Source organism: Polaromonas sp. CT11-55 (assembly GCF_047303325.1).
Taxonomy (GTDB): domain Bacteria; phylum Pseudomonadota; class Gammaproteobacteria; order Burkholderiales; family Burkholderiaceae_C; genus Polaromonas.
Genome location: NZ_JBKBEX010000006.1, coordinates 54,750 through 111,413 on the forward strand (window position 1 = coordinate 54,750; position 56,664 = coordinate 111,413).

The 56,664-nt window shown below is 65.6% G+C and carries 49 protein-coding genes (1 of these 49 cut by a window edge); 37 read left to right on the forward strand and 12 right to left on the reverse strand.

Annotated elements, in window-relative coordinates:
• Positions 1-1,066, forward strand: partial view of an ABC transporter substrate-binding protein gene (locus ACEN8I_RS08250; protein ID WP_413327853.1) — the 3' portion only. It extends 566 nt beyond the left edge of the window; the window shows 1,066 of its 1,632 coding nt (coding positions 567-1,632); its start codon lies off the left edge, out of view; it ends in the stop codon at positions 1,064-1,066.
• Between the two features lie 46 nt (positions 1,067-1,112).
• Positions 1,113-2,288: an MFS transporter gene (locus ACEN8I_RS08255; protein WP_413327854.1), complete on the forward strand. Its 1,176-nt coding sequence runs from the start codon at positions 1,113-1,115 to the stop codon at positions 2,286-2,288.
• An 11-nt stretch (positions 2,289-2,299) separates the two neighbouring features.
• Here the strand turns inward: ACEN8I_RS08255 and ACEN8I_RS08260 are convergent, their stop codons facing one another.
• From ACEN8I_RS08260 to ACEN8I_RS08280, 5 genes are all read right to left on the reverse strand, one after another.
• Positions 2,300-2,800, reverse strand: a complete 501-nt coding sequence (locus tag ACEN8I_RS08260; protein WP_413327855.1) for an Lrp/AsnC family transcriptional regulator — start codon at positions 2,798-2,800, stop codon at positions 2,300-2,302.
• 32 nt (positions 2,801-2,832) lie between these two features.
• Entirely contained in the window at positions 2,833-4,176 is a 1,344-nt protein-coding gene (locus ACEN8I_RS08265; protein WP_413327975.1) for an aspartate aminotransferase family protein, read from the reverse strand.
• A 5-nt stretch (positions 4,177-4,181) separates the two neighbouring features.
• Positions 4,182-5,228 (reverse strand): phosphotransferase, encoded by a 1,047-nt coding sequence (locus ACEN8I_RS08270; protein ID WP_413327858.1) that lies wholly within the window; start codon positions 5,226-5,228, stop codon positions 4,182-4,184.
• Positions 5,225-5,890 carry a haloacid dehalogenase type II gene (locus ACEN8I_RS08275; RefSeq protein ID WP_413327859.1) on the reverse strand — a complete coding sequence of 222 codons (666 nt, stop codon included), beginning with the start codon at positions 5,888-5,890 and terminating at the stop codon, positions 5,225-5,227. Before ACEN8I_RS08275 ends, ACEN8I_RS08270 begins: the two co-directional genes overlap by 4 nt.
• Before the next feature lie 92 nt (positions 5,891-5,982).
• The gene (locus tag ACEN8I_RS08280) at positions 5,983-6,930 is read right to left on the reverse strand and encodes a LysR substrate-binding domain-containing protein (RefSeq protein ID WP_413327860.1); all 948 of its coding nucleotides are present in this window, start codon (positions 6,928-6,930) and stop codon (positions 5,983-5,985) included.
• A gap of 75 nt (positions 6,931-7,005) precedes the next feature.
• Between ACEN8I_RS08280 and ACEN8I_RS08285 the strand changes: the two genes are divergently transcribed.
• From ACEN8I_RS08285 to ACEN8I_RS08300, 4 genes are all read left to right on the forward strand, one after another.
• Entirely contained in the window at positions 7,006-8,067 is a 1,062-nt protein-coding gene (locus ACEN8I_RS08285; protein ID WP_413327861.1) for a four-carbon acid sugar kinase family protein, read from the forward strand.
• The gene (gene pdxA / locus ACEN8I_RS08290) at positions 8,064-9,074 is read left to right on the forward strand and encodes a 4-hydroxythreonine-4-phosphate dehydrogenase PdxA (protein WP_413327862.1); all 1,011 of its coding nucleotides are present in this window, start codon (positions 8,064-8,066) and stop codon (positions 9,072-9,074) included. The genes ACEN8I_RS08285 and pdxA overlap by 4 nt, the downstream gene beginning before the upstream one ends.
• A 49-nt stretch (positions 9,075-9,123) precedes the next feature.
• The gene (locus ACEN8I_RS08295) at positions 9,124-10,104 is read left to right on the forward strand and encodes a cupin domain-containing protein (protein WP_413327863.1); all 981 of its coding nucleotides are present in this window, start codon (positions 9,124-9,126) and stop codon (positions 10,102-10,104) included.
• Between the two features lie 115 nt (positions 10,105-10,219).
• A complete protein-coding gene (locus tag ACEN8I_RS08300) occupies positions 10,220-11,143 on the forward strand; it encodes a LysR substrate-binding domain-containing protein (RefSeq protein WP_413327864.1) in 924 nt (307 codons plus the stop codon).
• Here ACEN8I_RS08300 and ACEN8I_RS08305 read toward each other — a convergent pair.
• Positions 11,124-12,014, reverse strand: a complete 891-nt coding sequence (locus tag ACEN8I_RS08305; protein WP_413327865.1) for a GNAT family N-acetyltransferase — start codon at positions 12,012-12,014, stop codon at positions 11,124-11,126. The genes ACEN8I_RS08300 and ACEN8I_RS08305 overlap by 20 nt on opposite strands.
• Positions 12,015-12,269: 255 nt before the next feature.
• On the opposite strand from ACEN8I_RS08305, the gene ACEN8I_RS08310 reads away from it, so the two are divergent.
• The 18 genes from ACEN8I_RS08310 to ACEN8I_RS08395 all read left to right on the forward strand — a co-directional run bounded on the left by ACEN8I_RS08310 (position 12,270) and on the right by ACEN8I_RS08395 (position 32,802).
• Positions 12,270-13,820: an aldehyde dehydrogenase family protein gene (locus ACEN8I_RS08310; protein WP_413327867.1), complete on the forward strand. Its 1,551-nt coding sequence runs from the start codon at positions 12,270-12,272 to the stop codon at positions 13,818-13,820.
• Entirely contained in the window at positions 13,817-14,536 is a 720-nt protein-coding gene (locus ACEN8I_RS08315) for a cupin domain-containing protein (protein WP_413327868.1), read from the forward strand. Before ACEN8I_RS08310 ends, ACEN8I_RS08315 begins: the two co-directional genes overlap by 4 nt.
• Before the next feature lie 20 nt (positions 14,537-14,556).
• A complete protein-coding gene (locus ACEN8I_RS08320) occupies positions 14,557-15,882 on the forward strand; it encodes an NAD(P)/FAD-dependent oxidoreductase (protein WP_413327869.1) in 1,326 nt (441 codons plus the stop codon).
• Positions 15,883-15,978: 96 nt separating this feature from the next.
• Positions 15,979-17,685: a peptide ABC transporter substrate-binding protein gene (locus tag ACEN8I_RS08325; protein WP_413327870.1), complete on the forward strand. Its 1,707-nt coding sequence runs from the start codon at positions 15,979-15,981 to the stop codon at positions 17,683-17,685.
• A 6-nt stretch (positions 17,686-17,691) separates the two neighbouring features.
• Positions 17,692-18,648, forward strand: coding sequence for an ABC transporter permease (locus ACEN8I_RS08330; protein WP_413327873.1), 957 nt, complete (start codon positions 17,692-17,694; stop codon positions 18,646-18,648).
• Complete coding sequence (locus ACEN8I_RS08335; RefSeq protein WP_413327874.1) at positions 18,645-19,532, forward strand: ABC transporter permease; 888 nt, start codon at positions 18,645-18,647, stop codon at positions 19,530-19,532. The genes ACEN8I_RS08330 and ACEN8I_RS08335 overlap by 4 nt, the downstream gene beginning before the upstream one ends.
• Before the next feature lie 10 nt (positions 19,533-19,542).
• Positions 19,543-20,604, forward strand: a complete 1,062-nt coding sequence (locus tag ACEN8I_RS08340) for an ABC transporter ATP-binding protein (protein WP_413327875.1) — start codon at positions 19,543-19,545, stop codon at positions 20,602-20,604.
• Positions 20,604-21,611, forward strand: a complete 1,008-nt coding sequence (locus ACEN8I_RS08345) for an ABC transporter ATP-binding protein (RefSeq protein ID WP_413327876.1) — start codon at positions 20,604-20,606, stop codon at positions 21,609-21,611. The genes ACEN8I_RS08340 and ACEN8I_RS08345 overlap by 1 nt, the downstream gene beginning before the upstream one ends.
• A 119-nt stretch (positions 21,612-21,730) precedes the next feature.
• Positions 21,731-22,792 carry a threonine aldolase family protein gene (locus ACEN8I_RS08350; protein ID WP_413327877.1) on the forward strand — a complete coding sequence of 354 codons (1,062 nt, stop codon included), beginning with the start codon at positions 21,731-21,733 and terminating at the stop codon, positions 22,790-22,792.
• Between the two features lie 37 nt (positions 22,793-22,829).
• The gene (locus ACEN8I_RS08355) at positions 22,830-24,158 is read left to right on the forward strand and encodes an NAD(P)/FAD-dependent oxidoreductase (protein WP_413327879.1); all 1,329 of its coding nucleotides are present in this window, start codon (positions 22,830-22,832) and stop codon (positions 24,156-24,158) included.
• 55 nt (positions 24,159-24,213) lie between these two features.
• Entirely contained in the window at positions 24,214-24,567 is a 354-nt protein-coding gene (locus ACEN8I_RS08360) for a cupin domain-containing protein (RefSeq protein WP_413327880.1), read from the forward strand.
• Positions 24,568-24,572: 5 nt separating this feature from the next.
• Positions 24,573-25,499 carry a 2-hydroxyacid dehydrogenase gene (locus ACEN8I_RS08365; RefSeq protein ID WP_413327881.1) on the forward strand — a complete coding sequence of 309 codons (927 nt, stop codon included), beginning with the start codon at positions 24,573-24,575 and terminating at the stop codon, positions 25,497-25,499.
• A 5-nt stretch (positions 25,500-25,504) separates the two neighbouring features.
• Positions 25,505-26,656: a M20 aminoacylase family protein gene (locus ACEN8I_RS08370; RefSeq protein WP_413327882.1), complete on the forward strand. Its 1,152-nt coding sequence runs from the start codon at positions 25,505-25,507 to the stop codon at positions 26,654-26,656.
• A 31-nt stretch (positions 26,657-26,687) separates the two neighbouring features.
• Entirely contained in the window at positions 26,688-28,130 is a 1,443-nt protein-coding gene (gene thrC / locus ACEN8I_RS08375) for a threonine synthase (RefSeq protein ID WP_413327883.1), read from the forward strand.
• A 7-nt stretch (positions 28,131-28,137) separates the two neighbouring features.
• Positions 28,138-29,133, forward strand: coding sequence for a homoserine kinase (locus ACEN8I_RS08380; RefSeq protein WP_413327884.1), 996 nt, complete (start codon positions 28,138-28,140; stop codon positions 29,131-29,133).
• A gap of 9 nt (positions 29,134-29,142) precedes the next feature.
• Entirely contained in the window at positions 29,143-30,345 is a 1,203-nt protein-coding gene (kbl, locus tag ACEN8I_RS08385) for a glycine C-acetyltransferase (protein ID WP_413327886.1), read from the forward strand.
• Positions 30,342-31,313: an NAD-dependent epimerase/dehydratase family protein gene (locus ACEN8I_RS08390; protein WP_413327887.1), complete on the forward strand. Its 972-nt coding sequence runs from the start codon at positions 30,342-30,344 to the stop codon at positions 31,311-31,313. The genes kbl and ACEN8I_RS08390 overlap by 4 nt, the downstream gene beginning before the upstream one ends.
• Before the next feature lie 37 nt (positions 31,314-31,350).
• Positions 31,351-32,802, forward strand: a complete 1,452-nt coding sequence (locus tag ACEN8I_RS08395) for an NAD-dependent succinate-semialdehyde dehydrogenase (RefSeq protein WP_413327888.1) — start codon at positions 31,351-31,353, stop codon at positions 32,800-32,802.
• A 16-nt stretch (positions 32,803-32,818) separates the two neighbouring features.
• Here ACEN8I_RS08395 and ACEN8I_RS08400 read toward each other — a convergent pair whose 3' ends face one another.
• Positions 32,819-34,144, reverse strand: coding sequence for an NAD(P)/FAD-dependent oxidoreductase (locus ACEN8I_RS08400; protein WP_413327976.1), 1,326 nt, complete (start codon positions 34,142-34,144; stop codon positions 32,819-32,821).
• A 344-nt stretch (positions 34,145-34,488) separates the two neighbouring features.
• Between ACEN8I_RS08400 and ACEN8I_RS08405 the strand changes: the two genes are divergently transcribed.
• Positions 34,489-35,481 carry an ornithine cyclodeaminase family protein gene (locus ACEN8I_RS08405; protein WP_413327889.1) on the forward strand — a complete coding sequence of 331 codons (993 nt, stop codon included), beginning with the start codon at positions 34,489-34,491 and terminating at the stop codon, positions 35,479-35,481.
• A gap of 99 nt (positions 35,482-35,580) precedes the next feature.
• Here the strand turns inward: ACEN8I_RS08405 and ACEN8I_RS08410 are convergent, their stop codons facing one another.
• The 4 genes from ACEN8I_RS08410 to ACEN8I_RS08425 form a co-directional block, all read right to left on the reverse strand.
• Positions 35,581-36,564, reverse strand: a complete 984-nt coding sequence (locus ACEN8I_RS08410; protein ID WP_413327890.1) for a threonine/serine dehydratase — start codon at positions 36,562-36,564, stop codon at positions 35,581-35,583.
• Positions 36,565-36,579: 15 nt separating this feature from the next.
• Positions 36,580-38,085, reverse strand: coding sequence for an aldehyde dehydrogenase family protein (locus ACEN8I_RS08415; protein ID WP_413327891.1), 1,506 nt, complete (start codon positions 38,083-38,085; stop codon positions 36,580-36,582).
• Positions 38,086-38,220: 135 nt separating this feature from the next.
• The gene (locus ACEN8I_RS08420) at positions 38,221-39,147 is read right to left on the reverse strand and encodes a 2-hydroxyacid dehydrogenase (RefSeq protein ID WP_413327892.1); all 927 of its coding nucleotides are present in this window, start codon (positions 39,145-39,147) and stop codon (positions 38,221-38,223) included.
• Between the two features lie 4 nt (positions 39,148-39,151).
• Entirely contained in the window at positions 39,152-40,912 is a 1,761-nt protein-coding gene (locus ACEN8I_RS08425) for a dihydroxy-acid dehydratase (RefSeq protein WP_413327893.1), read from the reverse strand.
• Positions 40,913-41,193: 281 nt separating this feature from the next.
• Here ACEN8I_RS08425 and ACEN8I_RS08430 point away from each other — a divergent pair, with 281 nt between their 5' ends.
• From ACEN8I_RS08430 to ACEN8I_RS08460, 7 genes are all read left to right on the forward strand, one after another.
• Positions 41,194-41,862 carry a haloacid dehalogenase type II gene (locus ACEN8I_RS08430; protein WP_413327894.1) on the forward strand — a complete coding sequence of 223 codons (669 nt, stop codon included), beginning with the start codon at positions 41,194-41,196 and terminating at the stop codon, positions 41,860-41,862.
• A gap of 187 nt (positions 41,863-42,049) precedes the next feature.
• Positions 42,050-43,669 (forward strand): ABC transporter substrate-binding protein, encoded by a 1,620-nt coding sequence (locus tag ACEN8I_RS08435; protein WP_413327895.1) that lies wholly within the window; start codon positions 42,050-42,052, stop codon positions 43,667-43,669.
• Positions 43,670-43,770: 101 nt separating this feature from the next.
• Positions 43,771-44,727: an ABC transporter permease gene (locus ACEN8I_RS08440; protein ID WP_413327896.1), complete on the forward strand. Its 957-nt coding sequence runs from the start codon at positions 43,771-43,773 to the stop codon at positions 44,725-44,727.
• Complete coding sequence (locus ACEN8I_RS08445; protein ID WP_413327897.1) at positions 44,724-45,593, forward strand: ABC transporter permease; 870 nt, start codon at positions 44,724-44,726, stop codon at positions 45,591-45,593. The genes ACEN8I_RS08440 and ACEN8I_RS08445 overlap by 4 nt, the downstream gene beginning before the upstream one ends.
• Positions 45,593-47,434 (forward strand): ABC transporter ATP-binding protein, encoded by a 1,842-nt coding sequence (locus tag ACEN8I_RS08450; protein ID WP_413327898.1) that lies wholly within the window; start codon positions 45,593-45,595, stop codon positions 47,432-47,434. Before ACEN8I_RS08445 ends, ACEN8I_RS08450 begins: the two co-directional genes overlap by 1 nt.
• Before the next feature lie 56 nt (positions 47,435-47,490).
• The gene (locus ACEN8I_RS08455) at positions 47,491-48,942 is read left to right on the forward strand and encodes an NAD-dependent succinate-semialdehyde dehydrogenase (RefSeq protein WP_413327899.1); all 1,452 of its coding nucleotides are present in this window, start codon (positions 47,491-47,493) and stop codon (positions 48,940-48,942) included.
• The gene (locus tag ACEN8I_RS08460) at positions 48,939-50,237 is read left to right on the forward strand and encodes a D-amino acid dehydrogenase (protein WP_413327900.1); all 1,299 of its coding nucleotides are present in this window, start codon (positions 48,939-48,941) and stop codon (positions 50,235-50,237) included. Before ACEN8I_RS08455 ends, ACEN8I_RS08460 begins: the two co-directional genes overlap by 4 nt.
• A 105-nt stretch (positions 50,238-50,342) precedes the next feature.
• Here the strand turns inward: ACEN8I_RS08460 and ACEN8I_RS08465 are convergent, their stop codons facing one another.
• On the reverse strand, positions 50,343-51,245 hold the full coding sequence (locus tag ACEN8I_RS08465) for a LysR substrate-binding domain-containing protein (RefSeq protein WP_413327901.1): 903 nt from the start codon (positions 51,243-51,245) through the stop codon (positions 50,343-50,345).
• 87 nt (positions 51,246-51,332) lie between these two features.
• Between ACEN8I_RS08465 and ACEN8I_RS08470 the strand changes: the two genes are divergently transcribed.
• From ACEN8I_RS08470 to ACEN8I_RS08490, 5 genes are read left to right on the forward strand one after another with little or no spacing between them, the layout of a single operon-like run.
• Positions 51,333-52,328, forward strand: a complete 996-nt coding sequence (locus ACEN8I_RS08470; protein ID WP_413327902.1) for a Bug family tripartite tricarboxylate transporter substrate binding protein — start codon at positions 51,333-51,335, stop codon at positions 52,326-52,328.
• A 21-nt stretch (positions 52,329-52,349) separates the two neighbouring features.
• A complete protein-coding gene (locus tag ACEN8I_RS08475) occupies positions 52,350-53,198 on the forward strand; it encodes a MaoC family dehydratase N-terminal domain-containing protein (protein WP_413327903.1) in 849 nt (282 codons plus the stop codon).
• Between the two features lie 9 nt (positions 53,199-53,207).
• A complete protein-coding gene (locus ACEN8I_RS08480) occupies positions 53,208-54,389 on the forward strand; it encodes a CaiB/BaiF CoA transferase family protein (protein ID WP_413327905.1) in 1,182 nt (393 codons plus the stop codon).
• Positions 54,386-55,219 (forward strand): HpcH/HpaI aldolase/citrate lyase family protein, encoded by an 834-nt coding sequence (locus tag ACEN8I_RS08485; RefSeq protein ID WP_413327906.1) that lies wholly within the window; start codon positions 54,386-54,388, stop codon positions 55,217-55,219. Before ACEN8I_RS08480 ends, ACEN8I_RS08485 begins: the two co-directional genes overlap by 4 nt.
• Before the next feature lie 52 nt (positions 55,220-55,271).
• Complete coding sequence (locus ACEN8I_RS08490) at positions 55,272-56,627, forward strand: adenylosuccinate lyase family protein (protein ID WP_413327908.1); 1,356 nt, start codon at positions 55,272-55,274, stop codon at positions 56,625-56,627.
• Positions 56,628-56,664: the final 37 nt, after the last annotated feature.

Consider the following 56,664-nt stretch of genomic DNA (forward strand, 5'->3'; position numbering starts at 1 on the left):
CAATGCCGACCTGCCCGTGATCCTCGGCACCTGGAGTTTCCTCATCCTGCGCGACGGCGTCAGCGATGTGAACGCGCACATGTCGGGTGTAGGCACCGGTCCTTACAAGCTCAAGGACTTCAAGCCAGGCGTGCGCTCTGTGGCCGTGCGCAACGACCGTTACTGGAAGCCCGACCGCCCTTATCTGGACGAGATCGAGTACGTAGGTATAGGTGACGAGGCAGCGCGCGTCAACGCATTGCTGGCCGGTGAGATCGACCTGACCATGGCGATCAAACCGCACTCGGTGGACCGCATCAAGAGCAGTAAAAAGCACGCCATCTTCGAGACCAAGGCGGGCCTGTACACCGACCTCATCATGCGCCGTGACAGCGGGCCCGGCGCCAACCCGGACTTCGTGCTGGCGATGAAGCACTTGTTCAACCGCGAGCAGATGCTCACGTCCATCCTGCTGGGTTTTGGCGAGGTGGCAAACGACCAGCCCATACACCCCAGCGACCGTTTCTATTTCAAGGGGCTCAAGCAGCGGGCCTACGACCCCGAAAAAGCCAAGTGGCATGTGCAGAAGGCCAATCTCGGCAGCGCGGCCATCCCGGTGGTGGTGTCGCCCGCAGCCTCCAATTCGGCGGAGATGGCGCTGGTGATGCAGCAGGCGGCGGGCCAGATCGGGCTTAACCTGGAAGTGCGCCCTATGCCGGCCGACGGCTACTGGTCGCAGCACTGGATGAAGCACCCCGTGGGCTTTGGCAACATCAACGCGCGGCCGTCGGCCGATTTGATGTTCACGCAATTCTTCAAATCTGATGCGCCGACCAACGAGTCTGCCTGGAAAAACCCCAAATTTGACCAGCTGCTGCTGGCCGCGCGCGCGCAACCCGACCAGGCCAAGCGCGCTAACATGTATGCCGACATGCAGGTCATGATCCATGAAGACAGCGGCATCGGCATTCCCCTCTTCATGTCCAGCATTGACGGGCACAACAAAAAGCTCAAGGGCCTGTCGCCGATCCCACTGGGCGGTTTGATGGGCTACAACTTTGCCGAGAACGTCTGGCTCGACGCTTGACGAACAGGTGGAGGTCTGACGGTCGCGCTCACAACTTTGCCATCTGATGCCTGAGTCCTCGCGACCCCGGCTGCGGGGACCAGGCGGCGAGCTGGCCCGGCTGATGCTGGCGCAGCTCTTCCTCAACGCCTGTTTCACAGGCACCCGCATGGCCGCGCCGCTGCAGGCGCTGCGCCTGGGCCATGGCGAGGCGGCCGTGGGCTTGCTGATCGCCCTCTTCGCATTGGCCCAGGTCTTTCTTGCGCTGCCCGCGGGCCGCTACTGCGAGCGCCATGGGCTGAAGCGGCCGATCGCGGCCTCGGTGGTGGTGGCCGTGGCGGGCGGTGGGCTGGCGGCGGCGTGGCCGGTGTTCCCCGTGCTGTGCGTGGGTGCTTTCCTCACCGGCGGTGCGGGCGGGGTCGCGATCATTGCGATGCAGCGCCACATGGCGCGTGTTGCGAGCGAGCCGGCCGCACTGAGGCAGGCGTTTTCGTGGCTGGCGATCGGCCTGGCCTTGTCCAATTTCCTGGGCCCGGTCCTGGCCGGCGTGGTGATCGACAGCGCCGGCTTCCGTGCGGCCTTCCTGGCCATGGCCGCGCTGCCGCTGATCGGCTGGCTGTCGCTGCGAGGCGCGGCCGACCCCGTGCCTGCCGCGCCTGGCGGCGCCGGCCGCAGCGCCGGCGCCTGGGACCTGTTGCGTGAGCCGGGCCTGCGCAGGCTGCTCATCGTCACGGGCCTGCTGTCGGCGTGCTGGGATGTTCATACCTTCGTGGTGCCGGTGCTGGGGCACGAACGAAGCTTGCCGGCGTCCGTCATCGGCGGCATCCTGGGCGCCTTCGGCATCGCCGCGGCGGCCGTGCGCCTGCTGACGCCGCTGGTGGCGGCGCAACTGCGCGAATGGGTGATCCTGTTCGGCGCGATGGTTGCCACGGCCGTCCTGTTCGGGGTGTATCCGCTGGTGCAGGCGCCGCTCGCCATGGGCGTGTGCTCGGCGCTGCTGGGTTTCAGCCTGGGCAGCACGCAGCCCATGGTGATGAGCCTGCTGCACCAGCTGTCGCCCGAGCACCGCTACGGTGAAGCGGTCGCGGTGCGCGTGATCGTGATCAACATATCGAGCGTGGGGATTCCCATGGTGTCGGGACTGGCCGGCTCGCTGATCGGCGCGGCGGGCGTCTTCTGGGCCGCGGGGATGATGGTCGGCGCAGGTGCCCGGCTGGCGGCCGGGTTCAGGCCGCGGGCTTGAGGATCGCCGCGTCAGCCTCTCTCCAGCTGCGCCGCGATGAGATTGAGCGGATGCGTGCGCTTGCGCGATGACTGGCGCAGGACGATACGGCTGGTGAATTTCCCGATCCCGATATCGTCCTGCAGCAGGCGCTCCATCAGTGCCTGGAAATGGGCGACATTCGGCGCCACGATTTTGAGCAGGTAGTCGTAACCGCCGCTGACGTTGTACCACTCCACGATTTCGCCGTGCTGGTCAATGGCCTGCTCGAACTTGCGGAAGTCCGGAGGCCGGTGGCTGCTGATCGTCACTTCGGAAAAAACCACCACGCAGTTGCCCAGCTTCTCCAGCGCGATGTCGGCGCCGTAGCCGCGAATCACGCCGATGTCCTGCAGCCGTTTGGTCCGCACCAGGCAGGGGCTCTGGCTGAGGCCGACGGCTTCGGCCAGCTCGACGTTCGAGCAACGCCCCTCGCGCTCGAGGTGCGCGAGGATTTTGAGGTCGAAGCGGTCCAGGGACATTGCGGCGGTCATGCGCGGATGGTAGCGCCGGATGCCGATAGCCGCTAGGCGGCCCGCGCTTCGGCCAGGGATTCGTCCAGCGCCTGGATGACGAGGTCGGCCTGCTCCGCCGACAGCACCAGGGGCGGACGGATCTTGAGCACGTTGTGCCCCATCGCGCAGGCGCTGATCAGCACGCCCTTGTCGCGCATGCGGTTGACCACCTGGCTCGTCAGGCTGCGGTCCGGCGCCCGCGATGCCCGGTCGGAGACGAGCTCAACCCCGACAAACAGGCCCGCGCCGCGCACGTCGCCAATGGCCTCGTGCCGGGCTGCCAGGGCGGCGATGCCGTCGTGAAGAATTTTCCCCACTTGGGCGGCATGCTGCACCAGCCCGTCGCGCTCTATGGTGTCCAGCACCGCCAGCGCCGCCGCGCAGGAAACGGTATTGCCCGCGAAGGTGTTGAAGTAGCGCGAACTCTTGCCGAATTCCGCCAGCACGTCGGCGCTTGCCAGCAGACCCGCGATGGGTTGGCCGTTGCCCATCGGTTTGCCCATGGTCACGATGTCGGGCTGCAGGTTGTGGCGCTGGAAACCCCAAAGGTGTTCGCCCGTGCGCCCGAACCCGGGCTGGACTTCGTCGGCAATGAAGAGGCCGCCCGCCCGTTTGATCGCGTCGACCGCGCCCTTCAGGAAGCCCGCCGGCCCGGGGAGTATGCCGTCGCTGGTGAACAGCGAATCGACAATCAGCGCGGCCGGCTTGATGCCATGGCGCTTCAGGTCGGCGATGGCCGCCTCGACGTCGCGGGTGAAGCGTTCGGACAGGTCGGCGCCGCCGGCGTGGTACAGGCGCGGTGCCGGCACCAGGCGCACATGCGCGCCGAGGTCGACGCTCACGCCCAGCGAGGGCGAGAACTTGGACACGGCATCGGTGATGCCGTGGTAGGCGGTGTCGGTCACAATCATGCCGGTGCCGCCGGTGTGCACCTTGGCGATGCGATAGGCGAGGTCGTTGGCCTCGCTGCCCGTGCAGGTCAGCATCAGGTGGGCGAGCTCGGTCCCGGGCACGCTGGCGAGCAGGCGTTCGGCCAGTTCGAGGATCGTGTCGTGCAGGTAGCGCGTGTTGGTTGCCAGCGTCTGCACCTGGCGGCAGATGGCCTCGGTCACCGCCGGGTGGCAATGCCCCAGCGAGGTGACGTTGTTGTAGGCGTCGAGGTAGCGGCGCCCCTCGGGGTCTATCAACCAGGCGCCTTCGCCCTTGACGATGTGCAGCGGCCGTTCATACATCAGGCGATAAGCGGGGCCGAGCAGGGCGTCGCGTCGCGCGATCATTTTCTCGGTGGCCGGGCCCACGTCGGCGCGGCCGGGGACATAGGCATTGACCATGTTGAGGTCTATCGTGCTTTTCATGCTTTTCATGGAGTGGCTCCTGTGGGTATGTGTACGCCGGCCAGCAGCCGGTCGCGTGCGGTGTCACGGGAAAGGTCGGCCATCTGGGCCAAGCCTTCCCACGCCGCGGGGTTGTGTCGCATGATGTAGGCGCGGTTCTCGGGGTAGCGCGCGGCGCGCCATTCCGAAATCAGCGCCGTGATGAGGTGGCGTGTGGCCAGGAGGTCGGCAACGATTTCCTGTTCGGCGCCGGCCAGCGGCAGCACCGCGTGGTAGGCGGCCACGAACTGGGCCGGCCCCTCGAAAGGGTCGGGGCAGCCTGCCATGTGGAAGGCGGCGGCCGTCGCCACCTCGCCGACCAGCGGCGCATGCACCATGTCGCCGAAGTCGATGATGCCCACGATGCGCGCTTGATCGTTGGGAGCGACCAGCACGTTGTAGAGGTGGTAGTCGTTGTGGATCACCTGGGACCGCAGTGATGCCAGGCGCGGCAGCACGTGCACCTTGAAGCGCTCCATGAACACCTGGGCCAGCGCGCGGCGCTTGCCGTCCACGAGGCTGTCCAGCTGTTCAGTCAGCCGGTGCGCCGTGGCGACGTTCCACAGCAAATCATGCGCCGCGCCCGGATGCGCGAAGCCTTGCAGTGCGCGGTTCAAGCCGGCAAGCCCGGCCCCCATGGCATGCCGCTGCGCGGCGGTGCGTTCGGTCTGGCGAATCTGGATGCCATCCAGGTAGCTCAGCATGCGCACGCGTGTCTGGACACCCTCGGCGAGCTTGATGGTGTCATGCGTGTGCCCTTGCAGTGTCCGCACGACGCGGGGCACCGGCTGCTCCGGCGCGGCGCGGGCAATGTGGTCCAGCGCCGCGATCTGGAAGTCGACCACCGCGGGCGGCTCGGAAGGGTTGCTGATCTTGAAGACGTAGCGGCGGCCGTCCGACGCTTCCACCAGGCAGTTCTGGTCGCGCTCGCCCGCCAGCGGCTGGGTGCGGCCCTCGATGCCGTAGAGGCGGCGGACCATCGCCTCCACCGCCGCGGGGGCGAGGTCGGGCGCGGTGGTGCTCAGCTGGGTCATAGGCCGAGCAGACCGGGAAGCTGGCGGACGTCGGTCAGCCTGCTGACGCCAAAGTTTTCGGATGTCGGCTCGTGGCCGCGATCAATAAAGGCCTTGGCCATAAAGCCCAGGTCTGACGCGGTCATCAAGTCGTAGCGAAAGCTCGACGAGACATGCATCATCTGGTCGGGCGCGCAGCCGAGCTGGTCGAACATGTATTCAAAGGTCTGGAAGCGCGGCTTGTAGGCGCGCGCTTCCTCGGCGGTGTAGACCGCATGAAACTTCGCCTTGAGGTGGGCAACGCTCGCCGGGATCAAGTCGACCATCGAATTCGACAGGATCACCAGAGGGACGTGCGGCGCGATGGCCTCCAGCACCTCGACGACGTTCGGGTGCGGTTGCCAGGTCGGGATGGCGGCGTACAGCGCCACGGCGTCCGACGGTTGGTAGTCGACACCGTGCGCCTTGCATGCCCGCAGGATCGAGTTTTCCACGACGTTGAAGAAGGGCTTCCACTCGCCCAGGACCTCGTCAAGGCGATAGGCCCGGAAGCTGTCGAGGAAGGCAGGCATGCGGCCGGCCGGCACGCGGTCTTCGAACAGGCGTTTGGCAGTGGGGCCCATCTCGAAGTTGATGAGCGTGCCGTAGCAGTCGAAACTGATGAATTTGGGTTTGAAAGTCATAGAAGGATCCACGCTGTTGGGGTGGATACAAGTCTATGAATTCGCCGCCTTTGGAAATGCCGCAATCACAGGCGGCGCAAGTGGAATCCGTTTCAAATCGGGGGTTTGCCGGAACTTTGCATGGTCCCGGTTTTCCGCCGCCGCGTCCGCGGCGCGCCCCCTGCGGGGTACAGGTGGCTGAACTGCGCCAGCAGCCACTCTGCGAGCTCAAATTCCACACCTTGCAGTTCACCAGCCCCCATCCATATCAAGCCATACTGGCTGCCATCAGGGTCAAAGCCGGCAGGGGCCGCCAGGCTTCCCCGCTCCACATCGTCAACCGCGAGTACGAGCGGACTCAGGGCGACACCCAGGCCCGCAGCCGCGGCCTCGACAATGAGGGAGTGATGGTCGTAGTAGCGGATTTCCGTGGGCCGGCGCGCCGACGGGTGGGTCTTCAACCATTGCGCCCACGCATCAGGCCGGGTCTTCGAGCCGAGCGCCAGATAGTCGCCGCGTTCGAACTTCGGCACCCATTCCGGCCTCATCACCGGCCCGACCCTTTCGGCGAAAAGGGTCCGGACATTCCACGCCTCGGGCACCGCGAAATCCAGCCGTCGAATCGCGAGATCGACCTGGTTCTTGCGAAAGTCCACAAGCCCTCCACCCACGCTGAGGTGCAGGGCAATGCCCGGATGCGCCGTTTGAAAAGCCCCCAAGCGCGGAATGAGCCACCGCGCGGCAACTGAAGGCTCGCAGGAGAGCACCAGGGCGGTTTTCCCGGCACGGGTGGCGCGCAGGCTTTGCACGGTGGCGCCCAGCTCGCTGAAAAACCTGCCGAGGGTGAGGTTGAGTGTCTCGCCAGCCGGTGTGAGCCGCAGGCCGCGCCCGTTCTTCTCAAACAGGCTGACCCCGATGTCATTGGCGAGTTTGGTGATGCGGCGGCTGACGGCGCCGTGCGTGAGCGCCAGCGAGTCCGCTGCAAGCCGGACCGAGCCCAGCCGCGCTGTGGCTTCGAATGCCCGCAGGTCGTCGAGGGAGGGGATGTCTGAACGATCCATTGGTGACAATGTATCACCGGTATCCCTCAGAAACTATCGCTTTTCATAGTTTGAGGAGGTTTTGATAATTGATGCATGCGCACCAATCATCAGCCCAACCAGCCCAGCATAGCGATCCTCGCAGACGACCTGACCAGCGCGGCCGATGGCGCGGCACCGTTCGTCGCCCGCGGTCTGACCGCGGCTGTCGGACGGGGCCAGCTTCCGCGCCAGGCGGCAGCGGTGGCCGCAGTCGATAGCGGTTCGCGGTCCGCGACGTCGTCGCAGGCATTCGAGCGCGTCGCCCGATTGACCGACCGGCTTGCCGGCCGGGACCTGCTCTACAAAACGGTGGACTCCACGCTGCGCGGCCACATCACGGAGGAGCTTGAGGCATGCTTTGCGGCGAGCGGCCGCAAATCCATGGTGTTTGCACCGGCCTTCCCCCAGGCCGGGCGTACGACGGTGGGCGGTATCCAGTTCGTTGACGGCATACCGGTCTCGCAGAGTTCGTACGGCCAGGACCCCGTGCATCCGGCGCGGCATTCCGCGCTGGCCGACCTGGTCCCGAAGCGCATCACCCATGTCACGCTGCTCGATGCGCTGACGCAGGAAGAACTCGACGCGCAGATCGCTTCCATCGAGGAGCCGGAGTCGGTCCTCTGGGTTGGCTCTCCCGGGATGGCTGCGGCGCTGTCTCGGCGTTTTGCGCCGGCGAAGACTTCGGCGCCGTTGATCGATGCCATCAGCAACGATGTCCTGGTCGTCATCGGGAGCGCGAACCTGCGCAGCCATATACAGGCCGACCAGCTCCAACAGGCCGGCGGCGTCAAGCTGCTGCGCGGACCCAGGACGCGCGAGCAGGACCCGGGCGCGCTGCTGCGCCGTATTGCGCAAGACGCGGCAGGGCAGCTTCAAGACCCACGCTTCGGCGCGCTGGTCGCCACCGGCGGCGACACGATGGAAGCCATCCTGGACCTTCTCAAGGTCCGCGAGTTCGAGATCCTGCAAGAGCTCGATCCCGGATTCCCGCTGGGCCGCGCCAGGCTCGGCGATGGGCGCTCGCTCCTGCTGGCCATGAAGGCCGGCGGTTTTGGCGGCGATGACGCCCTGGAGCGCGCTGTCGCGCGGATACGTGGAGCAACCCAAACCTTATGAACGGATTCACTGTGAAGAATATTCCCCCCCCGCTTGCCCTGACCATGGGCGACGCATCCGGCATTGGGCCGGAGATCGTGGCGAAAGTACTTGCGAAGGGCGGCGAACGCGTCGTCGTGTTCGGCAGCCATGTCGTGATGCAGGACGCCGTGCGCCGGCTTGGGCTGGACATTGAGGTGCGGCGTATCGAAGCGCCCGATGCGGCCCGGTTCCAGCCGCGGGTCATTGAAGTCATCGAGGTCACCCGCATCACCGAGCCGCCGCCCATCGGGCAGGTCAGCGCGATCTCCGGGCAGGCCGCATTCGACGCCATCGTTGCAGCCATCGCGGCGGCGAAGGCCGCAGAAGTGAGCGGCGTCGTCACGGCGCCGATCAACAAGGAGGCCATGGCCAGCGCGGGAATCCGCTACCCCGGCCATACGGAAATCCTGGCCGACTACGGCGGTGCCAAGCGCGTGGCGATGATGTTGGCGAATGACGACATCCGCACGGTGCTTGTCACGATCCACACGTCGCTGCGCAAAGCGATAGAACAAGGCGATTTCGACGCCCAGATGTCCGCCATCCGGCTTGCGCACGAGGGTGGGAAGGCTCTCGGCTTCGCGGCCCCGCGTGTCGCCGTGGCGGGTCTTAACCCGCACGCAGGGGAAGGGGGTCTCTTCGGGGACGAGGAGATCAGGATCATCCGGCCCGCCATCGACGCGGCCCGGGCCGAGGGCATCGATGCCACCGGCCCCTATCCGGGCGATACGGTCTTCATGCAAGCGCGCCAGGGCCGATTCGACGTTGTCGTGGCCCAGTACCACGACCAGGGGCTGATCCCCGTGAAGTACCTCGGGCTGGAAAAAGGCGTGAACATCACGCTGGGCCTGCCCTTCGTGCGCACCAGCCCGGATCACGGCACGGCATTCGACATCGCGGGCAAGGGTGTCGCGGACCACGCAAGCCTGGAAACGGCGCTTGCCTATGCAAAGCGCCTCGTCGCCGCGCAAACCCAGACGAACTAATTCAAAAAGTCAAAAGTCAAAAGTCAAAAGTCAATAAGGAAGCACCATCATGGGCCTACGTTTCATCTTCATGCTTACGCGCAACGACCGCACGGTTCCGGATGCGTCACAGCAACTTCAGACCGCGCTCAGCCTTGGCGTGCGGCACATGGGGTTCAAGGACATCGGCTTGCCAATCGAGCAACTGAAGGGCCTCAATGCGGCCATCAAGGCGGGCGGGGCAACCTCCTATCTGGAAGTCGTGTCGCTGGACCGCGAAAGCGAAATTGTGTCGGCAAAGGCGGCCGCCGAAATCGGTGTTGACGTTCTTCTGGGCGGCACGCGGGTGGACGACGTGCTGCCCATCATCAAGGGCACCGGCATCCAGTACTTCCCGTTCGCTGGCCGGATCACCGGCCACCCCAGCGTGCTGGAAGGCAGCATCGAGGAAATTGTTGAAAGTGCCAAGGCGATCACAGCGAAAGACGGCGTGCATGGCCTGGACCTGCTGGCATACCGTTCGGCGGAAAACGTGCCCGAGTTGATGAAGGCCGTTTGCGCGGCGGTCTCCAAACCTGTCTTCATGGCGGGTTCGATCGATACCCCTGAACGGATTGCCGTCGTCCGGAGTGCCGGCGCAGCGGGTTTTACGATCGGCACCGCGGCTTTGGACGGCAAATACCCGGCCAGCGGGAAGGACGTGCCAAGCCAGCTCAGCGCCATCATTCGCGACGTCGCCGCCCTGAACAAACACCTTTCGCCGGTTCACAAGAAGAATCTGTCAGCTGCGTCTGCCGGCAAAACCGAAGGCCAGGTCAACAAGCTGCAATTCAGGATTGCCAGGTTTGAGGGAAGCTCTCCCTGGTCATTTCAGCGGCACGGCGATGAGCTGTTCTTTGTTCATCGCGGACGCCTGCTCATGAGGTTTCGCGACCGTGAAGAGATTGTGGAGCCGGGGGAGTTCATCGTGGTACCGCATGGCGTCGAGCACTGTGCGGTGGCTCTGGACGGGGAAGCGTCTGAAGTGTTGCTGGCAACCACGACTTCTTAGCTTGGTTCCTGCCAGGCGCTGGTAGCGCTCCCGGGTCCTGGCAAGCATCCGCGGTATCGGACCGCGGCTTTATGCAGTTAAATACATGTTTTGCCATTATTAATACAAGGCTGACATGAATTACCGCCAGATCGAGTGCTTCCGCGCCGTCATGCACACGGGCTCGATGACGCTTGCCGCCACGCAGTTGCACACGTCGCAGCCGAACGTGAGCCGGGCCATCGCGCTGCTGCAGCGCGAGACGCAACTGAATCTGTTCGAACGTGTCGGGCAGCGCGTGGTCCCCACGCCTGAAGCGCAAGCGCTGCTGAAGGAAGTGGACCGCGTTTACGTGGGGCTGCAGTCCATCGGTGCGGCGGCGGACCGCATCCGCACGCTGGGCGTCGAAGGCTTGCGAATCGCCGTATCACCCAGCATCAGCATCAGCCCGGTGCCGCGCATCCTGCAAGTCTTTCGCGGACTGCGCCCGCGCGTGCCGGTCGTGGTTCACACGGCCGACTCCGCGACGATCTGCAAGTGGGTGTCGTCCGGCTATTACGAGCTCGGCCTTGTCGGCTACGTCGCGCTGCCGCAGGAGGTCGACACCGAGCTCGTGTATTCGGAGCGTGCCGTGTGCATCGTGCCGCGCGGGCACCGGCTGGGGCGCAAGCGCAAGGTCGGTCCTTCGGACCTGGCCGGCGAGTCGTTCATATCTTTTGCGTCCCCGGACGTGATGCGCGCGGCCATCGACAAAGTCTTCAGTCCCGAGGTGCGCAGGCTGGAGATCGAAACTTCGCTGGCGACGGCGGCCTGCGCGATGGTGGCGCGGGGCCTGGGCGTCAGCATCGTGGATCCGGCGATGCTGAGCGAGCTGGCGCTCACGGGCGTGCATGCGCTGGAGTTCGAGCCGGCAATCCACTTCAACTGCCACGTGGTGCGTGCCCCCCAGCAGCCCGCGCAGGCGCTCGTCGCGGACTTCCTCGAGGCTGTGCGCATCGCGGTGGGCGGCCCGGAAAACACCGCCCGCAAGAGCAAGAAGGTCAGCCGATCGCCTGGGTGACCAGGGCCCAGCCGCCCTGGGCAGGACCCCGCCCCGGCACGCGGCCGCGGACCATGATGGTCCCGCCGCCGACGCGCGGCAGCCCCAGGCTCTCCAGCCAGGGCGACAAACCGCTCATGGCGTACACGTCGACGCGCATCAAGCCCTCGGCATGACGGCAGCAATCGGAGATCAGCACGCGTGCGGCGTCGAAATCCGGCGCCGCCACCGGCCCGACGAGATGTCCGTGGCCAAAGCGGCGAAGCACGGCGAAGCCGGCGGCTTGGCCGCCGCGCTCTAGAACAACCGTCCTTTCCTGGGCGAACAAGCGGCGAAGCAGCTCGCCGCGCGGCATGCCCGCGCCACGGGCATCCATCGCGATCAGGGATTCGACGTCGGCATCCGCCAGCGGCCGCAGGCGGTCCCCCTCACGCCCCGCCAGCGCCGGAACGGCCGCAAGTACCCCTTGGTGCTGGTCGATCTCGCCTGCAGGGACGAATCCCAGACGTTCATACAGGCCGCGCCCTGCCACGGTCGCGTGCAGCAGCACGTTGCGTGGGGACAGCTGATCGAGCAAGGTCTCCATCATGCGGTTGCCGATGCGCTGGCCCTGCAGCTCGGGCGCGACGATCACCAGGCCGATGGTGGCGTAGTTCCCAAATTGCCAGGACAGTGCGGTGCCCAATATTTTCCCGTCGCGTTCGGCGACCACGCCTTGCCCCAGCGACAACGCAAATTGCCAGTCCTCGATCCGATGCGACCAATTCAAGGTGCTGGACAAGGCGTGCGCGGCCGGCAGGTCGCCTGGCTCGAACGGGCGCAGGCGGGCGGCATCGGTTGTGGCCGTGTCTTCGGAGGGCTTGACTGTGATGGTGGTGGAGGCGGATGTCATGCGGCCGAGTATCGGGATGCAGGCCCATGCAGTCCAATAAAAATTCCAAAGTCATTCATTCCAATTTGATATGCGATCCCACAGTCTACGGACTCCTATCAGGGGTTACCCGCATCCTTTTGGCTTACTCATTCAATACATATCAATATTGTATGAATATCGCAAAAACTTATATTTGACCGCATGAATCGGCATTCCGATACTCCGGGACATCAAGTCATTCCGATGACTCCCACCAACCGGATGCCCCTAACCATGACCACACAACTGCCCGCGCCCTTGGCCCCAGTGCATGTGGGTTTGATTGTCGAACGCCTCAAAGCCGAAGGGCGCCTGGATCGCCTGTTCATAGACGGCGAGTGGGTGCTGCCCGCGGGGCAATCCCGGGCCAGTGTCATCGATCCCTCGACCGAAGAGCCCGTTGTGGACATTGCCTTGGGCAACGCGCAGGACGTTGACGTGGCGGTGGCCGCCGCCCGCGGCGCCTTTGCCACCTGGTCCGTCAGTTCCGCCGAAAGCCGGGCCTTGCTGCTCGGCCGCATCCACACCTTGATCCTCGAACGGGCCGAACTGTTCGCCCAGGCGATCTCGCTGGAGATGGGCGCCGCCCTCGGGTTCGCGCGCAGCACACAGGTGCCGGTCGCGGCCGAGCACATCCGCGTGGCCCGTGACAACCTCGCCGGCTATCCCTTCCTCACCCACCGGGAGGGCGTGGCCATCCTGCGCGAAGCCATCGGCGTGTGCGGCCTGATCACCCCATGGAACTGGCCGCTCTACCAGATCACCGCCAAGGTTGGCCCCGCCCTGGCGGCCGGATGCACCGTCGTTCTGAAGCCCAGCGAGCTGTCGCCCCTGAGCGCCCTGTTGTTTGCCGAGGTGGTGCAGGACGCCGGCATCCCGCCGGGCGTGTTCAATCTGGTGAGCGGCAATGGGCCCGAGGTCGGCGCCGCGCTGTCGGCGCATCCGGACGTGGACATGATCTCCATCACCGGTTCAACCCGGGCCGGCGTGCTGGTGGCCCAGGCGGCGGCCGCTACGGTCAAGCGCGTGGCCCAGGAACTCGGCGGGAAATCGCCCAACGTGATCCTGCCGGACGCCGACCTGGCGCGCGCGGTGCCCGCGGGCGTGGCGGCCGCCTTTCGCAATGTCGGCCAGTCCTGCAGCGCGCCGACCCGCATGATCGTGCCGCGCGAGCGCCTGCAGGAGGTTGAACGGATCGCGCTGGAAGCGGCCTTGAACTTCGCCGTGGGCGATCCGCGCTCGCCGCAGACCACGCACGGCCCGGTGGCCAACCGCGCCCAGTTCAACCGGGTGCAGGAAATGATCGCGGCCGGCATCGCCGAAGGTGCGCGCCTCATTTGCGGCGGCCCCGGCCGGCCGGAGGGCCTGGAGCGCGGCTTCTATTGCCGCCCGACCATCTTCTCTTCAGTGCATTCGCAGATGCAGGTCGCGCAGGAAGAAATCTTCGGGCCGGTGCTGGTGATCATCGCCTACGACAACGTGGACGAGGCGGTGGAGATCGCCAACGACACGGTCTACGGCCTGGGCGCGCACGTGCAAGGCCAGGACCTTGCTGTGGCGCGGGCGGTCGCGGCGCGCATCCGCTCGGGGCAGGTGCACATCAACTACCCGGCCTGGAGCCCCCATGCCCCTTTTGGCGGCTACAAGCGCTCGGGCAACGGCCGCGAATACGGCATCGAAGGCCTTGAGGAATACCTGGAGACCAAGGCGATCCTGGGTTTTCAGGACGCCTCGATGCCCAGTACGACAGTCAAATCATCGCGCAATGCGCAGGAGCAATCATGACAGTGGCCTTAATGCTGCACCGTGCCAACGGCGCGCCTGTTTCAACCTCTTTCCGCCGGGCGGCGTTCGGCAAGGACGACCCCTTTGCGCGAAATCGCGAAATCGCCTGGGAAGGACCCGACGCGATGGCCGTGGGCCGAAGCAGTTTCATTGGTGAGCTCGAGGTCGCAAGTTATCCCCACATCGAAACCATCGTCGTGGCGGAAGGAGAACTGACATTGACGGCGGTCGGAGCGGCCCCGCTGGTGCTCGGTCCCCAAGCGGGTGCCGTCATCGGATGCGGCACAACGCTTCGCATCCACGCCGCATCCCGCGTGCAGTTTTCGTTTTGCGCGGCCGCTTGCGACAAGCCGACGAAGCACAGCCTTGTCCCCTTGCGCGCCGATGCCGACTTCAAGCCGTCCGCAACACTGCCGCCGGAGGCGCTGCTGGGCCCTGCCCCGGAATGCCGCAGCGACAACGTCTTTGCCGAGGAAAGTGTGGAGTACCGCGCGGGTACCTGGGATTCAACTCCCTACCACCGGATTGTCCGCCCACATCGCCAGAACGAGTTCATGCACCTCGTGGCCGGCAGCGTGCGATTCGCCGCGCCCGACGGCAGCGTGCTGTCGGCGAACACCGGCGATGCCCTTTTTGTGCCGAAAGGCGTATCGGTCGGATGGGAAAGCAGTGATCGCGTGGCGAAGTTCTTTGTGGTGCAGGCTGTCCAGGCTTGAACAGGCGAGCAGTGTCCATCATGAGCCCTCCACTGAACCTTATCAACACCTCGGCCAAGCAGCCGGCCTATGCCGACGCTGTCGTGATCGGCGGCGGCATCATCGGCGTCTTCACCGCTTATTACCTGGCCCAGCGCGGGCTCTCCGTTGTCGTGGTCGAAAAGGGAAGAATTGGCGCTGAACAGTCGAGCCGCAATTGGGGCTGGTGCCGACAGCTCAATCGCGATGAGCGCGAGCTGCCCATGGCCAGCAAGGCCCTTGAACTTTGGGAGCAGTTTGCCGCCGACACCGGGGAAGACACAGGCTTCAATCGTTGCGGCTTGCTCTATCTCAGTGACGACGAAGCGCAGATTGCGCAATGGGAGCGTTGGCACGAATTCGGCAAGGCAGCCGGCGTGCCCACCCAGGTGCTAAGCGGTCGTGACGCAACCGAACGCGGGCGGGCGACCGGCCGCACATGGAAGGGCGGTGTCTTCTCGCCCACCGATGGGACTGCCGATCCTTCCAAGGCCGCGCCGGCCGTGGCTTCGGCGCTCATGAAACTCGGCGGTACGGTTCTGCAGCACTGCGCTGCGCGTGGAATCGAGCTTGCAGGTGGTCGCGTCAGCGGTGTGGTGACCGAAGCCGGCACCATCAAGACCCGTACCGCAGTGCTGGCAGGCGGCGCCTGGGCGTCGTCTTTCTGCCGCCAGCTTGGCATCAGCTTTCCGCTGGCCACCCTTCGGCAGTCCATCCTTCGCGTGGCATCGCAGGCGCAGCAGTTGCCCCGCGCCCTGACGACGTCGCGCGTATCCGTCACCCGCCGCAGTGACGGCAGTTACGGGTTGGCTATCAGTGGGCGCGGGCGCGTAGACCCGACGCCGCAATTTTTGCGCTTTGCCCTGAAGTTCGTTCCCATGTTCGCCAAGCGTTGGCGCAACGTGGCCCCCGGCGGCCTGGAAGGCCTGCGCAGTGGACACGAAACACTCAAGAAGTGGCGCCTGGACCAACCCACTCCGATGGAGCGTATGCGCATCCTGAACCCCCGGCCCGATGCGAGAACGATCCACAAGACATTCGAACGTGCCACCCAGTTGCTGCCCGCGCTGCGTGATGCCCGCATCCTCAACGCCTGGGCAGGCTACGTGGATTGCACGTACGACGGCGTGCCTGCCATTGGTGAAGTGCCGGAGGTGCCGGGGTTTGTGCTGGCTGCAGGCTTTTCCGGCCATGGCTTCGGCATCGGTCCCGGTGCGGGCTACCTGGTCGCCGACCTGGTCACGGGCGCCCGACCCTTCATCGATCCCACCTCGCTCAGCCCTCAGCGCTTCGATCAGTCGGCCTGGGGCAAGGTCGCAGAGTTTTAAGCCATTTCCACAACGTACAGAGATTCGAACTCTCAATCCCTTTCAATCCTTTTCAATCCCTTTCACTCAACCCGCAACCCTCAATTGGAGACAACCATGAACAAGCGCAACAGCGAACACCAAGGTGCAGGAACGATCAAGACCGGCACGCTCGATAAAACCCTGGCAGACGGCCTGACCCGTCGCGACGCCCTATTTGCCGGGGCAGCCTCCTTTGCCTTCGGTTCCCTGGGACTGGCGGCGGGTGCCCACGCCGCGCCGTCCGCGAAGCCGACCGGCCAGGCCATCCTCGGCTTCTCGCAGGAAGTGACCGTCCTGCATCCGCTGATGGCCGCCAGCGAGGTAGACCAGGGCGTCTGGTGGAACCTCTTCAGTCCGCTGTGGATGCTCGACGCGGAGGGGAAGTTCGTTCCGGTGCTGGCAAAGACGGTTCCCACCGTGGAGAACGGCGGCATCTCGGCCGACGGCCTGACCTGGCGCGTCGAGCTGCGGCGCGACGTGAAGTGGCATGACGGCAAGCCGATGACGGCCGAGGACATCCGATACACGATAAACCTGGTGAAGAACCCGGGCTTTCGCGCTGCCAACCGCAACGGCTTCAATCTCATCACGTCAGTGGCCGTCGAAGGCGACAACGTTGTCACCTGGAAGCTGAAGGAGCCGTACTCGCCGCTGACTTCCATGCTGAGCTGGGCCTTTATCGTCCCCGAGCACATCCTTTCGAAGAACCCGGACCCGAACTCCCCGCAGTTCGCCGCCGCGCCCATCGGCACGGGGCCGTTCCGCTTCGTCAGCCGCAAGACCGGCGACCACGTACTCCTCGAAGCCAATCCCGACTACTTTGGCAAGGGTCCGTCCCTGAATCGGCTCATCTTCAAATACGTACCGGACCTGAACGCGATGTATACGCAGTTCAAGACCGGGGAGATCGACTACATCGGGTTGCAGGGCATCCCCGCCAACTTCTACAAGGAAGCGATCGCTCTGGGCGGGCGCCGCGTCCAGGTCGCGACCCGCGCCGGGGTGGAGAACCTGACGCTCAATCTCGCGCATCCGGTTCTCGCGGAAAAGGCGGTGCGCAAGGCCTTGAACATTGCGATCGACCGGCAGTCGATCTGCAACCTCGTCTATTACGGCGTACCCAAGCCGGCAAACAACTTCCTGCCCCCGACGCACTGGGCCGCCAACCCCAACCTGCCAAAACCCGAGTACGACCTGAAGAAGGCCGCCGCGATGCTGGACCAGGCGGGGTGGGTGAAGGGGCCGGACGGCATTCGCGTCAAGAACGGCGTGCGGCTGTCCTTCACCAATTCGACGACCACCGGCAACCAGCTGCGCGCGCAGACCCAACAGCTCATTGCGGATGATTTCAAGAAGATCGGCGTGGAAATGCTGATCAAGAACCTGGTGGCGGCGGTGCTCTGGGCCGATTTCTGGAAGAACTCCGAATTCGACAGCCTCATGACCGCGACAACTTACACCATCGCCTCCGACCCAGACGTCACGAACCGCTTCGGCTCCGGCAGCATTCCGAGGGAGACCGGATCGGGCGCGAACGTGGCCCGGTACAAGAACGTCGGCGTGGATGCGCTGCTAGCCCGGGCTCGCCAGGAATACAACATTGGCAAACGCAAGGAAATCTACGCCAAAGTCCAGGAATTGATCAACGACGACCTGCCGTTCCTGCCGCTCTTCAACGAGGTGAACATCGAGGGGACGAAGGCCGGATTGGACGGCTACCTGAACAATGTGAATGCGCGGGCGAACAGTTGGAACACGGCCAACTGGCGCTGGACGGCTTGACGCATCATGGGGTCCTACCTCTTACGCCGTTTGCTGCAGTCGCTGCTGTTGCTTGCGCTGGTCTCCATGATCGCCTTCGCGATCCTGCATCTCGCGCCGGGGGGGCCGCTGTCGCAATTCCTCGCCACCGGCAGTATGGGGCAGGAAGATGTTGATCGGCTGATGCAGCAGTACGGGCTGAACCGCCCCTTGCCGATCCAGTACCTGGACTGGGCTGGGAACCTCGCCACCGGTGACTGGGGCCTCTCGTACCGGGACCAGCTGCCGGTGTTGAAAAAGATCGGCATGCACGTCGGGCCGACGCTGGAACTCATGGTGACCTCGACTTTGCTGGCGATGTTCATCGGCGGCCTGATCGGCATCCTGGGGGCGGTGCGCCGCCATTCGTTCTTCGATCACCTGGCAACGGTAGGGGCGATGGTCGCCTTGTCCATCCCCACGTTCTGGTTCGGGCTGGCCATCATCTATGTGTTCTCGGTGAACCTCGGCTGGCTGCCGGCGGGCAACCGCGAAAACATCGGTGACGGCTCCTTCCTTGACCGGCTGAGGCACCTGGTGCTTCCCTGCATCGTGCTGGCGCTCGTCTCCACCGCAGTGTGGAGCCGCTACATGCGCTCTTCGATGCTTGACGTGGTGAACCAGGACTACATCCGTACCGCCAGGTCAAAGGGCGTGCCGGCTATGCGGATACTGTTTCATCATGCGCTGCGCAACGCCTTGCTGCCCATGATCACGATCACGGGCTTGCACGTATCGACGCTGCTGAGCGGCGCGCTGGTGACGGAAACCGTCTTCACCTGGCCGGGCATGGGCCGGCTGTTCCTCGACAGCGTCAGCAACCGCGACTACCCCGTGGTGATGGGAATGCTGATGTTCACGGCCTGTATGGTTCTCCTGGGCAGCCTGATCGCGGACCTTCTCTACTCTGTCGCGGATCCGCGCATCAAAGGAGCATCGAAATGAGCATCGCCCACACCGCTTCGCTGGCGCCGCCACGCCGGGCGCTCGCCGGGCGCTACCCGGCGCTGAGCCGCTTCCTGCGCCACAGGCCGGCCCTTCTGGGCCTGGGCATCGTGCTGTTCATGACGCTCGCCAGCTTCGCGGGCCCTTGGCTGATCCCGTTCAATGCCACCGACACCGATATCCGGGCACGGCTGACGGAACCGTTTGTGGGCGCACATGTGCTTGGAACCGACCCGCTGGGCCGAGACATTCTGGCCCGCCTGATGTATGCCGGCCGCATCTCCCTGTCAGTCGGCTTTGCCGCCACCGCGCTGTCGGTGGTGGTGGGCGTGCTGGTCGGTCTGGTGGCGGGCTTTTACCGCGGTGCGATTGGCGCTGCGCTGATGCGATTCGTGGATGCCATGCTTTGCTTCCCGACCATCTTTCTGCTGCTGGCGGTCGCGGCCCTGATCGAGCCTTCGGTCGCCTCCATCGTGGTGCTGATCGCCCTGGCGAGCTGGATGGAGGTAGCGCGCGTGGTGGAGGGGCAGATCCGGTCGCTGCGCGAACGCGATTTCGCGCTGGCCGCGGAATCGTTAGGCGCGAGCGACAGCCGCATCATGTTCCGTGAACTTTTGCCCAATGCCGTCGCGCCCATCGTGGTCGCGGCCACGCTGAACATCGCCCACGCCATCCTGGCCGAGTCCTACATCAGCTTCCTGGGCTTCGGCATCCAGCCGCCGACGCCGAGCTGGGGAAACATGCTGGAGAACGCGCAGAGCTACCTGACCAACGCGCCCTGGCTCGCCATCGTGCCGGGCCTGGCCATCACGCTTACGGTCACGAGCTTCAATTTCATTGGTGACGGCCTGCGCGATGCGCTGGACGCCAAACTGGATCGTTGAGGTGATGGACATGAATCTTTACGAACCCATCCACACCCCTGCTGTCCAGGCCGGCGCGCAAGCGGAGAACGTCCTGGATGTACGCGACCTGAACGTCGCCTTCCGCACGGCAGCCGGAACGGTGCATGCCGTGCGCGACGTCAGCTTCTCGGTGCGCCGCGGCGAGACGCTGGCCCTGGTAGGGGAAACCAGTTCCGGCAAGAGCGTGACCTGCCTGGGCCTGCTCGGCCTCACGCCGTCCGCGCCGTACTGCAGCATCACCGGTTCCGCGCGCCTGACGGCTCGCGATGGCAACGCGTATGAACTGGTCGGAACGCCCGAGCGCGTGATGCGGCGAGTGCGGGGAGGCGTCGCCTCGGTGATTTTCCAGGAACCGATGACCTCGCTGAATCCGGTGCACACCGTCGGCGCGCAGATCTGTGAGAGTTTGCGGATCCACCTCGGGATGAGCGCGCGCGCCGCCACGGACCGTGCCGCCGAACTCTTGAACCAGGTCGGCATCTCGGACCCGAAACGCCGCCTGACGAACTACCCGCACGAGCTCTCCGGCGGCATGCGGCAGCGCGTGATGATCGCCATGGCGATTGCGTGTGAGCCTTCGCTGCTGATCGCGGACGAGCCGACCACCGCGCTCGACGTGACCATTCAGGCGCAAATCCTCGAGTTGCTGGAAAAGCTGCAGTCCCAGACCCGAATGGCCATGATCTACATCACGCACAACCTCGGCACCGTCGCCGAGATTGCCGACCGTGTGATGGTGATGTATGCGGGCCGCATCGTCGAGCAGGCCGATGTTGTGGAGCTGTTCACGCAGCCGCGGCATCCCTACAGCCGCGGCCTGATCCATTCGGTGCCGCGGCTGCATTCGAGCCGTGCGCGAAAAACCCCGCTGTTCGCGATCCCGGGCAATGTGCCGGATCCGGCCGCGCACCCGCCCGGCTGCACTTTCGGGCCGCGCTGCGGCCATTTCGAGCCGGGCCGTTGCGATGCCGCGGTGCCGGTCCTGGAAAGCGCACAGCCGGGCCATCTGGTGCGATGTGTCCGTTGGCCGGAAATTGAAGGAGCCGCGTGATGCAGCAAAAAACCCTTACTCCACTGACTCCCCTTACTCCTCCCCTGCTGCAAGTCGAGGGACTGCGCAAGTGGTACCCGCTGGGTGGCGGCTGGCTCGGCAAGCCGGCGCAGAACGTCAAGGCGGTCGACGGCGTCAGTTTCGAGATTCGCCGGGGCGAGGTCCTGAGCCTGGTGGGCGAAAGCGGCTCGGGCAAAAGTACGGTCGGCCGCGCCATCCTGAACCTGGACCCGCCTACTGCTGGAGAGGTTCACTTCGACGGGGAACCCCTGGTGGGCCTCACGCGGCGCCAGATGCGGCCGCTGCGGCGCGCGATGCAGATGGTGTTCCAGGACCCGTACTCGTCCCTGAACCCGAAACACACGGTCGAGGAACTGCTCTCGGCGCCGCTGGAAATCCACATGCCCGAGCTGACCTTGCAGGAGCGCCGGGACCGCATCGATGCCGTGCTGAAGACGGTCGGGCTGAACCCGGCGCACCGTTCGCGCTATCCGCACGAGTTCTCGGGTGGGCAGCGCCAACGGGTCGGCATCGCCCGCGCGCTCATGACCGATCCGCAACTGCTGGTGGCCGACGAACCGGTGTCTTCCCTCGACGTGTCCGTGCAGGCCCAGGTGATCAACCTGCTGCTCGAGCTCAAGCAGAGGCTTGGCCTCACGATGCTGTTCATCAGCCACGACCTCGCGGTGGTGGGCCATATTTCGGACCGCATCGCGGTGATGTACCTGGGCCGCCTCGTGGAGATCGCCGACGCCGAATCGTTGCTGAAAAACCCGCGGCACCCTTACACGCGCGCCCTGATGGCCGCCGTGCCGAATCTCGATCCGCGGCAACGGCGCCCGCGCGAATTGCTCAAGGGCGACATCCCCAGCCCGCTGGCGCCCCCCTCGGGCTGCGCGTTCCGTACGCGCTGCCCACATGCCCAGTCGGCGTGCGCCAATGCCGTGCCCGAACTGCGGCTCGTTGAGCGCAATCACGCGAAGGCCTGCATCCGGGATGACATCTAAGGAGTCAATGAACAAGTTTGCGGAAGCGGCCGGCGAAAACCCCCGGATTTCGTTACGCCGCAGTGCATTCGTTGTCCGTTGTGCGTACCCATCCGAATCGTATTCCCAGAGAGAGTGTGATGAATTTTGATAGCGACAATCAATCTGGCGTTTCGCCGAGGATTCTTGAATCCCTTGTGAGTGCCTGCTCCGGTAGCGCCTCCTCGTACGGAACCGACGATTGGACCCGGCGCGCGGAGAGTGCGCTCGGCCAGGTATTCGGCCGGGACGTTCGAGCCTTTTTTGTCGCGACGGGTACCGCGGCAAATTGTCTGGCCCTCTCCGCTGTGGCGAACCCTTGGGACGCAATTCTTTGCCATCGCCAGGCTCATATCGCGATAGACGAGCTCAGCGCTCCGGAATTCTTTACCGGAGGGGCGCGTTTGCTACCCCTGGAAACCGATAGCGGGAAGATCACCGCCAAAGACCTGCACGCCAGTCTCGACACAATGCCCGCCCAGCGACCCCACAACGTGAGGGTGTCGGCGCTCAGTGTCAGCCAGGCGACTGAAAACGGACTCGTCTACAGCCAGGCAGAGCTGGCGCAACTCGCAGATGCTGCACATCAGCGAGGCATCCACGTTCACATGGATGGCGCGCGATTCGCCAATGCGGTTGCAACCCTGGCGTGCGAGCCGGCTGATATCACGTGGAAGGCGGGTATCGATGTACTTTCCCTGGGGGCATCCAAGAACGGTGCGCTCGCGGCGGAGGCGGTGATTGTTTTCAATGACGCATTGGCGAGAGACTTCGAGTTGCGCCGTAAGCGGGCCGGCCAGCTGGTCTCGAAAGGGCGCCTCTTTGGCGCGCAGTTTGTTTCGTGGCTCCAGGACGATCACTGGATCGAGATGGCGAGAAACGCAAACCAGACGGCTCAATACCTCTGGGCAACCCTCAAAACCCATAACGAAATCAAGCCGACGTGGCCTGTGGAAGCGAACGAAGTGTTCGTGGTCATGAAGCGGGATCTCCTGGCCGGACTCAAGGCTGGTGGCGTTGGCTGCAGCGGCTGGTACCGCCGCAGCGTACCCCAGTCAATCAACATGTCCGATGACGAACTTCCGGTTCGTTTCGTTACCTCGTGGTCAACGACGCACTCGGAAGTTGATGTGCTTGCCGAGCTGCTTCATCAGCTCGCCTGACAGCGGCCGAGAAGTCAGCACCTTAGAAAGCAGTTTCATGTCTCCACCCATTCTTCGCATACACAGCGACGACAAGCTGCCCGAACGAGCCGACGCTGTGGTGATCGGCGGCGGCATTGTCGGCGTTTCCACAGCGTATTTCCTGGCCAGGCGCGGCCTTTCGGTCGCGCTTCTCGAAAAGGGTTACGTCGGCGGGGAGCAGTCCAGCCGCAACTGGGGCTGGTGCCGCCAGCAGAACCGCGACGCGCGCGACCTGCCGCTCGCAACGCTGGCGCTGCGCCTCTGGGAGGAACTCTCGCGCGACATCGGGCGGGACCTTGGTTTTCGCCGCTGCGGCCTGTACTACGCCACCGACAAGCCGCAGCAACTCTCCACCTGGGAGGCGTGGGGCCAGCAGGTCGGACGGCCTGGCGGCGTCCGCACCCGCATGCTCGACGCGGCGGAAGCTGCGAGCGTGATGAAAGGCAGCGGTACCCGCCAGTGGCTGGGAGGCGTGCATTCGATGGACGACGGCACGGCGGAGCCCGCCCTTGCCGCTCCGGGCATTGCCGAAGGCGCACGGGCGCTTGGCGTTACCGTCCACCAGGATTGCGCGGCCCGCGGCCTGGACATCACCCATGGCGCGGTGACTGGCGTGATCACGGAACGCGGCCTGATCAAGACCAGTGCCGTCGTGTGTTCCGGTGGCGCCTGGGCGTCCGCCTTCTGCCGCCGGCACGGCATCTCCTTACCGCAGGCGAGCGTGCGCGCGAGCGTCCTGCGCACCCGTCCCATCGAGGGCCTGCCGGCGGCGATCTCCGCGCCGGAGTGCTCGCTGACGCGCCGCCTGGGAGGCGGCTACAACCTGGCGATCAGCGGCAAGGCGAAGCTCGAAATCACGCCGCAGGGGCTGCGCTACGCGCGCGAATTCATGCCGATGTTCATGAAGCGCATCAAGGCCGTGGAGTTCGGCATTGGCCGCTCCTTCTTCCGCGGCCCTGAAGCGCTGGGCAGCTGGCGCTTCGACGAGGTGTCACCGTTCGAGCAGATCCGCGTCCTCGATCCCGCGCCGGATCCGCGGGCGATCCGCAACCTGCTCGGCTGCTTCCAGAACCTCTACCCCGCCTTGAAAGACGTGGCGGTGGACCAGGCCTGGGCTTCCTACATCGACAGCACGCCGGACGGCGTGCCGGTCATTTCGCCGGTCGATGCCATCAAGGGCTTCGTACTCGCAGCCGGGTTCAGCGGCCATGGTTTCGGCACCGGTCCAGCCTCGGGGCTGCTGGCCGCGAGCCTGGTCACAGGCGATCAGCCGCCTGTCGATCCGACGCCCTTCCGCTTCTCGCGCTTTACCGACGGCTCGAAGGTCACCGTCGGTGCTTTCTGACGACTCCCGGCCGCGACCCGACTCTCCTGATTTTTATTCAAAAGGACCCTTTCTCATGAGCAATCTCACTTTCTTCAAATATGACAACCTGGGTACCGCCCGCGATGGCGGTCCGCTTCCGGAACGCGTCATCGAAGGCAACGCCAAATTCAAGAACTGGGACGTTGACCAGTCGCCTGACGAAAAAGTGCGCGCCGGCGTCTGGGAGACGACGCCGGGCACCTACCGGTCCATCAAGGGCGGCACCTGGGAGTTCTGTTCCATTCTGTCGGGCGTGTCCGAAATCACGGAAGACGGAAAGCCGCCGGTGAAGGTACGGGCCGGCGACGCGTTCGTGATGAAGCCCGACTTCACCGGCGTGTGGCGCTGCATTGAAACGACCCGCAAGATCTGGGTCGTCTACCGGTAATCGGTATGTCCTTCCTGTACAAGGCAGACCCCGTCCGCGGGGCGGAATGGGCACGCCTGTTCGCCGCCAAGGCGCCCTGCATCTCGTTTCGTATCTGGCCCGACATCGGGCAGGCGGACCGCGTGCGCTATCTTGCCGCGTGGGTGTCGCCGCCGGACATCGCGCGGCAGTTTCCCAAGCTGGAGCTTTTCTTCTCCACGGGCGCGGGGATCGACCAGTTTGACCTTGCCGCGCTGCCGCCGGAACTGCCGGTGGTGCGCATGGCGGAGCCCGGCGTCGTCGCGGGCATGGTGGAGTACGCCACGATGGCGGTCCTCGCGCTTCACCGCGACCTGCCGGCCTACATCCGGCAGCAGCGCGAGGGCCTTTGGGCCGCGCACCGCGTCTATCCCGCATCGAAGCGGCGTGTGAGCGTCCTCGGCCTGGGCGTGCTCGGATGCGCTGTGCTGGGCCAGCTGCGCACACTCGGCTTCCAGCTCGCCGGCTGGAGCCGGACGCGCCGCCAGATTGACGGCGTAGCCTGCTACGCGGGCCAGGAGGAACTGCCTGCAATGCTGGCCGCCACCGACATCCTCGTGTGCCTGCTGCCGCTTACCCAGGAGACGCGCGGCATTCTCGACTCGACCCTGTTTCAGCATCTACCGCGCGGCGCGTCGCTGGTGCATGTCGGCCGCGGGGCGCACCTAGACCACCCCGCGCTGCTCGATGCGCTGGAGACGGGCTGGCTGTCGGGCGCGGTTGTTGATGTCACCGATCCGGAGCCGCTGCCGGTGGGCCACCCCTTCTGGTCACACCCGAAGATCCTGCTCACGCCGCACATCGCGAGCATGACGCAGCCGGAGACGGCCGTGGACCAGGTGCTGGCCAACATCCGCCGGCACGAGGCGGGCGAGCCCTTGATCGGGCTGGTTGACCGTTCGCGGGGGTATTGAAAATCATGGCCAACGATATCGAAGACCTGCTGCCGGCCCTGATCGCGCTGCGGCGTGACCTGCACGCGCACCCCGAGCTGGCGTTCGAAGAGCGCCGCACTGCCGGCGTGGTCGCCGCCGCGCTGCGCGATTGCGGCCTGGAAGTGCACGAGGGAATCGGCGGGACCGGCGTGGTGGGGGTTCTGCGCAAGGGCGATTCGACGCGCATGGTGGGCTTGCGCGCCGACATGGACGCGCTTCCCATGCGGGAGGACACTAGGCGCCCTTACGTCAGCCGCCACCCCGGCGTCCACCACGGCTGCGGCCACGACGGCCATACGGCCATGCTGCTGGGAGCGGCTCGGCAGTTGGCGCGGGCCGGGAGCTTCGATGGCAGCATTGCCTTTATCTTCCAGCCCGCCGAAGAGGGGCGCGCAGGCGCACGCGAGATGGTGAGGCAAGGTTTGTTTGATCGCTTTCCGTGCGAATCCGTGTTCGCCCTGCACAACTGGCCCGACCTGCCCGCGGGCACGGTAGCCACAAGGCCGGGGCCCATCATGGCCGCGGCGGATCGCTTCGACATCGTCGTGCGTGGCCAGGGCGGCCACGCGGCGCAGCCGCATCGGACACCCGATGTCGTGCTTGCCGCGAGCCAGCTCGTTGCACAGATGCATACTATCGTGTCGCGGCGAATTCCTCCTACGCAGAACGCCGTCTTGTCGGTGACGCGTATCAGCGGGGGTCAATCCCACAACGTCCTGCCGGCGGCCGTGGAGCTGACCGGCACCGTGCGCAGTTTCGACTCCTCCGTGCAGGACACGATCGAGCAGGCGGTTCGCGACGTCGCGGCGGGTGTCGCGCGCGCAAGCGGTACCGCGATAGAGGTCGAGTACACGCGCTACTACCCCGCGACGATCAACAGCCCTGAGCAGGCGCAACTCGCACTGGAGGCAGCGCGCAGCGTCGGCCTGGAAGCTCAGGTGGCGGAGACGCCGGCTTTCACGTCCGAAGACTTTGCATTCATGCTCCAGCAGCGGCCCGGGGCCTACCTGTGGCTCGGCCAGCGGGGCGCGAACCATGCCGCCCCGCTGCACCACCCCGCGTACGACTTCAACGACGACGTTCTGGCCTGCGGCGTGCGTTGGTTCACAGCCGTCGCGCAAATGGCACTGCGCTGAACGGTACCTACTTCAAGCAACGAGACCTACGATGCTCTATTTATCCACTCGCGGCCACCCCGACCGCAAACACTTTTGTGAAATCCTGCTGGAGGGCCTGGCGCCCGACGGAGGTTTGTACCTGCCGGAGCAATACCCACAGGTCACACCTGAGCAACTGTCCAGGTGGCGCGGCCTGCCGTATGCGGACCTTGCCTTTGAAGTCCTTTCGCTCTACATCGACGACATCCCGGCCGGGGACCTGCGCGCAATCTGCCGCAAGACCTACACCGAAGAGGTCTTCGGAACAAAGGAGATCGTTCCGCTCAAGCAGCTGGAGGAGGGCGTGTACCTGCAAGCCCTTTCCAATGGCCCAACGCTGGCCTTCAAAGACATGGCCATGCAATTGCTGGGAAACCTGTTTGAGTATGAGCTGGGCCGACGCGGCCAGGAGCTCAACATTCTGGGCGCTACCAGCGGTGACACCGGTAGCGCCGCAGAGTACGCCATGCGAGGCAAGAAGGGGGTGCGCGTCTTCATGACTTCGCCGTACGGCCGCATGAGCCCCTTCCAGCAGGCGCAGATGTTCAGCCTGCAGGACGCCAACATCCACAACATCGCCATCGAGGGCGTGTTCGACGACTGCCAGGACATCGTCAAGGCCGTGTCCAACGACCTCGAGTTCAAGCGTAAATACAAGATCGGCACCGTCAACTCGATCAACTGGGCGCGCCTCATGGCGCAGGTGGTCTACTACTTCGCGGGGTATTTCCATGCCACGAGCCCTCACCCTAACCCTCTCCCGGAGGCAGAGGGGACAAAGCGAGTCAGCTTCGCCGTGCCGTCGGGCAACTTCGGCAACATCTGCGCTGGCCATGTGGCGCGCATGATGGGGCTGCCCATCGACAAGCTGGTGCTTGCCACCAACGAGAACGACGTGCTGGACGAGTTCTTCCGCACCGGCGTTTATCGGGTGCGCGGCGGCGCCGACACCTACGAGACCTCCAGTCCGTCGATGGACATCTCCAAGGCCAGCAACTTCGAGCGCTTTGTTTTCGACCTGCTGGGCCGCGATGCGGAAACGGTCAAGCGCCTGTTCGGCGAAGCGCTTGCGAAGAACGGCCGCTTCGACCTGGGTGCCGACCTAGCCTTCGCGCAGGCCCGCGCGCGCTACGGCTTCCTCAGCGGCAAGAGCACACACGCCGACCGCCTGGCGACGATACGCGACACGCACCGGCGCTTTGGCGTGACGATAGACACCCACACGGCCGATGGCCTGAAAGTAGCGCGCCACTTCGTGCAGCCCGGTGTGCCGATGATCGTGCTGGAGACGGCGCTGCCGATCAAGTTCGCGGCAACCATTGTTGAAGCCTTGGGTCACGAGCCCGATCGGCCCGCGCGATTCCGGGGTATCGAAGACTTGCCAAAGCGCATGACGGTTCTCCCGGCCGACGCGGTGAAGGTCAAGGCCTTCGTCACCGCACACCTTTCCTGATCGAAGCATGGCTGTCTTCACCGAAGTGCCCTACGACGAGGCTGCCGCCTTCCTGCGGCGGGTGGGTCTCGGCGATCTGCGGGCCATGGCGGTCTGCAGTGGCGGCATAGAGAACACCAACTACTTCGTGGACACGGATCGCGGCGAGTACGTGTTGACGCTGTTCGAGCGCCTGGCGTGGGAACAACTGCCGTTCTACCTCCACCTGATGCAGCACCTGGCCAAGCGCGGCCTTCCAGTGCCCAAACCGGCGCCGGACGCGGAAGGCCGCATCCTGCACCGTCTCAAAGGCAAGCCGGCGACAGTGGTGGGAAGGTTGCGAGGAAGGTGTGAACTGTCGCCCGATGCCCGGCACTGCGGCGCAGTGGGCGACATGCTGGCGCGAATGCACCTGGCCGGCAAAGACTATGCACGCCACCAGCCCAACCTGCGCGGCCTGCCGTGGTGGACTGAAACCGTGCCGGCTCTGCTGCCATACGTGGGGAAGGACCAGTGCAAGCTGCTGCTGGACGAACTGGACTTCCAGACTAAGGTCGCCGCCTCCTCTGGCTATGCCGCACTGCCACGCGGCCCGGTACACGCCGACCTGTTTCGCGACAACGTGATGTTCCAGGGCGGTTGCCTGAGCGGTGTCCTCGATTTTTATTTTGCGGGTTGCGACACCTTTCTGTTCGACATTGGGGTTTGTCTCAACGACTGGTGCGTGGATCTGGGGAACGGACGCATCGACGCCGTGCGCAGGGCTGCATTCCTGAACGCTTACCAGTCGGCGCGTCCGCTCGTGGCTGAAGAACAGCGTCTGTTGCCGACCCTTGAGCGGGCCGCGGCTTTGCGCTTCTGGATATCACGGCTCTGGGACTGCCACATACCCCGCGAAGCCGCCGTCCTGAAGGTTCATGACCCCAGCCACTTCGAGCGTGTTCTGCGCCAGCGCGTAAGCGATGCCGCCGGCGCGGGAATTTTCTATCTTCCAGAAAGGACTTTGGGCCAACCTCGGCCTTGACCACCCATCATGAGAACCACCACTGATTTCTACGCTTCCTTGAGAGACGAACTCGAGGATATACAGGTCACAGGCCTGCTCAAGCTCGAACGCCCGATCCAGTCCCCGCAAGGAAGCCGGATCGCAACCGCCGACGGGCGGGAAGTGATCAACCTTTGCGCGAACAACTATCTGGGCCTGTCATCTCACCCCGAGGTCATAGCGGCCGCACACGCCGCGCTCGCTGCGCGCGGATTCGGCCTGAGTTCCGTCCGCTTCATCTGCGGCACGCAGGACGTCCATAAAACGCTCGAAGCGCGGCTCTCGCAGTTTGTCGGAACGGAAGACACCATCCTGTACGGATCGGCATTTGATGCCAATGGCGGGCTGTTCGAGACATTGCTCGGGCCCGACGATGCGGTGATCAGCGACGAACTCAATCACGCATCCATCATCGATGGCATTCGTTTGTGCAAGGCCAGGCGTTATCGCTACCGGCACAACGACCTCATGCATTTGCGCGAACAACTGAAATCGGCGGATGAAGCCGGGGCCCGGTACAAGTTGGTGTTCACCGACGGGGTTTTCTCGATGGACGGGACCGTCGCCCGCCTCGATGAAATCCGGGCCGTCTGCGACGAATTCGGGGCCTTGCTGGGCGTTGACGACTCGCATGCCACCGGCTTTCTCGGCAAGCGCGGGCGCGGCACCCACGAATACCGAGGTGTCTTCGGCAAGGTCGACATCATCACGGGCACCCTCGGCAAGGCGCTTGGCGGTGCATCCGGGGGGTTCACGAGCGCCCGAGCGGAAGTCGTTCAATTGCTGCGCCAGCGCTCGCGACCCTATTTGTTCTCGAACAGCCTGGCGCCGGTGATCGTCGGCGCGACCTTGAAGGTGCTCGACCTGCTGGAAGCCGGCACGGAGCTGCGCGACAGCCTGGAGGACAACACGCGGCACTTCCGCACAGGACTCGCGGCACGCGGTTTCGAGCTGAAACCCGGCGAACACCCGATCATCCCGGTGATGCTCCATGACGCGGAGTTGTCCCAGAAATTAGCACGTCGGCTGCTGGAACTCGGGGTTTACGTGACCGGATTCTTCTACCCGGTCGTTCCCAAAGGCCAAGCCCGCATCCGCGTCCAGATCAGTGCACAGCACACCCGTGCCCAGCTTGACGCTGCATTGAGCGCCTTCGCACAGGCCGGTAAAGAGCTGGGGGTGCTCGCATGACTGAATTACCTCGCATTCTCGTCATCGGCGCCAACGGCCAGCTGGGCACAGAGCTCACGGCCGCTCTGGCGGAGCGTTACGGCGCGGACAACGTGGTGGGCAGTGACCGTCTGGAAGTGGGCCGACACGCCGATCTGCGGTATGAGATGCTGGATGCCACGGACGACGGCCAACTCAAACAGGTGGTTGAGAAGCATCGCATTACCCAGATCTACCATCTGGCGGCAGCCTTGTCGGCGACGGGCGAGACCGCCCCGGAGTGGGCGTGGAAACTCAACATGGGCAGCCTGTTGAACGTCCTGGAGGTTGCGCGGCAACACAAGCTGGACAAGGTGTTCTGGCCGAGCTCTATCGCTGCCTTCGGTCCGACGACACCCGCCGATGCCACGCCTCAACGGACGGTCATGGAGCCCAGTACGGTCTACGGCATTTCGAAGCTGGCCGGCGAGGGCTGGTGCCGCTGGTACTTCGAGAACCATGGCGTGGATGTTCGCGGCCTGCGTTATCCGGGACTCATTTCCTACAAGGCGAGCCCCGGCGGCGGAACGACCGACTATGCGATCGACATCTTTCACGCGGCCCTCAGAGGGGAACGCTACACCTGCTTCCTGGCCGAGGACGAACCCCTGCCCATGCTCTACATGGACGATGCGGTGCGCGGGACTCTGGAGTTGATGGAAGCCCCCAGTTCGGCCATCACCGAACGCGGCAGCTACAACCTCGCCGGTGTGAGCTTCACGCCTCGCGAGATCGCACAGGAGATACGGAAGCACCTGCCGGATTTCGAGATCGTGTACCAGCCCGATTTCCGTCAGGCGATCGCCAGCGGGTGGCCCGATTCGATCGACGACAGCTGCGCGCGGCGCGATTGGGGTTGGGCTCCGAGATACGACCTTGCGGCGACCGTGCGCGACATGCTGGAGAACCTGTCCGGCAGGGTGAAACCGCGTTCCACCGTGGTTGCGTGATGCCGGCGCCATTGGCTTTATTGAGAAAGGATCAACTATGAACACACAACACTACATCGCGGGCCGCTGGCAGCCCGCCCAGGACGAGCGCTGCTTCGAGGTCCGCAATCCGGCCGACGACAGCCTGGTTGCGCAAGTGAGCGAAGGCGGCGCCGCCGATGCCCGGCTGGCCGTGGACGCCGCCGCCTTGGCGCTGCCGGCCTGGAAGGCGCGCCCGCCGCGTGAGCGCTGCCTGATCCTCAAGAAATGGCAGGCGCTGATCGAGCGCGACGTGGAGCCGCTCGCCCAACTGATCTCGCGCGAGCAGGGCAAGCCGCTGGCCGAGGCACGCGGCGAGATCGCCTATAGCGCCGGCTACGTGGAATGGTTTGCCGAGGAGGGCGTGCGCGCCAACGGCGAAGTGATCGCGGCGCCCGTCACCTCCAAGCGCTTCATCGTGCTGAAGGAAGCCGTAGGCGTCGTGGCGGTGGTCACGCCGTGGAACTTCCCGGCCGCGATGATCGCGCGCAAGATCGCGCCCGCGCTGGCCGCCGGCTGCACGGTGCTGGCCAAGCCGGCCGAGGACACGCCGCTCACGGCGCTGGCCCTGGTCAAGCTGGCCGAGGAGGCCGGTGTGCCGCCGGGCGTGCTCAATATCGTGTCGGCTTCGCGCGAACATACCCCGCAGGTCGTGGGCGAGTGGCTTGCCGACCCGCGGGTGCGAAAAATCAGCTTCACGGGCAGCACTCCGGTGGGCAAGCTGCTGGCGCGCGATTCCGCCGCGACGCTGAAGAAGCTGTCGCTGGAGCTGGGCGGCAACGCGCCCTTCATCGTGTTCGAGGATGCGGACCTCGACGCCGCCGTCGAAGGACTGATGGCGGCCAAGTTTCGCAACGGTGGGCAGACCTGCGTGAGCCCGAACCGCGTCTACGTCCATACCGCTGTGCATGATCGCTTCGTCGACAAGCTGGCCGCGCGTGTGGGCGCCCTGAAGGTTGGGCCGGCGGACTGGCCGGAGGCCGAGATCGGCCCGATGATCAACGCCCGTGCGGTGGACAAGATCGAGCGGCACGTGAACGATGCCGTGGCCAAGGGTGCCAAGGTCGTCGTGGGCGGCCGACGGGTGCGCAATGAAACGGCGCGCGGCCCGAATTACTACGCGCCCACGGTGCTCATCAACGCCACGCGCGCGATGGAGCTATCGTGCGAGGAAACCTTTGGCCCAGTGGTGCCGATCTTTCGCTTCGCGAATGAAGCGGAGGTGATGGAGCAGGCCAACGACACGCCCTACGGGCTGGCCGGTTATTTCTATTCGAACGACGTCAAGCGCATCTGGCGCGTGGCTTCGGCCTTGGAGACTGGAATGGTTGGCATCAATGAAGGCGCCATCGCCGCGCAGGCCGCGCCCTTTGGTGGCGTGAAGGAGTCGGGGTACGGCCGTGAAGGCTCGCATTGGGGCCTTGACGAGTATTTGCACACCAAGTACCTGTGCCAGGGCGGGCTGGGGTAGGGTAAAACGCGCAAGCCTAGAAATCCGCCACCTTGCCCCAGGCCGATGCGTTGAACCGGGCCGGGTCGAAAGGCTTCGGGTCGAAGATCGGTTGGGCGCCAGACACGATGTCGGCGATCAGGTGGCCCGCGCCGGGGCCTATGCCGAAACCGTGGCCCGAGAAACCCGCGGCCAGGATCAGCCCGGGCACCTGCGGCAGTTCACCGATGCCCGGCACGCCGTCGGGCGTGCTGTCGATATAGCCCGCCCAGGTGTTGGCGATGCGGGCTTCACGCAGCGCGGGCAACAGCTTGACGGCACGGCGGTGGGTTTCGCGGACACCCGCGGCGTCGGGCCTGGGGTTGAGGATGCGGGCCCGTTCCATGGGCGTGATGTCGTCCAGCTTCCAGCGGGCGCGGGTTTCGTGGCCCCAGCGCATGCCTTCCAGGCCGCCGGGAAACACATTGCGCCAGCGCTTGGCGAACATGGGGATGAACTGCGGCGCAAAGCGCAGCAGCTGCGGCGTGGGGTCGGCGCGCCCGCGGCCGCTGATGGCCAGCACGTAGTGGCCGTCAGGGCGCCGGGTGATGGCGACGTTAGGGCCGGCCAGCGCGGCCGGCAGTTGCTGCGCCGGCGGAGCCACACGCACGATGGACTGGCGTATCGTGGCCAGCGGAAACCGCACGTCAAGCTGGTTGCAGAAGGACGATGCCCATGCGCCGCCCGCGAGAACCGCGGCGCGGGTCTTGATGGTCCCGGCTTCGGTGACGACGCCGCTGAGGCGACCGCCCTCCATCTCGATGCCGCGCGCGGCGCAGTTCTGGTGGACGGTGCCTCCCAGCTTGATGAGTGCGGCCGCAACAGCCGGCGCCGCCTTGGCCGGGTCGGCCGTGCCGTCGCTGGGCGAGAAGACGCCGCCCTTCCACGCGCGGCCGGTGGCTCGCCCGCGTTCGGAGGCTTCGCTGCCGCTGAGCATGTGGGTGGTCACGCCGGCGGTGATCGCGAATTCGCGCCACTTGGCCCAGCCCGCAATCTGGGCTTCGTCATCGCTGAGGTAGAGCAGGCCGCAGCGCTTGAAGCCCGTGTCTTCGCCGCTGTCGGCGGCAAACTGGTCCCAGAGCTCCAGGCTGCGGGTGGCCATGGGCAGCTCGCGCGCGTCGCGGTTCTGCTGGCGGCACCAGCCCCAGTTGCGGCTCGATTGCTCGGCGCCTATGCGGCCTTTTTCGATCAGGGCGACCGAAAGCCCGCGTTTGGCCAGGTAGTAGGCGGTAAACACACCGATGATGCCGCCGCCGATCACGACGACGTCGGCGCTGGCCGGCGGCTTGGGCGACGTCTCCAGGAGGCGCAGGGGTTGCGGCAGGGTAGGTGGCATTGTCGTTGCCGCGCCCTGGGCGCGTTGCATGGTCAGCGGTGGGTTCATGCAGCCATGGTAGGTGCTGGCGGGCAACCGGTGCTGCCGGATTGCGGCCTTCTTGCAACGAACAATGCTGTTCTCGGTGGATGGGAAGGAGATTCTGCTCCAGGGCCGGCGCGCCGTGCTGCAGCCCTGCAAAGCCCGGCCGGCCCGGCCGGCTGCCTGTGCCGCGCGGCGCCCTGAATACCGGGGTTTCTGTGCGGCGGCCGTGTGAAAACAGGATTTTGTGCAGGCCCTTCGTGTTGTACTTGTACATGCAGGAATACAGAACGACCAGAGAGAGACCACCCGTGAAAACACTGTTGCTCAAGAAAGAAGAAGTCCGCGGTTTGATCCGCATGAAGGAAGTCATAGTGACGGTGGAGGAAGCCTACAAGGCCTTCAACAGCGGCCAGGTGATACAACCCCCCTACATCGGCATCGACCTGCCTTCACACCGCGGGGAGATTGACTTCAAGCTGGGCTACAACCAGGGCAACGAGATGATCTCCATGAAGGCGTCCTCGGGCGGATTTACCGGCAACCCGGAGCAATACGGGGTGCCCAACGGCATGGGGACCGTGCTGCTGTTCGACGGCATGAGCGGCGCCCTGGTCTGCGTGATGGACGGCAGCCTGCTCACAGGCCTCAGGACCGGCGCCTGCGGCGCCGTGTCGGTCAAGGCGCTCGCAAGAAAGAACGCGAGCAGGATCACCTCGATAGGCACCGGCAACCAGGCCAGGATGCAGATACGCGCCATCAGGGAGGTGATGAAGATCGAAGAAATCCATGCCTGGGACCACCATCCCGAGACGCTGGCCAGGTACAAGGCGGACATTGAGAGCGAGTTCGGCATTCGCGTGATCACGGCCAATTCCAAACAAGAGGCCGTAGAAAACGCCGACATCCTGATCACCACCACCCGCGGGAAAGGCTCGCTGGTGGAAGCCCAGTGGATCAAGCCCGGCACGCACATCGTCGCGATCGGCACGGATGCGCCGGGCAAGCAGGAGTTCGATCCGCAGATATTCCGGGGCGCGAAAGTCGTCGTCGATTCCATCGCCCAGTGCATCGAGAAGGGCGAAACACAGCACCCTTTGAGGCAGAAGATCATGGCCCAGGGCGACATCCATGCGGAGATCGGCGAGATCCTGCTGGGCAAGAAGCCGGGGCGCGCGAATGACGACGAGGTCACGATCTTCGATTCCACCGGCATGGCCATTCAGGACAACACGACGGCGGCGAAGATTTACCGCAACGCCATCGAGAACAAGGTCGGCGCTTTCTTCGAGTTCCTCGAATAAGGTTTCACCGGAGCATAAAAAAAGCCGCTCAGCGGCTTTTTTTTATGGCGCCAAATGTTCGCTCCGGGTGCTTGCTCCGAGTGTTTGCTCGAACTGCGCTTATTCGGCGTCTTTGTAGATCTCGGCCAGGTCGGACAGATTCCAGTTCCCGCCGCTCAAGACTGCACAGACCTTCTCATCGGGCCTCACCTTGACAGCGCCGGCCAGCAGGGCCCCGATGCCGATGGAAGCAGCGGGCTCGGCGATCAGCTTGGCATCCTTGGCCAGCACACGCATGCCCGCGATGATGTGCTCGTCTTCCACGAGAACGATCTCGTCCACGTACTTTTCGATGATGGGAAACGGGTTCTGGCCCGGAACGCTGATGCGCACCCCATCCGCGATGGTGTTTTTCAGGGGAAGCGAGGTGCGTTCCTTGTTGATCCGGCTTTGGTAGTACTTGGGCGTCAAGGCGGGTTCCGCGCCTATGACGCGCACCGACGGCTTGATTTCTTTGATGGCGGTGGCGATTCCCGACAGCAGGCCGCCGCCGCCCAGGGGAACGATGACGGTGTCCACATCTTCCAGGTCCTCCAGGATCTCGCAGCCTATGGTTCCCTGGCCGGCCATGACCAGCGGGTCCTCAAAGCCGTGAATCGCCGCGTACTGGTTCTCTTCGGCGATCTCGCACACCCTTTTCCAGCGGGCGGCCGTATCGCCGTCGAAAAGAATGACTTCCGCTCCCAGGGCCTGGGTGTTCTCGATCTTGATCCTGGGCGTCGTCACCGGGACGACGATGATCGCCTTGACGCCCAGCATCCTGGCGGCATAGGCGATCCCCTGGGCATGGTTGCCCGAGGAAGTCGCAATAAGGCCGTTGGCGATTTGCTCTCTTGGGAGCGACAGTGCCTTGTTCAGGGCGCCTCGAATCTTGAAGGCGCCCGTGATCTGCAGGGTTTCAGGCTTGAGATAAAGCTGGCAGCCAACGGCCGGCTCGATCTTCTCTGCCCGCAACAAGGGCGTATGCCGGATGTGCGGCTTCAGCCGTTCCCGGGCTTCCCGGATATCCTGGAGGGTCGGGTAGTCATGCATCTTGACTGTCACTTTCGAATATTGTTGTCAGTTGGGCTCGCCCTGCCAGCCCAGGATGGACTTGGTCTCCAGGTACTCCTGCAGCCCCTCGACCCCGTACTCGCGCCCATTGCCCGAGTGCTTGTAGCCGCCGAAAGGGGCATGCGGGTTCCAGGGCGGGTTGTTGATGTGCACCTGGCCGGAACGAATCCGCGCCGCGACCGCGCGCGCCGCGGCCAGGTCCCGGCCCTGCACGTGCGCCCCCAGGCCGTAGACGGTGTCGTTGGCGATCTCCACGGCTTCGTCCACGCTGTCATACGGAATGATGGCCAGCACCGGCCCGAAGATCTCTTCCTGCGCGATGCGCATGCGCGTATGCACGTCGGAAAAAATCGTCGGGCGCGCGTAAAAGCCGCGTTCCAGGCCCTGCGGCCGGCCGGGGCCGCCGCAGACAAGCCGCGCGCCTTCGGCGATGCCCGCGTCAATCATTTCCTGCACACGGTTGAACTGCGCGCGGTTGGCCACCGGGCCGTGCGTGGTCTGCGGCGAACGCGGGTCGCCCACGACGATGGCGGACACCGCTTCGCAGGCGATGCGCTCGACCTCCGCCAGGCGCTCGCGCGGCACGATCATGCGCGTCGGGGCGCTACAGGACTGGCCCACGTTGCGAAAGCCCGCCGCCACGCCGGCCGCAACGGCACGCGGGAAATCCGCATCCGGCAGGATGAGGTTGGGCGATTTGCCGCCCAGCTCCTGCGCCACGCGCTTGACGGTGGGCGCGGCCGCCTGCGCCACCAGGATGCCGGCCCGGTTCGAGCCGGTAATCGAGATCATGTCCACGTCGGGATGCGCCGACAGCGCGGCACCCACCTCCAGCCCGCTGCCGTTCACGAGGTTGAACACACCGGCGGGGATGCCGGCGTCGTGCAGCACCTGGGCAAAGAGCAGGGCGCTCAGGGGTGACAGCTCGCTGGGCTTGAGCACCACGGTGCAGCCTGCCGCCAGGGCGGGCCCGACCTTGGCGGTGATCTGGTAGAGCGGCCAGTTCCAGGGCGTGATCAGTGCGCAGACGCCGATGGCCTCGCGCATGATGGCCACGCCCTCGCGATGGGTGAGGAAGGGATAGCTGCCCGCGAGGTCGCGCGCCACGCGAATGTGCTCTGCCGCCATGGGCACCTGCGCGCCGCGCGCCGTGCTGATGGCGGCGCCCATTTCGAGCGAGATCGCCTGGGCGAACAATTCCGCCCGCTCAAGGATCAGGCTGTGCACGCGGTCCAGCAGCGCGGCCCGGTCCTGGGGGGAACTGACAGACCAGCCGGCAAAGGCGCGCCGCGCCGCGATCACTGCCTCGTCCACGTCCTGCGCATTGCCCCGGGCGATCTCGGCGATGGTCTCCTCGGTCGATGGGTCAACGACGGCGGCGCGGCCATGGCCCAGGGGCAACACCCATTCACCGTCTATAAAAAGGCGGTCCAGGTGGCCGGCACTTGCAAGCTGCTCAACGAGGCGCATTCCCTCGTCGATGGCGTCGTCCACTGCGTCGTCTTTCCCCATGATTGCCTCTCAAAAGAATTGAAGTCATGGTACTGCCGGGGCCTGAAACAGGTGTGCCGTTTCGCTGTGGGCATTCGGCATGAATGGTGCGCAAGCGGGGCATAACCGCAGCATCTGCGGTGGGGGCGACGGACCTCAATACCCCCGCCCCCGGTCAACCACATCCCTCAGCGCTTCCCCGCGCTGATCCCGCCGGATGTTCTCCAGCAGAATCGGCGCCGCGCTCTCGGGCTGCGTCATGCTCGCCACATGCGGCGTCACGAAAACCCTTGGATGCGCCCAGAACGGATGATCAGCCGGCAAGGGCTCCGGCTCGGTCACGTCGAGGATGGCGCGGGAGAGCTGGCCTGAGTCCAGGGCTTCAATGAGATCGGCATCCACCAACTGCGGCCCACGGCCCACGTTGACCAGGGCCGCGCCTTTGGGCAGGGCCGCAAACAGCTCGCGATTCAAAATGCCTTTTGTCGCCGGGGTCAGCGGCAACAGGCAGATCAGCACATCACAGCCCGCCAGAAAGGGTTGCAGCTGGTCGGCGCCGGCAAAGGTTTCCACGCCTTCCAGTGTGCGCGGCGAGCGGTTCCAGCCGCGCAGCTTGAAGCCGAACGCCGCCAGCCGCTCCAGCACCGCGCAGCCCAGGCTGCCCAGGCCCATGACGCCCACGGTGCGGGCCGAGGCGGGTGGCACTTCGAGCGGGTCCCACACGTGGTTCGCCTTGTGCGCCATGTAGTCAAAAAAGTCGCGGTGCAGCGCCAGCACGGCCAGGCTCACGTATTCGACCATGCCGTTGATGATGCCGGGCTCGACCATGCGCACCAGTGGGATGTGGGCGGGCACGGCGGACAGGTCCACGTGGTCTATGCCGGCGCCTGAGGAGAACAGGACTTTCAGCTTGGGCAGCTCGGCGAGGAAGCCCGCGGGCGCTTGCCAGGCGATCAGGTATTCCACTTCCTTGAGGTCGCCGGCGTCGGGCCAGATGCGGAAGTCCAGGTCGGGTGCGTGCTGGGCGAAGTAGTTGGCCCAGCCTGCCGCGCGCGCGGCGTCGGATCGGTAGAGGATGCTCATGGGTTTACCAGCCTCCCACCCAGCCGGTGAAGAGTCCCTCGGGCAGGGTCTCTTCGTCGGCGCCGCGCAGGAAATCAAAGTCGCAGCCCAGGTGGGCCTGCTCGATGTGCTCGTCGTAAAGCTTGCGGTAGCCGCGCTGGTGGGTGCGCGCCGGCGGCTGCCATTCCTTGCGGCGGCGCTCCAGTTCTTCGGGGGCTACGCAGAGTTCCAGCCGACGCGCGGCAACGTCAAGCTCGATGATGTCGCCGTCGCGCACCAGGGCCAGCGGCCCGCCCACAGCGGCTTCGGGCGAGACATGCAGCACGGCGGCGCCGTAGCCGGTGCCGCTCATGCGCGCGTCGGAGATACGCAGCATGTCGCGCACACCGCGCTCCATGAGCTTGCGCGGGATGGGCAGCATGCCCCATTCGGGCATGGCCGCGCCTACGGGGCCGGCGTTGCGCAGAATCAGCACGCTGTTCTCGTCAATACCCAGGGCGGGGTCGTCAATGCGGTCGGCAATGGTCTGCACATCTTCGAACACCACGGCGCGGCCGCGGTGGCGCAGCAGTTTCGGGTCGGCGGCGCAGGTCTTCATCACCGCGCCGTCGGGTGCGAGGTTGCCTTTGACGACGACCAGCGGCTCCCCGGGCTTCACGGGCTTGTCCAGCGGGCGTATCACCTCGGTGTCGGTGACCTCGGCGGCCGCGATGATGTCGCCGATCGTGCGCCCATCGACGGTGCGCGCATCCAGGTGCAGCAGCGGGGCCAGGGTCTTGAGCAGGGCCGGCACGCCGCCGGCCGCCATGAGCCGCTCGGTCAGGTGCTCACCGGCCGGCTGCACGTTGGAGATCAGCGGCACGCGGCGGGCGATCTCGTCGAAGCGGTCCAGCGTCAGCGGCACGCCCACGCGGCCGGCCAGGGCCAGCAGGTGGATGATGGTGTTGGTCGAGCCGCCCACCGCGCACAGCAGGGTGATGGCGTTGTCGAAGGCGCGCGCGTCGAGGATTTCTTTCGGGCACGGGCCTCCTTCGCCGGCCATGCGGGCGCTGCGGCGGCCCACTTCGCGCGCGATCTGGGTGCGCCGGCCGTCGACCGCCGGCACCATGCTGCTGCCGGGCAGGGCCACACCCAGGGCTTCGCCGATGGCGGCCATGGTGGAGGCTGTGCCCATCTCGGCGCAGTGGCCCGGTGTGCCCATCACGTTGCGCTCGAAGGCCGCGAACTCGCATTGCGACAGCTTGCCGGCGCGCAGGCTGTCGACGATGCGCCAGACACCGGTGGCGTTGCCCAGGTCGCCGCCGGTCAGGGAGCGCGGCGTCGCCGGACCGCTGGCCAGGAAGATAAAGGGCACGCCGGCGCTGGCCGCGCCCATCATGAGCGCCGGTTGCGTCTTGTCGCAGCCGCCGAGCAGCACCACCGCATCGAAGGGATGGGCACGTATGCATTCCTCCGTCTCCATCGCCAGCAGGTTGCGAAAGGGGAAGGAGGTCGGCTTGATGATGTTCTCGCTGAGCGACATCAGCGGCGCCTCAAACGGGATGCCGCCGGCTTCGAGGATGCCGGTCCGCACCTCCTGCGCCAGCACGCGCAGGTTGGAGTTGCAGGGGTTGATGTCGGACCAGGTGTTGAGGATGCCCACAACGGGGCGCGTCATCAGGTCTTCACGGCTCCAGCCGGCCGCAGCCAGGGTGGAACGGTGCACAAAGCCGGGAAGGTCGTCCTTGCGGAACCAGCGTGCGCTGCGCAGCGGCCGGCCGGAGGAGGAGGTGTCGTTGTTGTCCATGATTGCCCTCGATAAATGCCCGCTAGAGGCCTGCTAAGGACCCACGAAAGGCCCACTGAAGAATCGAAGTCATGGTACCCACCCGGGCCGGATTTGATCTGCCGTTTCGCCGCGGGCATTCGGCATGAACGATGCGCACGCGGCGCACAACCGCAGCATCTGCGGCGGCGCTTCAATAGCATTCATGGCATGGCGGCGGATTCGCTCGCGGCCCCTTTCGTGACCTTGACCTTTCATGATCTTTCAATGACCTTCCAGCTACTTCCCAAGGAGACGCTTTCATGACCTTCCGCCCCAAGTACATCACCTTCGACTGCTACGGCACGCTGACCTACTTCCCCATGCACCAGGTGGCCTACGACCTCTATGAAGGCCAGCTGCCGCCCGAGCGCATGCATGTATTCCTGAAAGATTTCGCTGACTACCGCTTCGACGAAGTCATGGGCGACTGGAAGCCCTACGAGCAGGTGCTGAACTCGGCGCTCAAGCGCGCCTGCAAGCGCCACGGCCTGGCCTTCAAGGACGAGCACGCTCGCACGGTCTACGACGCCGTGCCGACCTGGGGCCCGCATGCCGACGTGCCGCACGCCCTCACGCGCGTGGGCAAGAAGATCCCGCTGGTGATCCTGTCCAACGCCATGAACGAGCAGATCCACCACAACGTGGCCAAGCTGCAGGCGCCCTTCCACAAGATCTACACCGCGCAGGATGCCGGCGCCTACAAGCCGCGGCTGCGGGCTTTCGAATACATGCTCGACCAGCTGGGTTGTGCGCCCGAGGACGTGCTGCATGTGTCTGCCAACCCGCGCTACGACATCTTCCCGGCGCAGAACCTGGGTATCGTGAACAAGGTGTTCGTCAACCGCGGCCATGAACCGCGCCCCAACGATGCCTGGAGCTTTGCCGAGATCCGGGACATCAACGGCCTGCCGGGCCTGGTCGGCTTGTGAAAACCCGTTCGCGGCCCCGGTTAGGCCGCGAACAGGTTCCGGGACGTTCGGCAGCGCACCGCACACCATGCCGCCGGCCGTCCACAAAACCGCAGTTTTAACCACGCACCCCCGTACGATCAAGGTATATCCCCGGCCGCGCGGTGCTCCAATGCCTTTACCCCCCACGAGAAACCAGGAGAACACCATGGCAGATAAGAAGCAACTAAGCGGCCTGATCGGCCCTGAAGAGAGCACGCGCATTCTTGGTGCGCTGCAGCGCGGTGCAAACCGCCGCGACGTGCTGGCCATGCTGATGGCCGGCGGCATGCAGGCCACGCTGGCCGGCGGCATCGCGGGCGTCGCTGCCAGCGCGCATGCGCAAACGCCGCGCAAGGGCGGTCGCATCAAGGTCGCCGAAGCCAGTTCCGGGGTGAGCGACACCCTGGATCCGGCCAAGCAAGGCAACGCGACCGACTATTCCCGCGGCTTCATGTTCTACAACGGATTGACCTACCTGGACGGGAGCCTGACACCGCAGCCCCAGCTGGCCGAGGCGTTCAGCACCAAGGACGCCAAGACCTGGATCTTCAAGCTGCGCAAGGGCGTCACCTTCCACGACGGCAAGCCGCTGGCGCCGGCCGACGTTGTGTTCTCGCTGATGCGACACAAAAACCCGGCCATCGGCTCCAAGGCCAAGGTGCTGGCAGACCAGATCGAAGACGTGACGGCCACCGGCCCCAATGAAGTCACCATCCGCCTGGTGGCGCCCAATGCCGACCTGCCGGCCATCCTGGGCACCTATCACTTCCACATCGTCAAGGACGGCACGACCGATTTCAACGCGGGCATTGGCACGGGGCCCTACAAGGTCAAGGAGTTCAAGCCCGGCGTGCGCGCGATCGCCGTGCGCAACGAGAACTACTGGAAGCCCAACCGGCCTTACCTGGACGAGATCGAGCACGTGGGCATCAGCGACGAAACGGCGCGCGTGAACGCGCTGCTGGCGGGCGAACTTGATCTGATCGCCCGGGTCAACCCGCGCTCCATCGACCGCGTCAACGCCAGCGGCAAGGCCGTCATCTTCGAAACCAAGGGCGTTTCGTACACCGACCTGATCATGCGGCGCGACAGCGGCCCAGGCGCCAACCCGGACTTCGTGATGGCCATGAAGCTGTTGTTCAACCGCGAGCAGATGCTCAAGTCCATCCAGCTGGGCCGTGGCGTCGTGGCGAACGACCAGCCCATCAATCCGGGCGACCGCTTCTTCTTCAAGGGCCTGAAGCAGCGCCCCTACGATCCCGAGAAGGCGAAGTGGCACTTGCAAAAGGCCAATCTGGGCAGCGCCGCCATCCCCGTGGTGGCCTCAACGGCCGCCACCAGCTCGGTGGAGATGGCCCTGGTGCTGCAGCATGCGGCGCGGCAGGCCGGCCTGAACCTGGACGTGCGCAACATGCCGGCCGACGGCTACTGGTCGCAGCACTGGATGAAGCACCCGGTCAATTTCGGCAACATCAACACGCGCCCCACGGCCGACCTGGCGCTGACCCTGTTCTTCAAGTCCGACTCTCCCACCAACGAGTCCGGCTGGAAGAACGAGAAGTTCGACCAGTTGCTGGTGGCCGCGCGCGGCGAAACCGACCAGGCCAAGCGCACCCAGATGTACGCCGACATGCAGGTCCTGATCCACAACGAAGGCGGTATCGGCATTCCGATGTTCCTCTCCAGCCTGGACGGCCACAGCAAGAAGCTCAAGGGCTTGCAGGCGATCCCGCTGGGCGGGATGATGGGTTCGAGTTTCGCGGAACACGTGTGGTTGGAGGCGTGAAGCACCCCCGAAGCGCCTTTGGCGCTCCCCCCTCCAAGGGGGCGCCACCTGCGGCCCGGCAAAGCCGGTTCCGCGATGGCACTTGAATGGAAGAGCCTTGTATGAACTTCACGATTTTGAAACTGGTTGCCAACCGGATTGTTGCCGGCCTGGCTTCGCTGCTGGCGGTGTCGGCGGTGGTGTTTGCCATCACCGCCGTGCTGCCGGGCGACGCGGCCGAAGAGAAGCTGGGGCAGGACGCCACGCCCGAAGCGGTGGCGGCGCTGCGCAAGGAGATGGGCCTGGACCGCAGTGCGGTGCTGCGCTACTTCGACTGGCTGGGCGGCATGGCCAGGGGCGATGCGGGCAAGTCGGTGGTCACCGGCATGCCGGTGGGTGAGGCCGTTAACAGCCGCCTGCCCGCCTCGCTGCTGCTGGCCGCGGTGACGACGGCATTTTCCGTGCCGCTGGCCTTGGGCCTGGGCATCCTGTGCGCCTTGCGGCGCGGTTCGGCTTTCGATCGCTTCATCAGCATGGCGACGGTGGCTGTCGTGTCGGTGCCGGAATTCCTGGTGGCCACGCTGGCCGTGCTGGTGTTCGCGGTGCAGCTCAAATGGCTGCCCGCGCTCTCCTACGATGTCAACATTTCCTCGCCGGGCGAAATGCTGCGCTCCTTCGCCTTGCCGGTGCTCAGCCTGGGCAGCGTGATCGTGGCGCAGATGCTGCGCATGACGCGCGCGGCCGTCATCGACCAGATGGCGGCGGCCTACATCGAGATGGTGCGGCTCAAAGGCGCGAGTGCCGCGCGCACCGTGCTGTTCCACGCGCTGCCCAATGCCATCGGCCCCATCGCCAACGCGGTGGCGCTCAGCCTCTCGTACCTGTTGGGCGGTGTGATCATCGTTGAGGTGATCTTCAATTACCCGGGCATCGCCAAGCTCATGGTGGACGCCGTCTCCCAGCGGGACATGCCCCTGGTACAGGCCTGCGCCATGATCTTCTGCGCCGCCTACCTGATCCTGGTGATGCTCGCCGACGTGTGCGGCATCGTCGCCAACCCACGATTGAGGCACCAATGAACGTCGCCACTCTTGTACCTTCGACGGCGGCCACGAAGCGCCGCGCCTGGCTCTCGGGCTGGTCCCGTGCCGGCAAGTTCGGCCTGGCCGTGCTGGCCTTCTGGGTGGCCGTGGCGATCTACGCCTGTTTCGTGCCTGACAACGCGCTCGGCGAGATGTCCGATGCCGGCGTCTTCCAGGGCATGAGCGCGCAACACTGGCTGGGCACCGACTACCTGGGCCGCGACATGCTCCTGCGCATCGTTGCGGGCACGCCCTACACTATTGGCGTGGCCTTCGTCGCGACGCTGATCGCCTGTGGCGTGGGCGCAGTGCTGGGCCTGCTGGCCGCCGTGACGGGCGGTTGGGTGGATTCGGCCCTGAGCCGGCTGCTCGACACCCTGGTCTCCATCCCGAGCAAGATGTTCGCGCTGGTGATCATCGCCGGCTTCGGCTCCTCGGTCACGCTGCTCATTGCCGTGGCCGCCATCGTCTACACGCCGGGTGCCTACCGCATCATCCGCTCGCTGGCGATCAACATCAACGCCATGGACTATGTACTGGTGGCGCGCGCCCGTGGTGAACGCCACGCCTACATCATGCGCCGCGAGATCCTGCCCAACATCACCGGCCCGCTGCTGGCCGACATGGGCCTGCGCTTCGTCTACGCCCTGCGCCTGCTGGCCAGCCTGAGCTTTCTGGGCCTGGGCGTGCAGCCGCCGATGGCCGACTGGGGCTCTCTGGTGCGCGAGAACCTGGGCGCTTTGCCGGTGGGCGGCGTCTCGGTGCTCGCCCCGGCGTTTGCAATCGCCGCGCTGACCATCGCGGTCAACCTCGTGATCGACAACTTACCGGGCCATACCGACGCCGACAGGGAGAAACACTGATGGGCGCTACTGTCCGCGTGAATGAGCTGCGCGTCGTCGCGCAGGCCGCCGGCGGCGGCGAAACAGAAATCGTCAAAGGCGTGTCCTTCCGCATCGAACCCGGCGAGGTGCTGGCGCTGATCGGTGAGTCCGGCTCCGGCAAGACCACCATAGGCCTGGCCCTCATGGGCTACGCGCGCAGCGGTTGCCGCATCGCCGGGGGCAGCGTGCGCATCGGCGACACCGACGTGCTGGCGCTCACCGAATCCGAACGCCGCCGGCTGCGCGGCCGACGCGTGTCCTATATCGCGCAGAGCGCCGCGGCTTCGTTCAACCCCTCGCGCACCATCATGGACCAGGTGGTCGAGACCGCGCACATCCATTCGCTGATGCCGCGCGTCGAGGCCGAGAAAAAAGCCGTGACGCTGTTCCGTGAACTGGCCTTGCCGCAGCCCGACACCATAGGCCAGCGCTACCCGCACCAGGTTTCAGGCGGGCAGTTGCAGCGGCTGATGGCCGCGATGGCGCTGATGAGCGACCCGGACCTGGTGATCTTCGACGAGCCCACCACGGCCCTGGACGTCACCACCCAGATCGAGGTGCTGCACGCCTTCCGCCGCGTGGTGCGCGAGCGCAAGACCACGGCGGTCTATGTCACGCACGACCTGGCGGTGGTGGCCCAGATGGCCGGCCGCATCCTGGTGCTGCGTGACGGCGCCGAGCGCGAGATTGGCACCACGCAACAGATCATCACCACACCGAAAGACGACTACACACGCAGCCTGATCGCCGCCGCCAACCCCAAGGCGCGCACCGGTGAGGCGCATGCCGAGGGCGCCACGCCGCTGCTGGAAGTGCGCAACCTGGTCGCCGGCTACGGCCCGCTGGACAAGCACGGCCGGCCCGCCTCGCCGGTACTGGACGACGTAAGCCTGCGCCTGTACCGCGGCCAGGCCATCGGTGTGATCGGTGAATCGGGCTCAGGCAAGACCACGCTGGCCCGTGCTGTCGCCGGGCTGATAGGCCCCGCCGGCGGCCAGATCATGTTTGACGGCAAGCCGCTGCCACGCCTGGTGAGCCAGCGAACGCCCGAGGAACTGCGCCGCATCCAGATCGTGTTCCAGATGGCGGACACGGCGCTCAATCCTTCGCACACCATCGCAGACATCCTGGCCAGGCCGCTGCAGCTGTACCGCGGCTTGAAGGGCGAGGCGCTGGACAAGCGCATCGCGCAGCTGCTCGACCTTGTGCAACTGCCGCAGGCCTGCGCACGGCGCCTGCCCGTGGGGCTGTCCGGCGGGCAGAAGCAGCGCGTCAACCTGGCGCGCGCGCTGGCCGCCGATCCGGACCTGATTCTGTGCGACGAAGTCACCTCGGCGCTGGATACCGTGGTGGGCGCCGCCATCCTCGACCTGCTGGCACAGCTGCGCAAGGAGCTCGGCGTGTCCTATATGTTCATCAGCCACGACATGAACACCGTGCGCGCCGTGTGCGACGAGATCGTGGTGCTGTATGCCGGCCAGAAGGTGGAGTCGCTCACGCGTTCGGCCTTCGCGCACGCGCCGCGCCATCCCTACTTCCATCTGCTGGCGAACTCCGTTCCGGAATTGCGCCAGGGCTGGCTGGAAGAAGTCGGGGCGGCGCAGCGCGCGGCGCTGCCGCTGGTGCAGGCGCCTATCGACCGCGCGGGCATCTGCAGCTTCCTGGACCGCTGTCCTTTGCGTGTGGCCGGTCTGTGCGACAGCAAGACGCCGCCGCGGCGCGAGCTTGAAGGTGGGGTGGAGGTGTTTTGCCACCGCAGTGCCGACGAACTGCTGCAGCTGCAAAAGACCAAGGCGCAGCCGCAGGAATGCACGGCCTGAGCCGCGGCCGTTTCATCCGAATTGAATTGCCCTGAACCGAACTGAACTGAACTGACATGGAAACACTGAACTTCATTGGAGGCCGCTGGCAAGCGGCCCAAGACGCCCGCCAATTCGAGGTGCGCAACCCGGCCGACGACAGCCTGATTGCCACCGTCGCCGATGGCGGCGCCGCCGATGCGCGCCTGGCCGCCGATGCCGCGGCCGGGGCGCTGCACGCCTGGAAGGCGCGCCCGCCGCGCGAGCGTTGCCTCATCCTCAAGAAATGGCAGGCGCTGATAGAGCGCGACGTGGAGCCGCTGGCCGCGCTGATCTCTCGCGAGCAGGGCAAGCCGCTGGCCGAATCGCGCGGCGAGATTGCCTATGCCGCGGGTTATGTGGAATGGTTCGCGGAAGAGGGTGTGCGCGCCCACGGTGAAGTCATCGCCGCGCCCGTCACCTCCAAGCGCTACATCGTGCTGCGGGAAGCCGTTGGCGTCGTGGCCGTGGTCACGCCCTGGAATTTCCCGGCCGCGATGATCGCGCGCAAGATCGCGCCCGCGCTGGCCGCCGGCTGCACCGTGGTCGCCAAGCCGGCCGAAGACACGCCGCTGACATCGCTGGCGCTGGTGAAGCTGGCCGAGGAAGCGGGCGTGCCGCCCGGCGTGCTCAACATCGTGCCCGCCTCGCGCGATCGCACGCCGGAAGTGGTCGGCGAATGGCTGGCCGACGGCCGCGTGCGCAAGATCAGCTTCACCGGCAGCACGCCGGTGGGCAAGCTGCTGGCGCGCGAGTCCGCTACCACGCTCAAAAAGCTGTCGCTGGAGCTGGGCGGCAACGCGCCCTTCATCGTGTTCGAAGATGCCGACATCAACGCGGCCGTCGAAGGCCTGATGGCCTCGAAATTCCGCAACGGCGGCCAGACCTGCGTCAGCCCCAACCGCGTGTACGTCCACCAGACGGTGCACGACCGTTTTGTCGACAAGCTGGCGGCCCGGGTGGGCGCGCTGAAGGTCGGTCCCGCAACCTGGCCGCAGGCCGAGATCGGTCCCATGATCAATGCCCGTGCGCTGGACAAGATAGAGCGCCATGTGAACGACGCCGTGGCCAAGGGCGCCAAGGCGGTGGTGGGTGGTTGCCGCGTGCGCAACGACGTCGCCACCGGGCCCAACTACTACGCGCCCACGGTGCTGACCGGTGCCACCAAAGAGATGGCCCTGTCCTGCGAGGAAACCTTCGGCCCCGTGGCCGCCATCTTCCCCTTCGCGACCGAAGAGGAAGTTGTCGCGCTGGCCAACGACACGCCCTACGGCCTGGCCGGTTACTTCTATTCCAACGACGTCAAACGCATCTGGCGCGTGGCCTCTGCCCTGGAGACCGGCATGGTCGGCATCAACGAAGGCGCCATCGCCGCGCAGGCCGCGCCCTTCGGCGGCGTGAAGGAATCGGGTTACGGCCGCGAAGGCTCGCACTGGGGCCTGGACGATTACCTGCACACCAAGTACCTTTGTCAAGGCAATCTCGCATGAAAGTCCTGGTGCTAGGCGCCGGCGTGATCGGCACCACCACGGCCTATTACCTGGCCCGGGCAGGCCATGAGGTCACGGTTGTCGACCGCCAGCCCGGCCCCGCGCGCGAAACAAGCTTTGCCAATGCCGGCCAGGTATCGCCGGGCTATGCGGCGCCCTGGGCCGCGCCCGGCGTGCCGCTCAAGGCCTTGCGCTGGATGTTCCAGAAGCATGCGCCGCTGGCCATAGGCCTGGACGGCAGCATGGACCAATTGCGCTGGATGTGGCAGATGCTGCGCAACTGCAGCCCGCGGCGTTATGCGGTCAACAAGGAGCGCATGGTGCGGCTGGCCGAATACAGCCGCGACTGCCTGGCGCAGCTGCGTGAAGATACCGGCCTGCGCTACGAAGGCCGCGAGGGCGGCACGCTGCAGGTGTTCCGCACCCTGGCGCAGCTCGACGCCGTCGGCAAGGACGTGGCCGTGTTGCGCGCTGCCGGTGTTCCCTACGAACTGCTGGGACCCGACGAACTGGTGCGCGCGGAGCCGGCCATCGCCACCGGGCCGCTGGTGGGCGGCCTGCGCCTGCCCGGCGACGAGACGGGTGACTGCCACCTGTTTACCACCGGTATCGGCCACCTGGCCCAATCCATGGGTGTGCGTTTTTCCTTTGGCGAAGCCATAGACCGCGTAGAGCTCTGTGCCGGCCAGGTGGCCGGCGTGTTGCAGGGCGGCCGCCTGCTGAAAGCCGATGCCTATGTGATGGCGCTGGGCTCGTATTCCACGGCCCTGCTGTCGGAGGCTGTGAAGATCCCCGTCTATCCGGTCAAGGGTTATTCGATCACCGTACCCATCGCCGACGCGGACCGTGCGCCGGTGTCGACCGTGCTGGACGAGAGCTACAAGATCGCCATCACGCGTTTTGACCGCCGCATCCGCGTGGGCGGCATGGCGGAACTGCGCGGCTTTGACCTGCGCCTGAACCCGCGGCGCCGCGAAACGCTGGAACTGTGCCTGAACGACCTGTTCCCCGGCGCCGGTGACGCTGGTGCGGCTAGCTTCTGGACCGGTCTGCGGCCCATGACCCCGGACGGCACCCCGCTGGTGGGCCGCACGCCGCTGCCTAATCTGTACCTCAACACCGGCCACGGCACACTGGGCTGGACCATGGCCTGCGGCTCCGCCCGCCTGCTGGCCGATGTCATGAGCGGCCGCGCGCCCGAGATCCGCGCCGACGACCTTTCGGTGCAGCGTTATGCGCAGCCCGCATCACGGCCATGGGCCGGCCCTCAGGCCGAACCTGGACTGAGTACCTGAAGCCTGCGCGGTAAAAAGGTGAGGGCGTCAAGACGCCCCTCATCCACCGATGTAGCCGGCATGGGTGTTCGGTCTGCACCGGCGGCCCGGCTTTGCCGCTCGCCCCTAGCGATGCTCTTTCAACGCCGTATGCAGGTAGTCGTAAAACATCTTCGCCGGCGCGCGCAAGGTCGTGCCGTGCAAGGTGGCCAGGCCTAATACACGCGACACCGTCGGTGCGACCAGCGTGATGCCGACCATTGACGGGTGCCGCTTCGGCAAGGCCAGGCGCGGTACGGCCGCAAGCCCGAGCCCCGCGTCGACCATGCCGAGCAAGGTCGCGATGTGGCTCACCTCGAGCCGGTACGACGGGTTGACACCCGCCTTGGCCAGCGCGTCGTCCAGCAACTGGCGGTTGCCGCTGGTGCGCGCGACCGCGATCAGGCGCTCGGTTTCCAGGCTCTTCCACGATATCGTCTTGCGCCCGGCGAGCGCATGGCGGCGCGGCATGGCCACCACAAAGGGGTCGGTGTGGATAGGCTCGAAGTCCACGCCGGGCACCTGGTTGCCCATAAAGCTGATGCCGAAGTCCGACTCGCCCGATACCACGCTGGCCATCACCGCGCCCGCGGCTTCGTCGATCACCCGCACGCGGATCAGCGGGTAGCGCTCCGAGAACGAGCTCACGACCGAGGGCAGGAAATGGATGGCCGCAGAAGGCACGCAGGCCACGGTGACCCGGCCCGTGCGGCTTGCGGCGATGTCGGTGATGCCGAGCATGGCGGACTCAAGGTCGTCCAGCGCGGCGCGCGCGCGATCGAGGAACACCTGGCCGAGGGCCGTCAGCTCGACATCGCGCGTGGTGCGCTTGAAGAGCCTTGCGCCCAGGATGGTCTCGAGCTTGTCGACGCGCCGGCTCAAAGCCGGTGGCGAGAGGTGGATGTGGTCGGCCGCCGCGCGAAAGCTCCCGCGCTCGGCCACTGCCACGAAGGCCTCCAGTTGCTGCAAATCGAAATTGATGCGTGCCATGCACTAATACTAGCAAAAGTTGCACTTCACGGAATTCCTGCATAAGCCGATGATGCGTCCAGTGAAAAAAACGAAGGAGACAATTTCATGCTGGTTCCACATTTCTTCAATCCCTTAAAGCTTTCCCTCGCGCTGGCGCTCGGCGCCGGCCTGCAGGTACTCATGTCCGGCCAGGCATTCGCCCAGGCCTGGCCGGCCAAACCCGTCACCATCGTCGTGCCGACCTCCGCCGGGGGGGCCAACGACGCCATGGCGCGCATCATCGCCCAGGGCCTGAGCGCCCGGATAGGCCAGCCGGTCATCGTCGACAACAAGGCCGGCGCCAACGGCGCGATCGCCAGCGACTTCGTCGCGCGTGCGGCGCCTGACGGCTACACCATCATGTTCGGCTACATCGCCACGCACGGCATCAACCCGGCGCTGCAGAAGCTGAGGTACGACCCCGTCACCGATTTCGAGCCCATCGGCATGGTGGCCGCCTCGCCCACCGTGATGGTGGCCAACAAAGACGTCCCCGTGAAAAACGCCAGGGAAATGGTCGACTACCTGAAGGCCAGACCCGGCACCTACAGCTACGCCACGGCCGGCAACGGCACGGCGCCGCACATCGCGGGCGAGTTGTTCAAGCTGTCGGTTGGTGTGGATGTGACCAGCGTTCCGTACAAGGGCTCGGCGCCCGCCGTGCTCGACACCATCGCCGGCAGCACGCAGTACATGTTCCCCAGCCTGTTCACCGCGTACCCGCAGATCAAGGGCGGCAAGCTCAAGGCGCTGGGCATCGCCGGCGACAAGCGCTCTCCCGTGCTGCCTGACGTCCCCACGCTGGCCGAACAGGGCATCGCCAACGTCAGCATGTCGCAGTGGTACGCCATGTTCGCGCCCGCGAAGACACCCAAGGCCGTGGTCAACCGGCTCAATGCTGAGATGAACGCCGTGCTGGCCGATAAAGGCGCGCAAAAACGCATCGAGGACCAGGGCGCCGAAGTGGAAACCAGCACGCCCGAGCAGCTCAAAACCCTGGTGCAAAAAGAAGTGGCGCGCTGGAAGGCCGTTGTGTCCGCCGCCAGGATCAAGGCCGAATAATTTTCCCGGACGGATATCACCATGAATTTGCAAGACTGGATAGGCCGCAGCGAGACGGTGGAGGACATCGCCACCGCTACGCCGTATGCGGCGCTGTCGGCCACACTGGACCGCCCGGACACCGCGCGGCCCGCGCCGGGCACGCCGCTGCCCTGCCTGTGGCACTGGCTGTATTTCCTGCCCATCCATGCGCAGTCGGAGATCGGGCCGGACGGCCACGCGCGGCGCGGCGGTTTCCTGCCGCCCGTTTCGTTGCCGCGCCGGATGTGGGCCGGCAGCGATTTCGAATTCCACGAAGCGCTGTGCGTCGGCGATGCGCTGGCGCGCACCTCGACCATCGTCGACGTGAAGGAGAAAAGCGGCCGCACCGGCAGCCTGGTGTTCGTGAAGGTGCGCCACGAGATTCGCCGCAACGGCGCCGCGGGCGTGGCCTTGACCGAGCACCACAACATCGTTTACCGCGCGGCACCGGCACCGGGTGACGTGGCCCCGCCGCCGCAGGCCGTGCCGACCGAATTCGAGTGGGTGCGCCGCATCACCGCCGACGATGTGCTGCTGTTCCGCTATTCGGCCCTCACCTTCAACGGGCACCGCATCCACTACGACCGCAAGTACGTCACCGAGGTCGAGGGCTACCCGGGCCTCATCGTGCACGGCCCGCTGATCGCCACGCTGCTCATGGACCTGCTGCGCCGGCATATGCCCGACGCCACGGTACGAAAATTTGAATTCAAGGCGGTCCGGCCCACCTTCGACGTCAATCCCTTCTCCATCCACGGCCAGCCTTCGGCCGACGGCAAGAGCGTGCATTTGTGGGGGCGCGACCACGAAGGCTGGCTCACGATGGATGCCACCGCCACGCTGGCCTGAGGAGACGCCATGCAACCGCTCAAGGGCATCACCGTCGTCACCCTGGAACACGCCATCGCCGCGCCTTTCGCCACGCGCCAGCTCGCCGATATGGGCGCGCGCGTCATCAAGATCGAACGGCCCGGCGTGGGCGACTTCGCGCGCAGCTACGACAGCCGGGTGCGGGGCCTGGCATCGCACTTCGTCTGGACCAACCGCTCCAAGGAAAGCCTGACGCTGGACGTCAAACACGAGGAGGCGCAGAAAATCCTCATGCGCCTGATCCTCGAAGAGGCCGACGTGGTGGTGCAGAACCTCGCACCGGGCGCTGCCGCGCGGCTTGGGCTGTCGTACGAGGCCTTGTCCAGGCGCAAGCCCGGCATCATCGTGTGTGACATTTCGGGCTATGGCGGCGACGGCCCCTATCGCGACAAAAAAGCCTACGACCTGCTGATCCAGAGCGAGGCCGGTTTCGTTTCGGTGACCGGCACGCCCGAGACGCCGTCCAAGGCCGGCCCGTCGATCGCCGACATCGCCGCCGGCATGTATGCGTACACCAACATCCTGGGCGCGCTGATGCACCGTCGGCAGACGGGCGAGGGCCAGCACATCGACATCTCCATGCTCGAGTCGCTGTCGGAATGGATGAGCTACCCGCTTTACTACGCCTTCGAAGGCGCGGCGCCACCCCAGCGCACGGGCGCGAGCCACGCGACCATCTACCCCTACGGCCCCTTCCCGGCCGGTGACGGCAAGACCGTGATGATGGGCCTGCAGAACGAACGCGAGTGGAAGGGCTTTTGCGAGAAGGTGCTGCTGCAGCCCGCGCTCGCCACCGACCCACGGTTTGCCGGCAACGCACAGCGCAGCGCCGCCCGCGAAGCGCTCTCGTCGCTTATCGTCGAAGCCTTCAGCACACTGACTGCCGCGCAGGTCGTGGAGCGGCTGGAGGCGGCCGGCATCGCCAATGCGCAGGTCAACACCATGAACGAGCTGTGGGAGCATCCGCAGCTCCAGGCCCGCGCGCGCTGGCGTGAAGTCGACACACCGGCGGGCGCCGTGCCCGCCCTGTTGCCGCCCGGCTCCTGGCAGCACAGCGCGCCGCGCATGGACGCCGTGCCCGCGCTCGGCCAGCACACCGAGGCCATCCTGCAGCACTTCGGCTACGGCGCCGAACAGCTTGCCCAATTGCGCGCGGAAGGCGCGGTATGAGCTCATCGCCGGCCGTTCCGCTGAGCTATCTGTTCGTGCCGGGCCACCGGCCCGAGCGATTCGCGAAGGCGCTGGCTTCGGGGGCGGACCGCGTCATCATCGACCTGGAAGACGCGGTCCCGCCCTCGGGCAAGGCGGCCGCGCGCGAAGCCGTCGCGGCGTGGATGTCCTCTGCCGGCGAAGAGATTCGCGGCAAGCTGTTGATCCGTATCAACGACGCGAGCACGGGCTGGTACGCGGACGACTTGAAGCTTTTGCGGCAGGTGCGAGCCGCCTGCGTCATGCTTCCGAAATGCGAAAGCAGGCGGCAGCTTGCCGACGTTCTCGCGCCGCTCGATGCGGGCGCCACCGCGCTGCCGCTGGTCGAAACAGCACGTGGCCTGCTTGCCGCCCTGGACCTTGCCACCGCACCGGGCGTCGCGCGCCTGGCCTTCGGTTCGCTTGATTACATGGCCGACCTCGACATCCCCGCCGACAGCCCGGCGCTGCAGCACGCCGCGATTGAGCTTGCCATCGCTTCACGTGCCGCGGGCTTGCCCTCGCCCGTGGCCGGCGTCACGCCCGACATCGACGCGGACCGCGTTGCCGCCGACATGGCGCGGGCGCGCAGCCTCGGCTTCGGCGCCAAGATGTGCATACACCCCGCGCAGCTTGCCGGCGTGCATGGCGCGCTGCGGCCTGGCGCTGAAGAACAGGCCTGGGCGCAACGCGTCCTGAGCGCCTGGCATGCGGCCGGCGGCGGCGCCTTCCAGCTCGACGGGAAGATGGTCGACAGACCGGTCGTTCTCAAGGCCGAACGCATCATGGCCCTGGCCGCACGCACCCCCTGATTTTTCACAAGATACGTAACCCACATAACCCACATAACCCAACGGAGAACCCATGTCCTCAACCATCATCGACTCAAAAATCTTCGGCGACATGTTCAGCGATGCCGCCATGCGGCATGTCTGGTCGGACGAAAACCGCACCGCCAAATACCTGGACATCGAGCGCGCGCTCGCCAAGGTCCAGGGGGCCCTGGGCATCATTCCCAAGGAGGCGGCCGAAGAAATCGTGAAGAACTGCGAGCCCAGCCAGATCGACTGGGTCAAGCTCAAGGCCAAGACCGAGCAGATCGGCTACCCGATCATCGCCGTGGTCAACCAGATCAATGCCCATTGCAAGGACGGCCTGGGCGAGTATTGCCACTGGGGCGCCACCACGCAGGACATCACCGACACGGCCGCCGTGCTGCAGATCCGCGAGGCCCTCGCGCTGGTCGAGGCCGACCTCGCGGACATCTCGGCCTCGCTCGCCAAACTGGCGCGCGCCCACCGCGACACGCCCATCATAGGCCGCAGCAACCTGCAGCAGGCCACGCCCATCACCTTCGGCTACAAGATGGCCAGCATCCTCGCGGGCATAGAGCGCCACCGCGAGCGCCTCACGCAGCTCAAGCCGCGGGTGCTGGTTGGCGAGTTCGGCGGCGCATCGGGCACGCTATCGTCGCTAGAAAAAGGCGCGATGGAAACCCAGGCCGGCCTCATGAAGGAGCTCGGGCTCGGCCAGCCGCTGATTTCGTGGCACACCGTGCGCGACAACTTCGCCGAAGTGGGCGCCTTCCTCGGCATCGTCGGTGGGTCGCTCGGCAAGATCGCGATGGACGTGAAGCTGCTGATGCAGACTGAAGTCGCGGAGGTGTTCGAGCCTTTCGCACCCGGCCGAGGCTCCTCGTCGACCATGCCGCAAAAGCGCAACCCGATCTCCTGCCTCTACATCCATGCCAACATTTCCGTGGTGCGCCAGCTGGCCGCCTCGCTGATGGACGCGATGGTCGCCGACCATGAGCGCTCCACGGGCCCGTGGGAGATCGAGTGGGTGGCCATGCCCGAGATCTTCTGCCTGATGTCGGGCGCGCTCAAGCAGACGAAGTTCATCCTTGCCGGCCTCGAAGTCGACGCCGCGCAGATGCGCCGCAACATCGACATGACCCACGGCCTGGTGATGTCGGAGGCCGTCATGATGGGCCTGGGCCCCTACATCGGTCGCGAATACGCGCACGACCTGGTCTACGACATCTGCCGCGACGCGCTCAAGCAGCAGCGGCCGCTGATCGAGCTGCTGGCGGAGCATCCGGAAATCAACAAGCACGTAACGCGCGAGCAGCTCGCCTCGTTCTGCGACCCGATGAACAACCTGGGCCAGGCGGGCGTGATGGTTGATCGGGTGCTGGAGTCGATCAAGGCGCCCGCCTAGCCGTTCGCGAGAGCGTCGCGGGCCTGGCGGCCCATCA

What these genes read in the sequence shown, in the direction of transcription:
- ACEN8I_RS08285 (WP_413327861.1), top strand. Translation starts at nt 7,006, where the DNA reads ATGCGCACCAATCATCAGCCCAACCAGCCCAGCATAGCGATCCTCGCA.
- ACEN8I_RS08255 (WP_413327854.1), top strand. Translation starts at nt 1,113, where the DNA reads ATGCCTGAGTCCTCGCGACCCCGGCTGCGGGGACCAGGCGGCGAGCTG.
- ACEN8I_RS08340 (WP_413327875.1), top strand. Translation starts at nt 19,543, where the DNA reads ATGAATCTTTACGAACCCATCCACACCCCTGCTGTCCAGGCCGGCGCG.
- ACEN8I_RS08430 (WP_413327894.1), top strand. Translation starts at nt 41,194, where the DNA reads ATGACCTTCCGCCCCAAGTACATCACCTTCGACTGCTACGGCACGCTG.
- ACEN8I_RS08370 (WP_413327882.1), top strand. Translation starts at nt 25,505, where the DNA reads ATGGCCAACGATATCGAAGACCTGCTGCCGGCCCTGATCGCGCTGCGG.
- ACEN8I_RS08455 (WP_413327899.1), top strand. Translation starts at nt 47,491, where the DNA reads ATGGAAACACTGAACTTCATTGGAGGCCGCTGGCAAGCGGCCCAAGAC.
- ACEN8I_RS08460 (WP_413327900.1), top strand. Translation starts at nt 48,939, where the DNA reads ATGAAAGTCCTGGTGCTAGGCGCCGGCGTGATCGGCACCACCACGGCC.
- ACEN8I_RS08465 (WP_413327901.1), bottom strand. Translation starts at nt 51,245, where the DNA reads ATGGCACGCATCAATTTCGATTTGCAGCAACTGGAGGCCTTCGTGGCA.
- ACEN8I_RS08475 (WP_413327903.1), top strand. Translation starts at nt 52,350, where the DNA reads ATGAATTTGCAAGACTGGATAGGCCGCAGCGAGACGGTGGAGGACATC.
- thrC (WP_413327883.1), top strand. Translation starts at nt 26,688, where the DNA reads ATGCTCTATTTATCCACTCGCGGCCACCCCGACCGCAAACACTTTTGT.
- ACEN8I_RS08325 (WP_413327870.1), top strand. Translation starts at nt 15,979, where the DNA reads ATGAACAAGCGCAACAGCGAACACCAAGGTGCAGGAACGATCAAGACC.
- ACEN8I_RS08425 (WP_413327893.1), bottom strand. Translation starts at nt 40,912, where the DNA reads ATGGACAACAACGACACCTCCTCCTCCGGCCGGCCGCTGCGCAGCGCA.
- kbl (WP_413327886.1), top strand. Translation starts at nt 29,143, where the DNA reads ATGAGAACCACCACTGATTTCTACGCTTCCTTGAGAGACGAACTCGAG.
- ACEN8I_RS08390 (WP_413327887.1), top strand. Translation starts at nt 30,342, where the DNA reads ATGACTGAATTACCTCGCATTCTCGTCATCGGCGCCAACGGCCAGCTG.
- ACEN8I_RS08330 (WP_413327873.1), top strand. Translation starts at nt 17,692, where the DNA reads ATGGGGTCCTACCTCTTACGCCGTTTGCTGCAGTCGCTGCTGTTGCTT.
- ACEN8I_RS08295 (WP_413327863.1), top strand. Translation starts at nt 9,124, where the DNA reads ATGGGCCTACGTTTCATCTTCATGCTTACGCGCAACGACCGCACGGTT.
- ACEN8I_RS08345 (WP_413327876.1), top strand. Translation starts at nt 20,604, where the DNA reads ATGCAGCAAAAAACCCTTACTCCACTGACTCCCCTTACTCCTCCCCTG.
- ACEN8I_RS08450 (WP_413327898.1), top strand. Translation starts at nt 45,593, where the DNA reads ATGGGCGCTACTGTCCGCGTGAATGAGCTGCGCGTCGTCGCGCAGGCC.
- ACEN8I_RS08310 (WP_413327867.1), top strand. Translation starts at nt 12,270, where the DNA reads ATGACCACACAACTGCCCGCGCCCTTGGCCCCAGTGCATGTGGGTTTG.
- ACEN8I_RS08440 (WP_413327896.1), top strand. Translation starts at nt 43,771, where the DNA reads ATGAACTTCACGATTTTGAAACTGGTTGCCAACCGGATTGTTGCCGGC.
- ACEN8I_RS08470 (WP_413327902.1), top strand. Translation starts at nt 51,333, where the DNA reads ATGCTGGTTCCACATTTCTTCAATCCCTTAAAGCTTTCCCTCGCGCTG.
- ACEN8I_RS08335 (WP_413327874.1), top strand. Translation starts at nt 18,645, where the DNA reads ATGAGCATCGCCCACACCGCTTCGCTGGCGCCGCCACGCCGGGCGCTC.
- ACEN8I_RS08265 (WP_413327975.1), bottom strand. Translation starts at nt 4,176, where the DNA reads ATGAAAAGCACGATAGACCTCAACATGGTCAATGCCTATGTCCCCGGC.
- ACEN8I_RS08490 (WP_413327908.1), top strand. Translation starts at nt 55,272, where the DNA reads ATGTCCTCAACCATCATCGACTCAAAAATCTTCGGCGACATGTTCAGC.
- ACEN8I_RS08320 (WP_413327869.1), top strand. Translation starts at nt 14,557, where the DNA reads ATGAGCCCTCCACTGAACCTTATCAACACCTCGGCCAAGCAGCCGGCC.
- ACEN8I_RS08485 (WP_413327906.1), top strand. Translation starts at nt 54,386, where the DNA reads ATGAGCTCATCGCCGGCCGTTCCGCTGAGCTATCTGTTCGTGCCGGGC.
- ACEN8I_RS08420 (WP_413327892.1), bottom strand. Translation starts at nt 39,147, where the DNA reads ATGAGCATCCTCTACCGATCCGACGCCGCGCGCGCGGCAGGCTGGGCC.
- ACEN8I_RS08315 (WP_413327868.1), top strand. Translation starts at nt 13,817, where the DNA reads ATGACAGTGGCCTTAATGCTGCACCGTGCCAACGGCGCGCCTGTTTCA.
- ACEN8I_RS08445 (WP_413327897.1), top strand. Translation starts at nt 44,724, where the DNA reads ATGAACGTCGCCACTCTTGTACCTTCGACGGCGGCCACGAAGCGCCGC.
- ACEN8I_RS08280 (WP_413327860.1), bottom strand. Translation starts at nt 6,930, where the DNA reads ATGGATCGTTCAGACATCCCCTCCCTCGACGACCTGCGGGCATTCGAA.
- ACEN8I_RS08395 (WP_413327888.1), top strand. Translation starts at nt 31,351, where the DNA reads ATGAACACACAACACTACATCGCGGGCCGCTGGCAGCCCGCCCAGGAC.
- ACEN8I_RS08305 (WP_413327865.1), bottom strand. Translation starts at nt 12,014, where the DNA reads ATGACATCCGCCTCCACCACCATCACAGTCAAGCCCTCCGAAGACACG.
- ACEN8I_RS08380 (WP_413327884.1), top strand. Translation starts at nt 28,138, where the DNA reads ATGGCTGTCTTCACCGAAGTGCCCTACGACGAGGCTGCCGCCTTCCTG.
- ACEN8I_RS08300 (WP_413327864.1), top strand. Translation starts at nt 10,220, where the DNA reads ATGAATTACCGCCAGATCGAGTGCTTCCGCGCCGTCATGCACACGGGC.
- ACEN8I_RS08415 (WP_413327891.1), bottom strand. Translation starts at nt 38,085, where the DNA reads ATGGGGAAAGACGACGCAGTGGACGACGCCATCGACGAGGGAATGCGC.
- ACEN8I_RS08260 (WP_413327855.1), bottom strand. Translation starts at nt 2,800, where the DNA reads ATGACCGCCGCAATGTCCCTGGACCGCTTCGACCTCAAAATCCTCGCG.
- ACEN8I_RS08270 (WP_413327858.1), bottom strand. Translation starts at nt 5,228, where the DNA reads ATGACCCAGCTGAGCACCACCGCGCCCGACCTCGCCCCCGCGGCGGTG.
- pdxA (WP_413327862.1), top strand. Translation starts at nt 8,064, where the DNA reads ATGAACGGATTCACTGTGAAGAATATTCCCCCCCCGCTTGCCCTGACC.
- ACEN8I_RS08350 (WP_413327877.1), top strand. Translation starts at nt 21,731, where the DNA reads ATGAATTTTGATAGCGACAATCAATCTGGCGTTTCGCCGAGGATTCTT.
- ACEN8I_RS08435 (WP_413327895.1), top strand. Translation starts at nt 42,050, where the DNA reads ATGGCAGATAAGAAGCAACTAAGCGGCCTGATCGGCCCTGAAGAGAGC.
- ACEN8I_RS08355 (WP_413327879.1), top strand. Translation starts at nt 22,830, where the DNA reads ATGTCTCCACCCATTCTTCGCATACACAGCGACGACAAGCTGCCCGAA.
- ACEN8I_RS08365 (WP_413327881.1), top strand. Translation starts at nt 24,573, where the DNA reads ATGTCCTTCCTGTACAAGGCAGACCCCGTCCGCGGGGCGGAATGGGCA.
- ACEN8I_RS08275 (WP_413327859.1), bottom strand. Translation starts at nt 5,890, where the DNA reads ATGACTTTCAAACCCAAATTCATCAGTTTCGACTGCTACGGCACGCTC.
- ACEN8I_RS08480 (WP_413327905.1), top strand. Translation starts at nt 53,208, where the DNA reads ATGCAACCGCTCAAGGGCATCACCGTCGTCACCCTGGAACACGCCATC.
- ACEN8I_RS08360 (WP_413327880.1), top strand. Translation starts at nt 24,214, where the DNA reads ATGAGCAATCTCACTTTCTTCAAATATGACAACCTGGGTACCGCCCGC.